Here is a 57,671-nt window from a genome sequence, read left to right on the forward strand (position 1 = left end):
CCCCTGCTTCCCCCTACTCCCTAGATTGATTAGATTATCTTGTTTAAGTAAATTTCACTTCCGCAATTGTTGTTGTAATAGTTACCTTAGTCCCGTTACCTAGCATTACCAATGAGTCAAACAGAGAGTCATCATCCGCCTAATACAACACCCCGTCCTTGGTGGCGGCGCATTCCTCTCACGTTACAAATCGTTATCGCCCTAATACTGGCTGTGATTCTGGGAATTTTGCTGGGTGCGGGAAATCCTACCCCTAGCAATGCTACTTTAATCACTAATTTAGCAATTCCGGCGGAACTGGTACTTAAGGCACTCCGGGCTTTAGCGACACCGCTGATTTTGGTAGCAGTCCTGCATACTTTTATGACGGCGACTATCCCCGGTACAGCCGGACGGCGGTTAGCATTACTACTGGTGACTAATACCACTGTAGCGATTTTAATTGGGCTATTCGTCGCTAACGTCTTGCGTCCAGGTACTTGGGGAAGTTTACCCAAGCCACAGACAGCAATCCCTAACGCCAATATTGATCCTTGGGGATTACTCAAAGACGCTGTACCCGAAGCGATCCTTGCGCCGTTGGTGAGTAATAATGTGATTCAACTGATTGTAGTTGCCCTTTGTTTTGGCATTGTCTTACGGGGCTTAAAATCAGAACAAATCGTCCAAAACAAAACCGGATTTCAACCAATTGAAGATGTGATTGGGATTTTGTTTGAGGCGGTAATTCGCATTCTTAACTGGGTAATAGCTTTAGTTCCCTTTGCTGTGTTTGGCATTGTGGCGAAAACCGTGGCGGAAAAAGGTTTTGCCCCGTTTGTCTCCTTGGCAGCTTTTATTGTGGCGGTGTTGGTAGCATTGGCGTTGCAAGCTTGCTACTATCTCACCAGAGTTAAGTTCGGTTCTTGGGTAAACCCGTGGAAGTTTTTAGCTGGTGGTTCGGATGCTTTTATCACGGCGTTTTCAACTTCTTCTTCGACGGTGACAATGCCGATTACTTGGGAGGTTTTGCAAACGAAAGTTGGGTTAAGGGAATCTTCGGCATCTTTGGGGGCGTTAGTTGGGGCAAATTTTAACAATGATGGGACTGCTCTGTATGAAGCGATGTCTGCATTGTATATTTCCCAAGTAATTGGACAACATTTAAATTTGGGGCAGCAGTTAATTGTGGTGCTGACATCGATTTTTGCATCAGTAGGGGCGGCTGGTATTCCCAATGCGGGGTTAGTAACGATGACTTTGGTGTTTACTTCTGTGCGCTTACCGACGGAGTATATTGCCTTGTTGGTGACTGTTGATTGGTTTTTAGACCGTTGTCGCACAGCGATTAATGTGATGGGAGATATGACAGTTAGTGCGGTGCTGGATGGGAAGAAGCAACGTTCTGTAGATGAGGGTTAAAGTAATGGATGCTCAACTAACTAGTAATGAAATTAATGTAGCACGGGAGTTATTAGGCAATTACGCCCCGGCAAAACACGCATTGGATGTTTTACAGAAACACAACGGTAATTGTGATACATCTTTTGATGAACTGTGGGTAGAGCAAAATGGCGTGCTAGTAATGCCAGAGGGTAAATCGCTTTGGCAGACAACGCTGAAAGTATTGCGTCAGGAACTTTGCGGTGATGACGGGTTTCGCGGTCAACTTAAAGAATACACAAAAAATCCAGGTAGTACACCTTTGCTGACAGGGGTGATTGTTTCCCTAGTGGGTGTAGCAGCAGCGCATGGCTTACCCCTTGATCCGGCGATCGCTACTGTTGTTGTTTTGTATATTCTGAAAATTGGACTCAATATATTTTGCGACTACACCGAACCACCTGCCGGTAATTCTGGCACTCTTCCGCCAGGAAATTAAGAGAATTTCTGATGTTGTATTGCTGGATTTTAGATCCTCCTAAATCCCCCTTAAAAGCAGAGTCGTTTCATACAAACAGAGAAAAAACCTGAGCGAGTTGATTTGATAAAGCGCATTGAGCTTGGGGAATAGTGCAAAAACCAAAAAAGCGCGCGATCGTAATCAAGAAATTATGTAAAATAGCCCAGTTGACGGGTGCATTCCCACCACAACATGGCGGGAAGTCCTCAGAGAAAGTGACATCTCTAACCCAGTGCAATCGGTTTTCAATTCCCCAATGTCCAATAGTGTCAGCTAATAACTGCTGTGCATCGTGAATTTGACTACTAATGTAAAACTGCCGTTCATACCAAGGCATCGCATCACGAATCCCAGTTCGTTCAACGACTACAAAAGCTTTGAGTCCAATACATTTGCAATGCTGATTAAACGTATTTACAGAGAAATTAAATTGATTTAAAAGTTTTTGATCATACAGAACGAATACTTAATTTTTTTAAATGTCTTAACTGTCTCCATTTATTTGCTTAACTGTCTTAACTGTCCTTGTCTGTTTTCTCGAACACGAAGAAAATGTATGAGCGCATACAAGTTTACAACTCACTATAGTAAAAATAAAATTATGGATATTGATAATATAGGTCAAATTTCTAAACGCGATTTAGAAATCATTCAATTACATCAGTTTCAACAACCTATTTATTGTTGTAATGTGACTGCGATCGCCTATGGTTTCACTGCATTAGGATATCTTACAACTGTTGATGAAATTTTCTATGTCACCCAACTACCAATCGCATCGGTTTTAGATGATGGCATGACTTTAGCAGAAACCTATGATACCTGTAAAATTTATATAGAAAAAAAGAAATTACCTCTGTCCATTCAGATGGATCATTTTGATAAGCCGAGTATCACCCTCGAAGCATTCACCCGCGAAGTTGAAGCTGCGGTTTGCAATGAAAATGATGTCCACATTCTCAACTTTAATACTCGGATTGCTCATGAAAATCCTAGTTTAGAAGGTGGTCACTTTTCGTTATTAGCAGATTATGACTCAAAAACTCAAGAAGTCACTATTGCCGATACAAATCCCAAACGATATACCCGCTTTTGGAAATGTCCAATTCAACGGATGTATGCTGCTTGTGTAGATAAAGATTCCTCCTCAAATCGTTCCCGTGGGATGATTGTACTTCGCAGATTAGAGAAAGTGAATCTCGCAGGTAACGGTGTAGCGCATCCAGCAGAACTTGCTTTAAATGCTCTTCATGCAGAAAACAGTTAAGCGTTGATGTAGTCATCCTGAAATTTTTAATCAAGTAGGGGCGAACGGCCGTTCGCCCCTACTTTTATATGTATCAAGATTTTAGTGAATTGGTATAAGTCCTGATACAGTCCAATACAGTTCAGTTAAGGCTTATTGACACAAAGAGCGATCGCTCTCTTCTAATGTTGTGTTAGTTTGCAAATAATCCTTGACTAAGGAACAACCATAATTGAGTGCATTTAACTTGAGAATGCGTGGTAAATTCCACAAAATTAATGTGTTGTCATCACCCCCGGAAGCTAAAAAAGTTCCGTTGCGGCTGATGGCAATTTTCCGAATAGCGGCGGTATGTCCTCTCAAGGTGGTGATTTCTGTACCGTCTAATTTCCAAAGTTTAATAGTCGCATCAATACTGCCAGAAGCCAACATTTTGCCATCAGGACTAAATGCTACTCCCCAAATTGCTGCTGTGTGACCTTTGAATGTTTGCAATAATTCACCGTTAATCGTCCACAATTTAACGGTGTTATCAGCACTTCCTGTCGCTACCATTTTACCGTCAGGACTAAATGCTGCTCTCCAAACTGTTGAGGTGTGTCCTATTAAGGTTGTGAGTAATTTACCATTAATTGTCCACAATTTAGCTGTACCATCGCCGCTAACAGACGCAATCATTTGACCATCAGGACTAAAGGTAACTTGCCAAACTTCAGCTTGATGTCCTGGGAGAATCTGCGGTTTAGGCTGATTGCGCTGCCATATTTGCACAATTTTATCAACATTTGACATAGCGATCGCTTGACCGTCGGGACTCAATACAGCGGCTAAGAGTTTACCTAGGGGATCTTTGTAAGTCGCAACTAATGTTCCGTCTCGCTGCTGGAGTTTAATCTTATCGCCATAAGTGCGAAGGGCAATTAACTTGCCATCACCACTAAAGGAAACCTCAAAAATTGCCCCCCCAGGTTCAGTAAAAGTTTTCAGCAATTTGCCTTGACGAGTCCAAAGTTTAGCAGTGTTTTCGTGACCAGCTGTCGCAATGGTGGAACTGTCGGAGGTGATATCTAATGACCAAATTCCCGCTTTATGGGCAACTATCGACTTTTGAAATGGATTCTGGCTTTGCCAAAGTCGCACAACATTTTCTGCACCCGCCGACGCAATAAAGCTGCCATCTGGGCTAAAAGTTATGCCCCAAACTGAGGCACTGTGTCCTCTGAGAGTGTTTAATTCTGTACCATCCATGTTCCACAGTTTAATTGTTTTATCGAGACTGGCGGAAGCAATAGTCTGGCCATCAGGACTAAATGCGACTCCCCAAATTCCCGCACTATGACCTTGCAAGGTTTTATCCAGGCGATAGCTGTTATTTTTGGGGTCGCGTCGCCAAAGTTTGACGGTTTTATCTTCACTGGCGGAAGCAATCATTTGACTGTCAGGACTGAAAGCAATAGCAATTACCCAAGCGGTGTGACCTTTGAGAGTTTGCACAAGTTTAGGGTTTTGCCAGTCTGAACCTTCCCGTTTCCAGAGTTGAATAACTCCATCGATGCTTGTGGCTGCCAAAATTTGATTATCGGGACTAAAGACAACTCCCCAAAACCCGACTCTTTCACCAGTAAAAGTTTTTAGCAAGGTACCATCTCGCCGCCACAGTTTGACAGTTCTGTCGAAACTGGCCGAAGCTATAGTCTGGCCATCGGGACTAAAGGCGACTCCCCAAATTGAAGCATTATGACCTTTGAGTGTTTTTAATAAAGTACCTTCCCTTGTCCATAGTTTCACAGTGCCATCTTCACTCGCTGAAACCAGCATCTGACCATCAGAACTAAATTTTACGGCTCTGACTGTAGCTGTATGACCTGTGAGGGTGGCAACTGCTGTACCATCGCGTCGCCAAAGTTTGATTGTTTTATCTACACTAGCTGAGGCAATGAGAGAACTATCCGGACTGACATCAACTGCCAGAACCGCTGCTGTATGCCCCCAAAAACGATTGTATTCATCGGCACTATAAACTGCTTGCTGTAATACAGCTTCAACCTGTCGGGCAATTTTGGGGTTGGCTGAATTTAGCTGGCGGAGTTTTTGTTTGGCTTTGATTGCTTCTATAAGTGCATCTAAGCGGCGATTTGAAGCAAACATTCCTTCTGAAGAAGATATCAACGCTCGCATTTCACTGTTTTTGGCGAGAATCTCACTTCTTTTTGCTTGGCGATATAACATGAAACTCCCTATCCCCAAACTACTAGAGACAAACAAACCAATACATACAGCAATTAGCAAATATCTCTGCAATAAAGCCGTTTTTTTCTCTTGTGTTAGCCTGGTTTCGATTTCTTGAACCCGTGCGGCTTCTAAGGCAGTTTGCACTTCCCGCCGTTCAAATTCTTGACTAGCTACGAAAAATTGATAATCCAAATTACTCAAACTTTTTCCTTGCGCCCAATTTTGAGCATCTTTCAGCGCTTGTCCCCGCAATAAGCGAGACTCATCTTGATAATTTGATAATACCCAAGCATTAAAGATTTGCGAGTAAGGACGCAGATTATCTAACTGTCTCACCACCCATTCTTGGTTAAACACATGGCGATAAATCGGATTTTTAATTTTGAGATAGTCATTATGCCTTTTAACTAAACCCGATAGTAATAATTCTGTTTGTTCTCGACTATCATTCAAAGCTACAGGTGTTTGAGTTTCTGCTTCAGCTTGCAACACTTGTTGATACAGCCCTAACAAGCGTCCGGCTTTTTGTTCGTTACATAACAGGCGATCGCGGATTGTGCGAAGATGTTCTGGTTCGTCTTTCGATTCCCAATGTTGAATAATCTGCTTTTTTACCAGTTGTTCTACCCAATACCCTTCTGTAGCTTGAGGTAAATCAATTTTGCCGTTGGGTGTTTCCCACGCAATCTGCACAATTAATTGACAGAGCTTTTGAGTGAGGAAAGGTTGTCCATTTGTCCATTCCAGAATTTTTTGTAAAACTATTTGCGGTTGACTAACTACACCTGTTAACCCTTGAAGTAAAGGTACCGCTTCATCTAATTTAAAACCGTCTAATTCAATAGCTGTACCAATATTAAAAGGTGTCCGGCGCTTATCAGTAATTAAATCTGCGGGACTAGCTACCCCAAAAAGAGCAAATCCTAAACGTTGATATTTAGTATCGTGCGCTCTTTGGTTATAACAATGACGAATCCAAGCAAAAAAATCATTAACCGAAAAACTTAAACTTAATAAACTATCAATTTCATCTATGAAAATAAAAACATATTGACTGTTATCAGCAGACAGCAATATTTCATCGACAAATTGATCTAGTTTTTTAACAGGAGAAAGACCTGCTTGTGCTTCCCACCAAGTTTTAAAATTAAATTTATCTGCTAAATTTGAATTATAAAAAAGGCTCAAAATAATACCTTTATACCATTGTTCGGCTGTTGTATCTTCGCTCCCTAAACGGGTTACGTCTAAATAAACACAACTGTTACCTTCTTGTGTAAGATGGTAACTCGTGCGATGTAATAAAGATGATTTTCCCATTTGACGGGAATTTAAGACATAACAAAAATCTCCAGCTTTTAAACTGATGTATAGTTGTTTATCTGCCTTACGAACAACATAGCTTGGATCATCGCTAGGGAGACTACCACCAACTTGGTATTTCATATTGTCATACACATCTGCCAAACAAGACAGAAATCCAATTCTATTATTACTTAATATCTTTAAAAACGATTAGTGTGCTGAAATTATCTTACTAGAATTTTGCATTTTTTTTATTAGAAAATTAGCTATTTTTAGATTTTAAATATTATGCAATTTGCTTAAATGTCTTAAAAGTCTTAAATGTCTGCAATTAAAAAATTTATTTTCTTAACTGTCCTAAATGTCCTAAAATTTTGCAGTTAAAATCAAGCCTAAGTTTTAAAAAAATTAAAAAAATTTTACTCTAATTTGGTTGTTATACCAAATTGAAATAAAGCTACACCCTGTAAATCCTGTAGAGACTTTGCAGGCAACGTCTCTACAACAGCCAATTAATTGCATTTTTATAAAGAAACAGTATGATTGTCAAGTGCTGAGGATTAACATCACTACATTACAGCTTTGAGTAATTAATAATATTCTAATTTACACATAAAAATAAAGATAAGCAAAGTAGGGGCGCAAACAGTTACACCCCTACTAATGATTTATTTGTTTTGCAGCGTATTTAAATTGGCATAATCCACAATGGATAACTCGTATTTAATAACCAAATTACGAATTATCCATCTTGCAAAAGAATCTAGAAGCCAGAATTCAGGAGTTAGAACAAAAGAGTGGGGTATTTATAGCATTTCCAGTTCTGGTGTGGTATAAAATTACCCCTCCCCAACCCTCCCCTTGCCAAGGGGAGGTGCGCGACAGCGCGGGTGGGGTGTATTTTATATGCTTGGTAATTGCTATATACTCGCCACTAATTGTAGATAGGTAAATTGAAAATTTAACGGGGTTTAAAACCCATTTATTTATTCACCAGTCGCACAGAATTCCATTGGTGAATTCTGACTTCTGACTCCTGAATTCTATTTAGATAAATTATCTCCTTCTGACTTTAGCAGGTCTGCGATCTAAAATATGCACAGCAGCACCAGCCGCGGCACCATTAAGGCCGTTTTTCAAGGTATTTCTACAACCGCCAGTAACAGCACCTGCGACTACACCAGCACCTGCACCTACGCCAGCATCGCGGAGGATATTACGTCCGTTAACTCTTCTGTCGCTTCTGGTTCTCAAACCGTTAGCACCGTTAACAGCCGCACCAGCCGCAGCACCAGTGGCAGCATTATTTAAAAAAGAACCGCAGCCTGTTAAAGCTCCCGTTAATGCACTAGCACCAGCGCCAATTGCCGCATTATTTAGCACTCGGTCATCAGCACTAGCAGATTGAACAGGAATAAAACTTATACTGCTTAAAGTAGCAGCCATCAAACTAGGTAGAAATGCGCGTTTTAGGATGTGTTGCATGGGTAGTACCCTCTTAAACGTCAAACAATGAGTGAACAACTAAATATTAAGTGCGATCGCGAATTCTGTTTTATTCTAGGCAACAGCAACATCATTTCCGATCAGCATATTTCCATAATTACATACACACACGTTTCATTACATCTACTAAAAGTAAGTAATTCTCAGGTGATTTAAAAACTTCGGCACTAAAATTGGTGGACAATAACTAAACTGACACATTGACAGCACCATTTTTCATAACCGTGGGGTGGGCAAAGCTGATTTAAAAAGCTTGAATCCACTCCTGAAGAGAGTATTCCGTCCAAACACCATTTTGCCAATAGGGATCATTTTCAATTAATTGGCGTACAGTGGCTTCATTTTCCGCTTCGTAAATGCCAAAAACTTTAGTAACATCTTTGGTTGGGCCAATGGTAATTAACACACCAGACTCTTTTTGTTTGGCTAAACCATCTAAATGAGCTTGACGATAAGGGGCGCGTTTTTCTAAAACATCGTCGCAGTAAGTTCCCCAGAGTACGTATTTAGTCATAGCTAATCAATTAAAAATGCAATTTTAACAATGATTTACAAAACTCAGTGCTGAGTAACAAGAATCGCTTGGACTCTGCAATGACAAGTATTTAGTCAAACTGAATATCATTGCTGATGTCTAACAAAATTAATAACAATGCTGATTATAAAGGTTTTTTTAGCTAAATCTGACTCGTAAATCAAATTTCTGACTCAGCAACAAGATTTTTGACTCGTAAATCAGATTTCTGACTCGGCAACAAGATTTTTGATTCGTAAATTAAATTTCTGACTCGGCAACAAGATTTTTGATTCATATAGCCGTAATTATTTTAGTATATCAAGTTTTTTCAATGAAATTCAGCAAATTTACCCGTTTTTACATAAATAGCCAATATTAATGCCCTCAAAATTCTGTAGCTTTACTCAAGCTAATTTATTTAGTCATTGCGTATATTGATGTTATTTAAAGAACTCCGTGCAAAACTCTCACAGGAAAACTTTATGGCGCAAAGGAAACGTAACTCTATTGCACTTACTAAAGCTGAACGACGAATTGAAGGCATACAGACAATTAACCCTGACTTAGACTTTAGTAATGGATATTCAGTCGCTACTTACAACGCTAAAATACAGGAAGTACGCGAAAAATTAACCGCCTATAATCAAATACGCGCAATGGTAGATAAAGCCCAAACTGCTTTATTAGAAGCGGAACGTACTTTAAATAGTTATTCAGAACAAATGCTGCTAAATGTAGCCTCTCACTATGGCAAAGATAGTGATGAGTATGGCATGGCTGGCGGAACCCGCAAATCAAACCGCAAAAAACCACGCTCGTCAGCAAAATCAACATTAAACTCTGTAGCGTCATGATTAAGTAGAGTGGGCATAATTATTGTCCACTCTCAAACTCAGTATAATATTTCCAAAATGCCAACAAGATAGTTAAGAATAAATCATTCTTATGAGCAAATTTAGCCAGTAGGGTGTGTTATGGCTTCAGCCTAACGCACCGCCAGATTATGATGTTGCGTTAGGCGCGCGTATATAATTTTTGTGATTAGTTAACTCACAATATCCGCTTAATATACCCTACAATAATTTTTATTTTTACTTGATCAATAATCTCTTAATCTCTATTAGAGATTAAAATAATTCATGATATAAATTCTTCTACACCAACCAATGAAAAACTCTAAATTTTAAACTCACTTGCTTGGATTTTATTTGTGTAATTGCAACTTCTAATCACCTTATCTAGCTAGCTATATTTTAACAGCTTTTTAACCTCATCCTTTGTTCCCCGTTCTCAGATAGCAATTAATAGTCATTACTAAATTTAATTGTTAAACTTTAAATTACCCATGTTTTTGGTTATTAAAGTTTTAAATTAATGAATGAACAGGTGAAAGCAATTCGAGTTGCTTGGTGTAGTTCACTAGATTTGCCGCAACCAATAAATATTACCCTTAATTTTCAATGGATACAAATTGATATTTCTACATTTTTTGAGCAAGATTTTGACATTATCATACTCGACATCAGGGCTTTTGAAAATTTAGAGCAAGCCCAATATACATATACTAATGTTAATTTACCCATAGTATTTTTAGTAGACACAATTGAGCAAGAATCTGCTATTCTTTGCTGGTTAGAGCCAGGTGATGAAACTTGTAAAATCAATGCCATTGATCAGCAAATCAGTCTACGTTTGCAGCGCAGTCTTTGGCATAACCAGCAAAAACATTTATTTAACCTTGATAAATTAACAGGAATTGCTAATTTTCGTAAGTTCAATGATTATGCTATTCAGCTTTTAACATCTAGTGAAGATGTAGAACCTATCTCTTTAATTTATTTAGATATTGATGGATTTAAGTTTATTAACGATCGCTATGGTCATATAGTCGGAGATCAGATATTACAAGAGATTGGGCAAATTCTCCAAAAGTACTCACTAGGAGCAGGTATCGTCGCACGGACAGGCGGTGATAAATTTGCTATTTGTATGGGTGGTAATATCGAGCAGGGAAAAGCCTTTGCCGAATTTCTGAGAACGCAAATCGAAACTCATGAATTTAAGCTGAATGCAATCTCTTCTATTCGGATAACAGCTTCGTTAGGAGTAGTCGCCATCTCAGGATATGCTTCCGTTGAGCAATTATGGCAAGAAATCAATCAATGTATCTATGCAGCCAAGCAAAAGGGACGTAACCAAGTTGTCACTTCTGAGGAATTTGAGGCGATCGTTGATGCTTCTGGTCAAGATAAACTGATAACTGATTTTGAACATCGAATTCGCGTCACCGCAGAACGGATGATTAGTGAGATGGTGCTAAAGGCCAGTCGTCTAGCTAATAAATACCGCTTAGAAGCAGAACACGATGGTTTAACGGAAGTTTTCAATCGCCGCTATCTCGATAGATTACTAGCGCGGGAGATTGAAAAATCTCATAAATATCAGCAACGACTAACAATTTTACTCCTTGATTTAGATAATTTTGGAGAAGTAAATCGCACCTACGGTTTTCCTACAGGTGATCAAGCTTTAAAAACTGCGGCAAAAATATTTACAACTCATATCCGAGCCGGAGATTGGGTAACACGCTACGGAGGAGAAGAATTTTGTATTGTCATGTCTAACACCGACCTCAACACCGGGTATCAAATAGCTGAACGAATTCGCCTAGCTTTGAGTGAGGAATTTGTAACAGCCTACAATGGTCAACAATTTTGCCTCACCACCAGTATCGGAGTTGTCGAATTAATGACAGAAACTAACCTTGTGTCTTTTTTGCAGCGCGCTAGCGATAAAGTCAGAGAAGCCAAAAAAAAGGGTCGTAATCAAACTTGTTTGTAAATCCCTACAACCTCTTAGATTTTCTCCTTTGCCGGCGGGACAATTCCACTTTTATTTAAACCTGCATCAATTTTGCGGAGAATTTTAAAATCATCCTCTGGCAAAGGATAACTACTACTATTAAATAAACCTGTACTGACAATTGGGTGCTTTTCTAAAAAAGAGAATGCTTGGCGAAATTGCTGCGGTTGGGCTTTAATTGGTGCATCAAAATGGCAGGGAATCACCCACTGAAAATCCCATCTGGCGACTTTATCAGCCCAATCCAGAGTTTCTTTAGGTGCGCGGTTGAGAATAAGAGCTTGTAAAACTGGTGCGACAAACAAACGTCCATCTCCGCGTAAAGCTTGAAATGACCTCTGCCAATTATCTTGCCATTTAAAGGGATATAACCCAAAATAAGCTTTTCTAGAGCGTTCTGGCGCTTTTAAAGCATCGCGGAATACCTCGCCCCATGTGGGTACTTCTAAAGCACTAGGTTGGAAGTATAAAGCAAACAGTGTGATGCGTTCCCATCCTTTGCGGCGATTTGCTTGATTATCAGCCACAACATCCGAACCCTGATCTTTAGCGTGGAATAATAAAGGATAAGGTTCAAGTTGGACGATCGCCGGAGGTTCTTCTGGTACCGATACTACCGCATCTGTGACTAATAACGTGTGCGATCGCCTGTGAAAAAATGCCACTTCTGTAAACTTACCGGGGCCTAAATCAATCGTCTTTAAGATTGCATAATCAAACTCATCGGCAAAAGGCGCTTGACTGCTATCTTCTGGCAAAACTTGAGTGCGTTTAACAGGTAAACCCAACCAAGTTAATGGTAAATTCAGCGGGAAACTCCATTGATTCGGCGCAACAAATACCTGTGCATTGGGAAAGCATCTCGCAAAAGGGCCAACAAAAACTTTGTGTTCGATACCAGAAATAGTTGGCAAAATAATATATTTAATATCACCATGTTCAGCCACTAATTCTTGAACAAGCTGAATACATTCTTTTGTGGGTGCAACAGGTGCATAAACCAGTAAACCACCTGCATCTAGCTTGACAACAGTCATCCGAATCGGCACAACAACGTAAAAAATACCTTGTAACTGGTCAAAAGTCCACACAGTATTTTTGATGACTTCTTTCCGAATTGTTCGCCGCCTGCTATACGGGTAAAGAGGCACAATCGGCCAAAATGGCCAGGAAATATCTTGTGGATGAATTTGTTCCGTTACTGTACCTTCATCGTGAGCCACCCTGAGACCCCTCCGACCAATACTTAAGTTTATTTCTGATCTCCGAAGTTGGAGTTTAGCAAATTCTGGAACCTTATTGGCTGGTAATCTGAGAATTTTGACTTAAATTATTTCGCGCAAAGACGCAAAGCCGCAAAGAAGTGCGCCAGAGTTTAGTCTAAATATTCGGAGGAAATAATTGAGTCAAATCTATTGGACTTCCCCAATAGTTAATCATACATTTGTTATTTTCAATGCTGATAATTTCTTCGCCGTACGGATTCCACCAGGATGGAGCATTTTTCCATGAAGCGTGATCGCCTACTTGCCAGATTAATGGTTTTTGGGGTTCAATTCGATCTGGCTCTGGGTTTACTTTCGGTGTGTCTTCTATAGTTGAGCCACAGATAGTTTCATTCCAGTTAACGATGCTTACTAATTCTATGGATACAATTTGGCGTTGTTCACTATATAAAGGTTGAATTAAAACTGTTTTCTGGCATATTGGTTCAATTGCATGGATGATACCTTCTGTAGTTATTTGACCTTTTATTTGAACGTACCAACCAATGAGGTCATGATGATGAATTCCTGATTTAAGCAGATCCACAACTGGAGTTAAGGATTTACATAATTCTATGTGTTCTTCAGGGATAAAGGGGTTACGATTTTGAAATTTTGGTTTTTCATCAGGTGATAACAAGCCATTAGAACCTGTAGAAACTTGTAAAGCTTTCTCTAACAATTGGGCATGGCTGTCTATGGTTGCTCTTATGCCATTTTGGTTAGGGTGGTAAAGTGTAAATTCAATATTTCTGATTTTCTCTTTAAGTATTTTTTGCTCAAAAAAACCATTATCATATAACTCTTCATAAGTATCTTTGTAAACTTCTGTTGTATGTGCAAAACCATAATATCTGATTGCTCGTTCTACAGATGCGTTGTTGTTACCACATCGCCAGTCTGTTAAATCAATCCCTGCTGCTTTGTGTCCAAATGACCTATCGGCTTGTTTCTGTGCAGATATGCCAGAAGTTTGAACTTCAACAGCGAATATGGCTTTATCGTTATTTTTTATCAGAATATCAGGACGATTATAACCATTAGGCTTATTAACATTTTTCTCAATTTCGATGCTCATATTTTTAAATCCGGCGTAGTTTGCGGCTTCTTTATACCTACGCTGAGTTTCAACTTTTATCCATAAATGCTCAATTGATTCACCCATGTTACGAGTAGGACAAAGTTTATTAGCTTCTTCGTTTTCATGCCTAAAGTAGGAGCCGACAGGTGTCATTTTATTGTTTACTTTCTTGAAAGATTGTGAAACAAAGTGTAGAACACCCTCGCAGATGGGGCATATCTTTAATCCTGGATATTCAGATTCTAGTTCCTCTAGAGTTTTGTAATCTTCTGATTTTATTGGTTTTTGCCCTTCTACGTGAAATGCAATTGGTGTCATACTGGACTTTTACTAAATAAAGTTAGCAGTTAATAGTTGCTACTATATTATTCTCTCATTAATTTATATACCTTGGCAAACACTCTTTCTTTGCGTCTTTGCGCCTTTGCGTGAGACACAAAAAATATTTATGCACAAGGTTTCTTATTACAACAAGGGTGTCAATAATCGAGATATTCTCACACCTAACTTGAACCACAAAGGTTTTTTGTCATATTCAGCAAAATCTACTGTCACTGAGGCAGCTAAATCGGTTTTTAACATTTTCTCAACGCTGTGGGCAAATCGAGCATTGATCATAAATGCCATAACTTCAAAGTTGAGAAAAAATGAGCGATTATCTAGATTGACTGTGCCGACTCCGGCTAAATCATTGTCTATCAGGATAATTTTTTGGTGGATGAATCCATGTTTATAGCGATAAAATTTGATATCTAGGGCTTTCATTTCGTTGTAGTAAGAGAAAGAACATAGATAAACAAATAAATGATCGGGTCTGTTTGGTAAAATAATTCGCACATCAACACCGCGCATTGCTGCCAATTTTAAAGCTGTTAAAGTTGAATCATCTGGGACAAAATAAGGAGTAGCAATCCACAGACGAGTTTGCGCTTGATTGATAACATTAACAAAAAAGAGTTGACAAGCTTTGTGTTTATCTGCGGGGCCTGTGGGCAAAACTAATGCAGTTTGGTTAACTTCCCAGTTGGCTTTGACTTGCCAATTAACATCAATAACATAACGATTTGCCCAATACCAATCTTGCAAAAACGAACTTTGCAGACTTTGAACACTTGGCCCTTGCATTTTGATATGAGTGTCGCGCCAAGGACTCAAACGGCGATTTTTACCTAAATAATCATTACCAATATTTAAACCACCAGTAAATGCAATTTCACCATCAACAACTAAAATTTTGCGATGGTTGCGAAAATTAAGTTGAAATCGATTTCCTCTACCTTTAGTAGTATGAAATGCACTCACTTGAATTAAATTTTGGCGCAGAGAGTTGATATAAGCGCGAGATAATTTGTTAGAACCAATTTCATCGTAGAGAAAATAGACGCGGATACCTTGTTGTGCTTTGGCGATTAAAGCTGCTTGAAATTCATACCCTGCTTCATCATCATCAACAATGTAAGATTGTAACAAAATATAATTTTTGGCTGCGGCGATCGCACTTAACATTGCTGGATAGGTTTGCTGTCCATCAATTAGTAATTCAGCAGCATTACCTGATGTAAAGGAAACACCTGTAAATGTTTCCCCTAAGATTCCCAGGGAGTTGAATTGCGCTGGTATTGCTACCTGAAATTTAGTAATTTCGCTATAAGCTTGCTTAACTAATTTTTGGTGTTGAGCATATACAGAACGCAAAGCTTCAGCGTATCCATTAAATTTAGTTCTGCCTAAAATCCAGTATAAAGGCAGAGCCAGCCAAGGAAATGTTACCAGAGAAATACTCCAGGCGATCGCACCACGAGAAGAACGCACAGTCATGACTGCATGAGCAGCATGGCCAATTCCTAAAGCATGAACTACAACGGTAGCTGCACTCAAAAAAGTGAGGATGCTAATGTCTACAAGCATCTTTATTTTTTACGTATCGACATAACTAAATTCTGCCAGCAATGGCTTGTGATCGGATGAACAAATTTCATCTAAAACTTTAGCACTAGCTGGTTTTTCAGTTAATCCTCGATAAAAAATATAGTCTAAGGGGGGTGACAAAAGGAACCTTTTAATCTTCTTCCTTTCATGGGTAGCAAACTTTACTTGTTTTAAACCCAATTTAGTTACAGCCTTATCTAAAATAATTGCCCTTTGGCGATTCCAAGTATTAAAGTCACCAGAAAAAATAATCGGCCCGCGATGTGTAGATAATGCTAATTCTATTTCTTGTAATTGAATTTTAAATTTGTTTATCTCGACAAAATTAATTAAATGGCTATTAATAGTTAAAAGTGTTTTTTGCTGATTAGCTAAAGAATATTCTGTAATTAATGAAACTTTCGGCGTATTTACTAAAGGCTCATAGTGTTTAGTGACTATAGCTTTTTTGGTAAGAGGACTGATGTTAGCCGCTGTTAAAATACCAGAATAAGTTTGATGATGGGCATCAATAAAATTAGGAGCATAAGCCCAACTAAATTTGTTAAACCCAATAATTTGTTCTAAACCCACACCCATACGCACTTCTTGGAAGCAGATTAAATCAGGTTGGTGCTGTCTGAGAATTCGGTAAAAATCTTTAAACCAAGTTTTTTCAAAATTATTCTTCGCAATATTCCAGTTTAAAACCTTAATTGAGTGATGATTTAGTTCGGTTTGCAGTTCATGAATATTACCAAGGGTAGATTCGTGAGTCCGAATGAATCGATGAGAGGGAACAAACTGTCTAGCGAACGTGGCAATGTTTTCTTTGAAGTCAGACATGACTCAAATTTAACTAAACTTTATTTAGCTTAACTCCTGCCTCTTTTCTTGCAGAGATGGGAAGTAAGATTTTAGTTAAATAATCAGGGTTGAAGTGGAGCGATAGCTACGGCGAGTTGCGCCAACACTCTTTTATCCCTTGCTCCTACACTGTCTATTAGACCTCTTGCATGAAATCAGATTACGCCTACTCTTCTCCTGACGGAGACGCTACGCGAACGAGAACGGTTTCACCGAATGGGTCTTTGCATGAGCCATAAAATTATTGCTTTTCAACATTCGTGCAAGAAGTCTATTGATGTCTGTGCGCTCTACTTATTTCCGCACACCAACCCAAACTTAATTAATCCGCGTTCATAACCGCGACCCATTAAGCCTAGAGCTAAGGCTCCTTGAATGGTACTCCAGCCAGAACGCAATAAGCCAAAAATTGCACTGGGAGTTAAGGCTGAATCAATGACTATATTCCAAAATGGGGCGACAGCCGTTGACCAATCAGCGGTGCGAATATTTTTTAATGGTAGTTGATGAGCGATCGCTTCATACTCCGGTAAAGAAATCACATAAGGCAAACAATACACGCGGTAAATATCTTGCAAATGCTTTTGTTCATCTGCGGTTAATGGCGTTTCATCTGTTGGTCGATGACACCAAGTCACCATAATCAAAGTTCCACCCGGTTTTAATACCCGATAACACTCTTGTAAAAACTGTACTTTGTTGGGCATATGTTCGCCACTTTCCAGCGACCAAACCAAGTCAAAAGTATTATCTGCAAAAGGCATTGCTTGAGCATCAGCCACTAGAAACTGACTTCTCAGATTTAACAGCATTTCCTGGGCGCGTTCTGTTGCTCTCGCCGCTTGCACAGGGCTTAAGGTAATACCAGTAGCTCTAGCATGAAACTTTTCTGCCAAGTATAAAGAACTGCCACCAATTCCACAACCCACATCTAAAATGTTAGTTGCTGTTTCTACACCGGCCCAATGAAGTATTTCTTCAATTAAATCAATTTGCGCTTGACGACGGTCTTTTTTTTGCGTTCCATCTGCACCATAATAACCGTGGTGCATGTGTTCGCCCCAAACTTCTTCCCATAAACTAGAAGAAGCATCGTAAAACTGCTGAATTTGTTGATAAAGTGTTGTACTCATGAATCAAATAATGTTAAGACAAATCAAAGTCTAAATAAACATACTGGTTAGGCTACCATATGTGTTTTTAATTAAATCAGGATGTTTTTCCTTCCAGGAAGAATCTATAGTGTAGAACCTCCCTGGAAAAATTTAGAGGCTCTACCTGAATATGACTGTTTCGCGGACAATTTGTTTAGGATTTTTGGCTGTCATCACTGTCGGAACTATTTTGTTGATGCTGCCTATTTCAACTAGCGACGGCACCTGGAATAACTTAGTTGTGGCATTATTCACCTCAACATCTGCCGTTTGTGTGACTGGCTTATCAGTGGTTGATCCAGGGACGTATTTTTCTTTTTGGGGTCAACTGTTTATTGCACTGTTAGTTCAAATTGGTGGGTTGGGCTATATGACAACTACCACCTTTTTGATTTTGTTAATTGGCCGCAGATTTGATATGCGTCAAAAAATTGCCATTCAACAAGCTTTAGACAGGCCGGGAATGCAAGGTAGCGCCCAAGTTATTCGTTCCATTATTGCTACTACGTTAATTTTTGAAATTACAGGCATATTTTTACTTCTGCCTGTGTTTGTTCCTCAATATGGTTGGACACAAGGGCTGTGGTTGGCGATTTTTCATAGCGTTAATTCTTGGAATAACGCAGGTTTTAGTTTGTTTAAAGACAACTTGATTGGTTATCAAACATCTGTGTTAGTCGTTTTTACAGTGACTACATTAATTATTTTTGGGGGGATTGGTTATCAAGTTATTTTAGAAATGTACCTGTGGTTGCGCGATCGCCTACTCAGAAAAAATACCTGTTTAGTATTTTCCTTGGATTTTAAAGTTGCTACCAGCACAACTATAATTCTTTTAGCCGTCGGCACAATTGCTTTTTTATGTATAGAATTTAGAAATCCTGAGACTTTTGGCAAACTAGATTTAGGTGGTCAATTATTATTGGCTTGGTTCCAATCTGTGACTCCGAGAACTGCCGGATTTAATACTATCGACATTAGCAAGATGACCACTGCTGGTCTATTTATTACCATAGCGATGATGTTTATTGGTGCTAGTCCTGGCGGTACAGGTGGCGGCATGAAAACGACAACCTTGCGAGTTTTGACTAGTTGTACCAAAGCTATTCTTCAAGGTAAAGAAGATGTTTTATTGTATGACCGAAAGATAGCCATAAATTTAATTTTGAAAGCAGTTGGGGTTTTAGTTGGTTCTGTTGCTACCGTAGTTTTATCAACTATTATTATTTCCTTAACAGATCCAACATTAGATTTTATTCAAATTTTATTTGAAGTTGTATCTGCCTTTGCCACCGTTGGTCTTTCTACAGGTATTACAGCTAGTATTTCCATCGCAGCCAAACTGATTTTAATTATTACGATGTACATAGGCAGAGTAGGAGTTTTACTACTGATGTCAGCTGTTCTTGGTGATCCTCGTCCCACCAGAATTCACTATCCTGAAGAAAATTTATTAGTAGGATAATCTAGTAACAATCTAGAAGCTTAGATCCCCGACTTCTTCAAAAAGTCGGGGATCTTTTTGGTGCGTAACGAAAACTTACTGGTGAGATAACCGCACTTAGTATCAATGGCATTAACTTAAACTGATAAAATATGAAATACTAGGCAAAAAATAAAAATTGTTACTTTAAGTTAGATTTAAGTATTTTTTGTCCTAAACCCAGGGAGCGTTAATAAGGATAACAACTGTGAATCTTGCATCATTAGGGTTTTTTCGCAGTTTACGTAAAGATAACAACCAATTTGCCGTCATTGGCTTAGGTCGTTTTGGTCGTTCGGTCAGTTCAACGCTACATAAATTAGGTTATGAAGTATTAGCCACAGATATTGATGAAAAAAGGGTTTGCGAAGCTTTAACAGAACAAATAGTTGGTCACGCTTTGCAACTAGATTCGACTGAACCTGCGGCGCTGAAAGAAGCAGGAATTTTTGAATTTGATACGGTAATTGTGGCCATTGGTAACTACATTCAAGAAAGTATTATTACCACTCTCAATGTCAAGGAAGGTGGTGTACCTCATGTTGTAGCCAAAGCATCTAGTGAAGTTCACCGTAAGTTATTAAAAAAAGTCGGCGCAGATCATGTTGTTTTTCCAGAATACGAAGCCGGTTGTGCTTTAGCGCGTACTTTGACCAAACCGTCTATATTAGACAGATTTGATCTCGACCCAGATCACAGTATTGTCGAGATGATTGTCCCAGATGAATTTCATGGCAAAACTATCACAGAAATTCAACTGCGTAACCGCTATGGTTTAAATTTGCTGGCTGTGAGTCAAGAGGGCAAATTTGCGATTAATCCAGAACCTAATAGACGCTTAGAACGTGGTTCGGCGATGGTAGTTATTGGCTGTAATAAAGATATTAACCGCTTACCAATTTAATACTCGTACTGAGGAACATAAGAATTACACTTAAGTATATGGTGTAAAAACCCTGAAAAAAGAATTTTGTTTTTGATGGCAGTTATGGATTTAATAGTTCAAGATTTAGCGACAATTGATGATAAACTCTCTCAGCGTCATATTGACCTTGACCCCGCTGGATATTTCATCATCTATTTAGATAGAGGCGAGGGATTAATCTATGCCAAGCATTTTACTAATGTAATTGATGAGCATGGTTTAGCGGTAGATCCCGAAACAGGCAAGGTAATTCCTGCACGAGGTAAGGTGGAAAGAACTCATACCACAGTTTTTAGTGGTAAAACCGCTAAGGAACTGAGTGTGAAAATTTTTGAACAAACTAAACCTTGTCCTGTTTCGCAGTTAGACCATGCAGCTTATTTAGGGCGAGAATTTGTCCGCGCTGAGATGGCTTTGCTGACAGGACAAGACTATGTTCAAGACTAAAAGAAGTATGAAGTCTGAAAATTTTTACTTCAGACTTCACACTTCAGCTTACCCTGCGGGAACGCCGGGGGCTAACACACTTCAGAATTATCCGTTTGATGATGGTTGATTTACTTGATAGATATAGTAAGTCGCCATCGGGATAACGGTTGCAGCAATTACAAGTCCTATCACCCAAGCTGTAGCATTACCTTTATCGGTGTCTTCTGCTTTGGTGAAAGTACCTTCTACCTGGACATTATCAGTAATTTTTGGTGGGCCTGGGTCGGGTTCGCCAGAGAGAACTTTAACTAGGCGATCGCTGGCATCCAAAAATGCCTGATTATATTTATTACCATCCCGTAAGGGTGCAGCTAAGGTTTCGGTAGCTACACTATCGGCAATAGAATCGGTGAGTAAAGACTTGACTTTATCACCGCTAAGAATTGCAGTATTGTTAGTAACAGTATCTAGCACCAACAAAATTTGGTTAGCTTGAGCTTCTTTTGTGGGGAACCATTTTTCAAACAGCCCTTGCGTAAAGCTTTCTGGTGTTTCCCCATAATCTAAACGGCGAATGGTGACAAACCTGACTTCATTGCCAGTTTTCTTTGCCAGATCCTCAAAGGTAGTACTAATCTTACCTTCGTTGACGCGACTAATCACTTCACCTTGATCTATAACCCAGTCGCCGCCTGGGGTTAAGTTCGGAATTTGATACACACCAGTAGCTAACGCCGGGGTAGCCAACAGCGATGTACCAAGAATAATTGCCAGTATTGGTGTAAGCAGCCAAATAATGTATGTTTTAATGCCAAATACTGTTCTGAGGAACTGTTTCATGAGATTGATCCTAAGACAGACTAGCACCAAAAATACTACACAATCAATGTCAAAATCATCTTGTTAGGGAATTTATCTATGTAAAAAATGAGAATTGGGAATTAGATAACGCTGTTAAGAATGGGTGTAAGGGTTGTGAACACCAACACCTTGACACACGCCATCTGCTACAACGGAGGTTCCCTCCGCAACGCACTGGCTCCCCTCTACCCCTGCACCCTCTCCCATACCCTTAATTTTTCGTTTTTTTGTGTAAGTCCTATCAATATGTTTTTTGGAAGTTAACTCTTTGCGCCTCTGTACGAGGCATTAAATTTTTGTTATTGATATTTTTCTATGCCAAAAATTCGGGTACTAGTTGTGGATGACGCGGTGATGGTTCGCAGTCGCGTCAGTAAAATTTTATCTAGCGATCCGCAATTAGAGGTAGTAGGAGTTGCTGCCAATGGTCGGATTGCTTTGGCGAAGATTCCTCAAGTCAATCCCGATGTTGTGATTTTAGATGTGGAAATGCCGGAGATGAACGGTTTAGAAACTTTGGCCGCCCTCCGACCAATTTACCCGCACCTCCCAGTCATTATGTTCAGCACTTCTACCCACGCTGGCGCAACTGCTACCATAGAAGCTCTCTCTTTAGGTGCTTCAGATTACGCCACAAAACCGAGTAATCTGGGGAGTGTGGAGGCAGCCAACCAACATATCCGCCAAGAATTAATTCCAAAAATTAAGCTATTTGGTGCAGGAATCCCAGCGTTTTTTCCGTCAAGGATCGTCAATCCTGTCGTTCTTCCTATATCGAGAAAAACAGCGTCAGTGGATGTGGTCGCCATTGGGGTTTCTACTGGAGGGCCGAATGCCTTGGCTACACTACTGAGGCCGATACCCGCAGATTTTTCAGTTCCTATTCTGATTGTGCAACATATGCCACCGATGTTTACAAAGCTACTAGCGGAAAGATTATCTTCTAAGTGCCAAATTGCTGTAGAGGAAGCAGTTGATGGTGTGGTATTAGAAGCGGGAAATGTTTGGCTGGCACCGGGAGATTTTCATTTGATTGTGCAACGGGATGCAAATGTGGTGCGTCTAGCTATTCATCAAGCACCTCCAGAAAATTCCTGTCGCCCTTCAGTTGATGTAATGTTGCGTTCAGTAGCCCAAGTTTACGGTGCAGGTGCGATCGCTGTAATTCTCACAGGTATGGGTCAAGATGGATTGCATGGCTGTCAATGTATCCGCGAGGCTGGTGGGCAGATATTGGCACAAGATGAAGCTAGTAGTGTAGTCTGGGGAATGCCTGGTTTTGTCGTTAATGCTGGACTCGCAGATCGGATTGTTCCCCTGGAAGAAATGGCAGGTGAAATTATGCAACGTGTCCATCCTGTTCAAAAGTCAGGTCTGTAATGAAACAGACAATGGGTATTAGTACTTTGGATTTTGACTATTTGCGGCAATTAGTTTATCAGCATTCGGCAGTGGTGTTAGATAGCGATAAAACTTATTTGGCAGAGTTATATTTGCAGCCAATTGCTGAAGCCGCAGGATTTAGCACAATTACCAATTTAATTGCTTATCTGCGGCATCAACCATTGAATGATCTGCATATTCAAAGCATTGAGGCATTAGTTACTAACGAAACCTCATTTTTCCGTGATACATATCCCTTTGAAGCTTTGAAACAATTGGTGTTGCCAGAGTTGATTAAAAAACGGCGAATTGAGCGATCGCTCAATATCTGGTGTGCCGCCTGTTCTCATGGACAGGAACCTTATAGTATTGCTATGCTGATTCGTGAGCATTTTCCTTTATTAGCCAATTGGTCTTTAAAAATTATTGCTAGTGACTTTTCTAGTAAGGTTTTAGCCCGTGCCAAGGAAGGGCGTTATAACCAATTAGAAATTAAGCGTGGTCTACCTAAAAATTTGCACGAAAGGTATTTTAAATTATTAGATAATGGATGGCAAATTCATGATGAAATTCGCCAAATAATAGACTTTCAACAAATAAATCTTGTTGATTCTTGGTCATTTTTACCTAATATTGATATTATCTTTCTTCGCAATGTTTTAATTTATTTTGATATCGCTACTAAGAAAGATTTACTTACAAAAGTTAAACAGCAATTAAACCCAGATGGCTACTTATTTTTGGGTAGCGGGGAAACTACAATCAATCTGCATGAATCATTTGAACGAGTGCATTTTGATAAGAGTATTTTCTATCGATTGCGTTCAGTACCTTCAGACAATGCGATCGCACCGAGAAAGTGAGCATTAATTAAGTCTCGTTTCTCGGTTACGCTTGTGGTCAAGTTATAGCAATATCCAAGGTAATTTGGAGATAGACAATAAAAGGTTTTTACCCTGTCGTCTGTTACTTCCTTTAACTTGCTATACCTCTAAACCATGCGTTGCAAACGAGACAAGCGCTCTGAATAATTTTTAATTACATGGAGTGCAAACATTGGTGTTTCCTGGACAGCGAAGAGAAATCTTCTTTCGTCTAGGGAAACAAGTTTGCATTCAGTTTTAGCGATCGCAGTATAAGTACGATTTTTGATTCCTACCAGTACTCCTGTACCAAACACATCACCCGTTGTAATTGTCTCTACAACTTTCCCATTGATGAGTATATTTATCTCTCCTTCGATTATGCCAAACATATACTCACCAGATTGCCCTTCTTCAAAAATGACTTGACTGGTTGAATATATTTGAGGGTTAGCTTGCTTCTGAAATATATTGATTGTAACTACTGGATTTAACAACATGAGAACAGTCCCAAAATTATGCGTGGGCGAGACAATCAGCCAGTAAATTATACTACTTTCTTTTTAAGATTTATTACCAAGCTCAACAGATATTAATGCGTATTGAGCTAACTATAATGGCAATGGCAAAATAAGTTGTTTTTATGGGTTTTGGGGATATATTACTTTAGATACTTGTATTTTATGTATATTTATCCTTTTTTAGTCATTATTAATTGTTTTTATTTACTAAAGATGAATTGCTAATGACGGATGAACAAACATTCTAATCTCGCTAAAATCATTTGCAGTCAGGATTTAGTTAGGTGTTGAATATGGGACGTGTTTCTGATTTTGTATTAATGGCTTTTTGTGGTACGGTTTGGTACTTACTCGGAATTATCTCAGCGATCGCTACACCTCGAATGCAAGTTAGAGAACAGACTCAAAGCCGCCAAAGTCAGAATTATCTTGAAAGAAATGATTGCTTATTTAATGCGCGATCGCCTTATATTCAATGTGCTGTAAATCCGATGGAAAAGTGTGATGAATGTATTTATTTTGGGGAATATGTTGAATATGAAGAATGGAAATATTAATTGTTATGTATATCTTGCCGCATCTACTTTATTACTATTAAATTTAGGCGGGCAATGCTGAAATTTTGCCAAAACTTGATTTTTAAGTTATGAGCAAAACTCACCCTACGGTGATTACTTAATTAAGTAGGGTGAGCCAAGCCCAGTATATTTTCCAAATCAAATACTAGTTCTAAATCTGTAGAACTAATGAGAAACTAAACCAGACCTCAGAGTAAAATAAGCTGCACAAAAGTGACCACCATCAGGATGTTTGAGGACAGCTTTTCCTAAATAGAAATCTTCGTCAATCTGAACTAATTGGTCTACTAAGTCACGAATCAGGAATTGGGGATTATCGGGTAAATTAAAGTTCAAGCGCAAAACTTCAATATCTGGCTCTAATAAACAATGATCACGAGAGGTTTGGAATTTGAAAGCTAGAGTTCGCCCTCTATTATCTGCAACATATCCATTATAGAAAGGCCAGATTACGCGTCCTAGTAATAAACCGTCATTGGTGAAAATATTATCGCCAGTATTAGTGTTAGCATCAAAGGTTTTACCTTCCCAAGGAAGCCACATTTTAGTGATAATATCTAACCAACTATCTAAAACTGGGTTGAAATTGGCGGTCAAAAATTCACCCCAGTAGCGACCGTTTAAAGTTGGTTCTGGTACTATACCTTGGCGGTAAATCTGATCTAAGGCTGCAATTCCACCTTTTTGGTCATATTTTAACTGTCTTCTAGCTACTTCAAGTTCTTCGCGTAAATTAATGTTGAGTTGCTGATAAGTGTTCATGAGTAGCCTCACTGAGTTTAGTTGATTCCTGAGAGTTAGGACTGACTGAATAAGAATCACGGAGGCAGAATCAAGCTTTCAAGCCAGCGATTTTAGCCGTGGAGAAGCAAAAATTCTTTCCTTCTGGAAACTCCTACCCGGCGGAAACGCCACATAAACAGGTCTGGGGTATTCAAAATTCGGAATGGTGTTTTATGACTCCTTCTCATGCAGTGAAGTAAATTTAACTATTTAGGCTCAATCAAGTAACTGCTTCTATTATTACAATTAGCCACGAAGGATTCAGGCGACTTGAGCAAACTGCCGTCAAATTCCTTGCATAATTGAGTATTTACCAGGGTTAGACTCGCCCAAATACTGCATTCGCCTACCGCTGTATTTTTAATTTTTGCCAATTTGGCAAACAAATTGTTGTGAATACTGATATTGTTTGTATTGTGCAAGGGGTGTACCAGAAGTTGTCCTGACTTAATTGTTAGGGCAACTTCTCCAAGAAGTATTACAGCTGGGAAATACTGTCTGCAACAAAGGGTATTTTCTTTTCAGATTACCTTGTGTCATCGATTTATAGCGATTCTCACCTGAGTGAAGGATCAAGAAGAATAATTAACTACCGTAGACGCATAGCAGCTTCCCCTGGGTTGGACACAGAGGAATTTATACCTCAGCAAACTAGAAAACGCTATATCCCTCAGATAATCCGCAACCAGGAACAGGGATAGGTGATAGGTAGCAGGTGATAGGTGACAGGTAGCAGGTGACAGAGTTAAAAGTCTTTTATTGTCTAAATTTTATCGCTTCCCAATGTCCCAACTACTTTGGTTACAGCTATATCAACGGAGTATACAACCCAGCCAGAAAATATTTCTTGCCTCACCTTTGGCGCTGAGTTTTAAGTAAGGTTAATAAATGATAAAAATTGGATTAAAAATTTATCATCCACATACATAAATTGCCACAAAATCTTTCTGCTGAGGAAAAATTGATGGTTTTTATAAAGTTTTAAGAGTTATTATCGATCGCAAGGAATAAATTAACAACTTGTAAAAAACCGAATCAATGTAGTGAACTACCCCAGCGTTGACATTTCGGAACAAATGAGTCCCATAAATTTAGTTGGTGATATGGGACAAGCGGTGCAAATTTCTATTCATGCACCTAGCCACTATATCTGTACCAACTGCGAACACATATTACCAGATTGGAAACAACAACCTTTTTTCTGGGTTGTGATTGTCTTGCAGCGATCGCAATATCATTTAGTCAAAAGCACAAAAGAAGTTGAGTCAGAGAAACAACGCTTACGGGAAAAATTTATGCGGTTCGGCTTTGACGTGGCTTTTGATCTGCGCGATCGCGGTTATCTTGCAGATTTAATTGATCCGCGGACTGGCTATCCTTTACTGTCCCGTCCTGGTGCGATGCCACACAATGATACAGCTGTAGTGAAGGCTTTACTTGGCTATAAAGTCATTAAAAATAAATGCTGTATGCTAGTTCATCCTATTTGGGGTACAGCAGTTTATCCCAGTGTTTTAATCTCAACTGCACCCCCAACACTCATTGAATTTGTCACTAAAGAAGTAGGCTGTAAGCATGGGTGGGAGAAGAAAGTGTGAAGTGTGAAGATAACGGTCAATTTTTCTTATTAATACTGCGATACTCCCAAGGATTGGTAAACTTAGTATCACTCCAAACCCCTCGTTTTTGCTGCTGTGCCTGTGCTTCAGCTTGTTGAACTAAATCTTTACTGGGACATTTATTTAAGTAAGGACGATATACCTTCGCTAAACCTTCTCTTAATAATATTTCTTGGACAAAAGTACCATCTTTTAAACGCACTTCTGCTACCTTCCGTTGATAGCGATCAGTATCTGTGATGTTGAGGATAACGCGATCGCCTGATTGTTTTACGAGTTGCTGTAAACGTGCTTGTGCTTTTTCACCCCAGTTAAATTGATTGCGATCGCTAACACGGCTACTGTTCCTTTCTTTTTGCGAATGGGGTACTTCTGGCGCATCCACACAAGCAAAACGCACGTTAAATTTATTACCTTTAGCATCTTTAACAGCTAAAGTATCCCCATCACTAACGCGTTCAACCAAGTCTCCAGAACTACCAGAGAATTTATCACAACTGGCTAAACCTAAAATTATGATGGTTGCACCCAGTAAAATTACTAGTTTTTTTGTTAGTTTTTGCATTTAATCTTACCTAACGCGGATGGATGATACTTTAATATTGATTCTTTGAGTCTTGGCGCTTACATTAGCGCACCTCTGCGTTTAAAGTTCACCGCTTCTCCTCCAGCACAATTGTAGAATCAGCAGAACGCCCAAATTCTTCAGGTGCATACTGCAAATGCGCTTCCGCACCAGGCCAGAGATATGTACCGGGAGTTACAGAACGGACTAAGTAATGTAGGCTATAAACTCCTGGTTCGAGGTGGTCGGCGTAGGCGATAATGCGATCGCGGTAAATATTGCGATAACCAAGTTCCCAACTATCGGCTTTGGCTTGCAATGCGGCTGTCGCAGTTTGAAAACTCTGGTCTACGGCTTCAAATCCTGCGGGTAATGGGTCTTTAATGACTATATGATCAACTGGGCGATCAGCAATTATTTCTAAACCAATATCAAATACTTGACCACTATCTACAGTCAATGGTTTATCAACAGCATACATTCCTATTTTTTGCAATACTTTTGCTTCCCCAACTTTGGTAATTTCTCTGCTAACTCGTAAACCATTAAATCTGCCTGGTTGATTGCCTTGCAAGCGATAATTATAGGCAACTAAATAATGCAATTTGCCCCTACCTGATTTTTGTAATATCAAATCATGTTTACCGCGAGGCAATTTATTCATTGCGACATTTAGCTGCAAGTTAGGATTTTTATAACCATCAAAGCGATTTTCTCCTAATTTATTACCCGCCAATTTTACTATCGTGACAAAATTTGGTGGCGTGGGTTGCAGTTGGCTATATTCTATTAGTGCTGTTAATGCTTGAGCATTATTATAGTTAGTTTGCCATGTGCCATTGCGTCGCAAACCTAGCAGACTTTGGAATAGTTTATCAAGAACTTCTGGTTTACTTTGTTTGGCAATAAATAATCTTAAAGCTTGCGCTTGGGCGGTGGTTGATGAATTCATCCATCCCCAACTTTGGGGTAAACTAATTACTGCTGTGCGTCCAGTTTCGTAGATATTTTGTTGTAACTGGTTCAGCATTTGTTGTGATTCATCTTGCCATTCTGAAAATTGTGATAAATATCGCGCTAGTTTGATTTGGGTGACGATATCAAAGTTATTCCGTTGTTGATAAATATCACCTAAGAAACTATTGCTTTTATCACCCAATTCGGATAAGGCAATTAAGGCATTTAATTGCAGTTGATGTTTACAAATTTGTTGTTTACAAAAATCGTATTGTCCTGGGTTAGCTAAAACTTTTTGCAGATAAGTTTTCAAGCGCAAAAGTGTTGCAGCGTCTACAGAATTAGGAAATGCTTGATTAGCTTTCACTAATGATTCAGCAGCGTAAGCAGAAACCCAAGGGTCTGATTTTTCCTGTCCGGGATAAGCTGCAAAACCACCATCGGCTACCTGTAGTTTTTGCAGTTGGGTAAGGGCTTGATTTGCCTTTTGACTAGGATTAAACTCAGCAAATGATTGACTGTATTTCTGTCCTAAAGTTTGCAGGTTAGCTGCAATAATTAATTGGCTGGCGGTTGGTTCTGCAAAGGGTAAATCATCATCTTCTAAAACTTGTTTGGCTGGTGCTTTAATTTCGGGTATTAATGTACTCGCCAATTGAATATCTAAACCCCCAGCTTCTGGGTAGATATTTTTATCAACATTGAGGGGAATTTTTACTTGCTTTTCTGTTACTCCAGCTTCTACAACTTGTTCGGTAATTTCTAGCGGCTTCACTTCCAACGGTAATTCAAAAGCATCGGCTGTATTATTTAGTTGTGTGGTAAATCTAACTTTACTTTCGCCAACGCCACCTGCAATCATGGGGAAGCGATAAGCTTTGGTGGCTGGTTCGGCGTTGGTTTGCAATGAAGTTGTGGTGGGGTTATTTTCCGCAAACTTAACTGTACCGCTAAGTTCGCCGTTTATTGAGAGGTTTCCGTTATTCCCGGTGGTGTTGGTGACGGATAAACCAGCCAAGATGTGATCGCCAGGACGGGCAAACTGTGGCAAGATGGCATTAGTTAATAGTGGCTTGGTGGTGATAAACGTCGCGTCAGCGTTACCAAAGCGCAAGTTTCCATCAGTAGCGACAGCCATCACCCGCCATGTTGTGAAATCATCTGGTAATTTAAAGGTTATCTGCGCCTTACCACTTGCATCAGCTAAAACTGAACCATTGTAGTAAGCCAACGCCTGAAAATCTGTACGGACGCGTGTATTTGCTGCACCTGTGGAAAAACCACCGCCATAACCCCAGCCTTTGGGTTTGGCGATATCTTGGGGTTGTATCACCACATCAGGACGATTATCGCTGAACCGGGTAGAAATTTGCTGTTCTGCATAGACTGTATCTACCAAATTTGGCGGACGATAACCAGATAGTTGCAATACAGCTTCATTCACCACCATGACTGTAAATTGTCCTGGGGTGGGGTTATTTTGATTGTCTTTGAGTTCTAGTTGTATTGTTTGTTCTGCACTCGGTTCTAAAGATGCTTGTAATGGTGTAACTTGCACTTTTAAATATTTATCTTGCAAGTTGACTTTAAACGGTGTGAACCCAATTTTTACTAATTTATCTAAACTTCCTGGTTCGACTTGATTCAGAGGTGCGCCTTGTCTAACTAATACAGCTTCAATTGCTGCATTGGGTAACATTTCTGGTGTGACTTGAAACTGAATTTGGGGTGCGCCTCCCTTGATTTTAGTGACTTGTTGATAAATTGGTTTGTCTTTAATTACCGCAAAATATAATTCTGCTTCTGGGTAGGGAGATTGAATTAAAGCTGTGGCAGTTTCCCCAGGTTTATACTCTTTTTTATCTAGTTTAACCTCTAGGCGATCACTATCTTCCGAACTCCAAGCAACTGAATTTTCTCCTGTTGCCCAAATTTGCAAATCTGTCGCGCTAATTTCCTCTTTTGTATCGCTAAAATTAGCGCGAATGCGATAAGAACCAGATTCATTTGGTGTAAGAGTTAATATCTGGGGACTTTCCGCTGATGTAATCTCTGCTTGTCCCACTGTTTTATATTCAACTTGATTTTTAGCAGTGCGACTTCCTTCCACTAACTGCATCACACTACTATATTTCATCTGTTGTAATTCTACCCGCACCCGTTGACCAGTGATTACTTTTCCTGTCGGTTCAGTTACAATTACTTCAATGGGTAAAGCCTTACCAGCATCAGTAATAAAATTACTTTTGAGTCCAATTAGTTTGTTACTAGGTAAAGCCGTAAACTCTTGAGAAGCCGCCACAGATAAATTAGAAACATCTGCAACTTGCACATCTACACGATAAGTCATTGGGTAAGGTAAATCTTTCGCCACCGTCACAGTTTGACTAGTTTTACCACCTGCATCTAACTTGGAACTAGTTTGCAGAACTTCACTTGTCAACGATGGACTTTCTTCCGGCCAAAACCATTGTCTCCCAAAACTAAATTCTTCCCAACCTTTAGGGAGAAAATTAGTTTGTTGGCGTGTGACAAAATATTTAGCTTCCCCAGCTTCCACGGGCGCACCAAATAAATAATTACTAGTGGCTTTCGCATTAATTTTTTCATTAACTAGGGCAAATTCTTTATCTAATTTGAGTTCAACTTTAAAATTAGGCGGTTTAAACTCAGCTACGCGAAACTCACCGGAAATTTCTTGTCCTTTTTTGCCTTTACCTTGGATATTATAGTAGCCTAGTTTTTGAGTCTTCTGAATTGCTAACTCTAGAGAAAATGTACCAAATTCGTTTGTAGTTTTGCTACCTAATTGTGTCTTCTGTCCGTCGGGATTAACCAAGGTTAATTGATAAATCGCGTTTTTATCTTGTTGAATACTTCCATTTTCTAAATAATCAGCAAAACCAGTAAACCAAGCTTTCTCTCCTGGTTGGTATAAATCTCTATCAGAAAAAATTACACCCCGTGATTCTGCTTTGGCTTCTTGCCAACCTGCATCAATTCCATACCCAAAAGAACCACTATATTCTTCTGTTCTCGCAAATGCCCAATCTTGGTTTTCGCGGGCAATTACTAATAGTTGGGGCGATTTATTAAATCTTTGACCACCTGCAAAACACTGTTTTAAATTCTCACCTTGCAGCCTTAAAGTGCCATTATCATCGGTTTTTTCTATCGCGCAAGGTACAGCATCACCTGAAATTTTTTCTTCTAACTTTGATTGATAAACTTCAATTGCTGCACCCTTCACAGGTGAACCATCACTTAAATGATGGACACGAATTAAACCAGAGTCAGGAAACCATTGACTAAATACACCCAGATTTGTCAATTGTACTAAACCATAAGTGACAGGTTCCCGCCATAATTCTTTGCCATTATCTTGATATTTATTTGTGCGGGCTTGGACACCGTAGGCTAACATCCCTGTAGAACTACCAAGCTTTTCTTTTAAAGGGACATTGACATCAAGTAGTTGATTTTTCTTAGTATTTAATTTAAAGATTTGCCATTTACTAAGCTGTGGTAATAAATCATTATCGTTACCTTTGGGAATAGCATTATTAAAATAAACTAAATCGGTAGGTTGAACTACCCGATAAGCTGCTTTATATTTAGATTCTGGTAGGCTAACTGTACTAATATTTAATTGTAAATCTTTACCTGAAGGGAAAATATGTAAATCGTCAGGAACCCAAATATCACCCGCTAAATCTCCAGTATTATATTTTAAGGTGACAGGTTTACTCAAAGTCTGCCCAAAGGTATCTTTAATATTTTTCTCAATAGTAATTTTATAACTAGTTGCAGGCTCTAAAGCGTAGGGATTAAGTGTCACCACATTAGATTCCTCTGGAACTTGGAACAGTCGAGAGATATCTTTTGGTGCTGGGTCAATTTTGATATTATCTTTAACAGAATCTGCCAATAATATATTATTAAATTCTAACTGCGGACTACCTTTAATAAATCTGCCATAAGTTCCATTAACATCAGGTTGTCCGTAAAAATTGATGGTTTTAAATTCTAAAGGTGAATAAGTCGCCAACTTACTCACTGATTCCTTATCTGTTGGTAAGTTACCGTAATTTGGTAAGATGCCGGGAGAAAATACCAGACGGTAGTTAGTCGCTTTTTCTAAACTTTGCTGCGGGATCAGATGATAAACCCAATTACGCATTGAAGGGTCAAACTTTTGTAACGGGTCTTCACCTTCTCTTGATTTTTCCTCTTTCGCTAAGTCTATATTAAAGCTGATATCTTTATTTTTACTTTCAGGGACAAGTTTAAGATGTTCTTGTAACGAAGCTAAGTTTAATTCGACATTCGATGTAAATTGTAGTTTTTGTTTTAAGTCAATAGGTTGAATATCAGCTTTTTCAACAGGGTTAACTCCAGGTAAATCAGTCAGCTTGATAGGTTCAGTGTTAAAAGTCCAAGCTAAATCTTGATTTAACTTGTGATTTTTTAAATCTCCTAACCCAGATTTCAGCGTAACTTGAAATCTTGTTGCTTGCGGTAGTGCTTTATCTGCTTGAAAACCTACCATTCGTGGCGTTAAAAAGCGAAATTGACCAGGTAAAGGCGGCCATAAAGCAAATTTTTGTAATAAATTTTGTTGTTCTGGACTATCAAGCTTTTCGATAGGGATTAAAGCTTCTTTAAAGCGAATGCGAATTTGATTTAAAGGTGTAGTATCACCAACGGGGCTAATTTGTTCAATCCAGTCTGGTAACTTTGGTGGGGTGAGTGGAGAAACAATAGGTAACGGTTCTTTATTGGTGCTTATGCCCAATAAACTACACGCGCTAATGCTTAGTAGAAATGTGAGAGTAATAAATAATTGGAGGATGTTTTTTATAATCATGTTAAATAAATGCAAATATAAACGCAGAGGTACGCTGAGGTAAACGCAAAGTTAAAATGTTTACCCTCTATACAAGATGATTTTCATTTATATGGATAACTAATTACCAATAGGCATTTACAAAAATAACTACAATTCTTAATTTAATTTTGGAGAAATTGTTAAGTCTTTGCAATAATTACTGATAAATAAATAACTACCGCGTCAGAATTAAAGTAAGTTTTACTATACAGGGATTCCCTGATGAGACTAAGTAGGCGGCTCATCTCAAAATCAAAATTTATCTTAGCTATTTTATTGATATGTTTAGTGGTGAGGCTATTGCCATATTTTGCACCTATTCATACCGCAGATATAGCCCAAAATCAGTTGGCTTTGGAATTTAGCGATCGCAATGGGCTACCATTAGGCACAATCCTCACCCGTGACCAAGAACATACCGCAGTCGTCCCCTTAAATCAAGTTTCTCCCCAATTTATCAAGGCAATTATCGCCGCCGAAGATAGCAGTTTTTATCATCATGGTGCGTTGGAGATGAAAGCCATTATCCGCGCCATCAACCAAGCCATTCACGCCAAACAAATTGTTTCCGGTGCTTCCACAATTACCATGCAGTTGGCGCGGATGTTAGAACCCTCTCCGCGTCACCTATCCGGTAAAGTGCAGGAAATTTGGTTAGCTTGGCGGTTAGTGGCGGGAATGAATAAAGATGAAATTCTCGCTGCATATATCAACCGTCTGCCAATGGGCGGTAATATCTACGGTGTAGAAGCCGCATCCCGAACTTACTTTTCTACTCCAGCTAGTGAGTTAAATCTTGCCCAAGCTAGTCTTCTCGCTGCTATCCCTAATAATCCCACCTACTTTGACCCACTACAACATTGGGATAGACTCAAACAGCGTCAGAAATATGTCCTCAACCGGATGGTACAAGATGGCTATATTACTCAACAAATAGCCGAGAAAACCCAAACTGAAAAAGTTGTTTTTCAGTCTCGTCAACGGGGAATTATCGCTGCACCTCATTTCTTGTTTTGGTTAGCCAAGCAAATGCAGATCCCTCCTAGCCCCCCTTATCAAGGGGGGAAAATAGCCCTTTTTAAGGGGGGTTGGGGGGATCATCTCATCCAAACTACTATCGACAGGGCATTACAAAAATTCGTCGAAGCCCAAGCACAACAAGTCATCTCTACCCTCGCCAGTAACAATGTCCATGATGCAGCAGCTTTGGTAATTGATAACCACACTGGCGAAGTTTTAGCTTATGTCGGTTCACCTGATTATTTCAACGAAGCCAAACTTGGGCGTAACGATGGAGTACAGGCGTTACGTCAACCAGGTTCTACCCTCAAGCCGTTTGTCTATGAGTTGGCGTTAGAAAAAAAACTGATTCGCCCAAACACCATCTTGGCTGATGTTCCCGCCCACTACGCCATTCCTGGGGCGAAACTTTATAGCCCTACAGATTATACTCAACGCTTTCTCGGCCCGGTGCGGGTGCGGATAGCTTTAGCCAACTCTTTAAATGTGCCTGCGGTGCGAGTTTTAGAAAAAATTGGCGTACCGAGTTTTTTAGTACGTCTGCGTGAATTAGGCTTTACTCACCTGAAACAAACCCCAGAATATTACGGTTTGGGTTTAACTCTCGGTAGTGGTGAAGTCACCTTATGGGAACTTGCTCAAGCTTACGTCACAATGGCGAGACAAGGACAAAGTATTCCACTTGTGCCTACTGTTAAGGATTCTTCCATCGAAAATCGCAAATCTCAAATCGAAAATTCGACAACATGGCAACTGATTATTGATATATTGAGCGATCGCCACGCCCGTGCTACAGCTTTTGGTGTAGACTCAGTTCTAAACTTGCCCTTCCCAGCAGCTGTTAAAACAGGTACTTCTTCCAACTTCCGTGATACTTGGACTGTGGGCTTTAGCAGTGACTACACCGTGGCAACTTGGGTGGGAAATTTCACCGGCGAACCAATGCGTCAGGTATCCGGCGTTATGGGTGCAGCACCTTTGTGGAATCGCATCATGTTGCACTTGCACGAACATCAAGAACCCGCAGCATTTACAGTTCCCCAAGGGTTAATTCAACTCCCTATCTGTGCAATTTCTGGGTTACGCCCTACACCAGACTGCAACTCTGTTGTGCAAGAGTATTTTTACCCAGAAGACAAAATTGCTTATGATACTCAAAACAACTTTAATTTACCGCCAGAATATGACGAATGGTTAGCCAAACAGCAATCAAATTTTGCCTCTAGCAATTTGAGAATTGTTTCTCCCCACAATGGCGATTTGTTCTTAGTATATCCAGGTGCAGAAGGACAGCAAAAACTAGAATTTAAGCTATCAGGAAATCAATCTACATCTGTTGAGTGGTTATTGAATGGTGAAAAGCTAGATACACAATCAACTAATTTATTTTGGTATCTGCGTTCTGGGAATTGGACTTTAGAAGCGCGAAGTGGACAAACCAGCGATAAAGTTAGTTTTCAAGTTGAGTTAGCCAAGACTAAACCAACACGCCGGGGTTTTTCTGTTGTTAATTCGCAGCAGATGTTTGGCAAATAGATGCAGCACTTAAGCATACTACGAAAGTATCTTGAATGGTATTTCAAGAATAAAATTCGCTACTACACAAACTAAACCTACCTACGTGTAATAACAGTAAAATTAAAGTTTTTGAACTTGCTTAGAAGGGTTTAGGCTGTGTAAGCACGACTTCTAGTTGCTAAGGTAAGTAATAAATTAGACAATTCCTTGGAAATCTAAGTTCAGCTTTAGTCATGATTTGGGAATAATAAATTTGCACAGTCAATTACAAATCCAGTGAGCTATAGCATGGTTTTGGCATTTAACTATCTCTTCTACTCAACTGGTTTTATTCCTCACGGACATTGTTATCTCTGGAAACCAGAACTAGTATGGCTCCACATTATTGCTGATGGCGCGATCGCCCTCGCCTATTATTCTATTCCTCTGTTACTGATTTATTTTATTTACCAACGCCAAGATGTTCCTTTCAATGGAGTTTTTCTCTTATTTGGGGCATTTATTCTGGCCTGCGGTACTGGACACTTGATGGAAATTTGGACGCTTTGGCATCCTGATTACTGGATTTCCGGTGCTTTAAAAGCTTTCACGGCAATTATTTCTATATATACGGCATTTGCCTTAATTGTTCTTATCCCTCAAGCTTTAAAAATACCTAGTCCTGCCCAGTTAGAAGCAGTTAACAGAGTGCTTTCGAGTGAAATTGTTGAGCGTAAGCGCATCGAAAAAGAACTTCGTCTAGCTGAAGAAATAGCAAAGGACTCTAGCCAAGCCAAAAGTGAATTTCTTGCTAATATGAGCCATGAATTACGTACACCTCTCAACGGTATTCTTGGCTATGCACAAATCCTTCAACGCACTGAACCTTTAACCGAAAAAGGTAGCAAAGGCGTTGGCATTATTTATCAATGTGGTACTCATTTATTAACTCTCATTAACGATATTTTGGATCTATCCAAAATTGAAGCGCGGAAACTAGAATTGAATCCGATTGATTTTTACTTACCTGCATTTTTAGATAGTGTAAGTGAAATCTGTCGCATCCGTGCTGAACAAAAAGTAATCAATTTTCATCTGCAACTTGACCCTGATTTACCAACCGGAATTCGTGCTGATGAAAAACGCCTGCGGCAAGTATTAATTAATTTGCTTAGTAATGCTATTAAATTTACGCTTCAAGGCAATGTCACCTTTAATGTTAAAGTTACTAACCAAGCAATTAATCATCATGGACAAATCATCTATAAAATTCGTTTTGAAGTTATAGATACTGGCACAGGGATGAATCCTGAACAACTGGAGAAAATTTTTATCCCCTTTGAACAAGTGGGAAGTCAAAAGCGACAAACTGAAGGTACAGGTTTAGGATTAGCCATCAGCCAAAAAATTATTTCGTTGATGAATAGCCGAATTCAAGTGAAAAGTGAGTTTGGCAAAGGGAGCAACTTTTGGTTTGAAGTAGAACTACCAGAATCTAAAGACTGGGCTAAGGTTTCGAGAATATTTGAGCGAGGCATGATTATTGGTTATCAAGGGCAAAAATGCACTATTTTGATTGTGGATGATAAATGGGAAAATCGCTCGGTAATTGTCAATTTACTCGAACCAGTTGGATTTAATGTCATAGAAGCGAGTCATGGTCAAGAAGGATGGGAACAGGTCAAAACTTACAAACCGGACTTAATTATTACTGACTTGGTAATGCCTGTAATGGATGGATTTGAGTTCATTCAAAGTTTACGTCAGTCTGGTCAATGTGACGAGATACCTGTGATTGCTTCTTCTGCCAGTGTCTTTGCAATCGATGAATATAAAAGTATCGATATGGGTGCTAATGCTTTTCTGCCTAAGCCAATAGAAGCTGAAACACTTCTGGAACTACTGCGGCAATTTTTACATCTGGAATGGTTGTATGACAATCAAAAAAATCCTATTAACAAACCCAAGGTAGATAATTCAGATACTTTAGTTGATGTAATTCTTCCTGCTAAAGAGGTTTTACAAAAATTTTTAGAACTGACACAAGACGGCGATATTCAAAAAATTTTAGAAATGGCTGAACAAGTTGCGGCATCCGATCAGCAATTCAGCACTTTTACAAGACATATCATGCAGTTAGCCAGCAATTTCCAACTCAAACGTTTGGAAACTTTTATTCAAAAACACATCAATTAATTAAGCGTAAGTTTGATTTTTAAATTCATCATGAATAAGGTTTTAACTAACGGGTTTATTTTGATTGTCGATGATAATCCGACCAATTTATCTGTCTTGTCGGAAGCACTGGCTAGTGAAGGGTGGCGTTTCCGGGTAGCAGTTGATGGCGAAAGTGCGATCGCCCAAGCCGAACGCAATCAACCAGAATTAATTTTACTAGATGTGCAAATGCCGGGTATTGACGGATTTGAAACTTGTCGTCGTCTGAAAGCTAATCCTATTACACAAAACGTTCCGATTATTTTCACCACAGCTTTGACAGATACGGAAAGCAAAATCAAGGGCTTTTCTCTTGGTGCAGTCGATTATATCCCTAAACCCTTTGCCCAAGAAGAAGTGATTGCCAGAGTGCGGGTGCATTTACAACTCCAGCAATTGACTCAATCTTTAGAACAACAAGTGAGCGATCGCACCAATGCGTTAGAAAAAGCCCAAGTGCAACTGGTACAGCAAGAAAAACTCTCAACTTTGGGAGAGTTAATCGCTGGGATTGCCCACGAGATGAACAATCCTATCAGTTTTATCATCAATAATATCCCCCCTTTAAAAGAATATATTGCCGCCATTACTGAACTGTTGCAACTTTATGAACAAGAGTATCCAACTCCAACAACCAAAATTACGACTTTTATTAAGAACTTGGATCTGACATTTGTCATCGAAGACTTGGTAAAAATTTTAAGTTCCATCCAGGTAGGATCTGAACGGATTCAGCATCTTTCTACTTCTCTCCGCAGCTTCTCGCGCTCGGATAGTGATACAAAATTACCAGCTGATTTGCATTTGGGCATGGATAGCACCTTGATGATTTTACAACACCGCCTCAAACCCAATGGCGATCGCCCAGGTATTGAAGTAATGCGGTGTTATGGAAAAATACCCAGTGTCAACTGCTATGTCGGGGAGATGAATCAAGTATTTATGAATCTTCTGGCTAACGCCATTGACGCTCTGGATGAAGCGATTGTCCAAGGCAAAATGTGCGATCGCATTCCCCAAATTCACATTACAACAGATATGAATTCTCAACAAATGGTGGTAATTAAAATTGCTGACAATGGAATTGGCATTCCCGAACGGCTTAAACAACGGCTATTTGAACCTTTGTTTACAACAAAACCCGTTGGTAAAGGTACTGGGCTTGGCTTATCCATAGCTCATCAAATTATTGTCGAAAAACACAATGGGACAATGGAAGTTAATTCTCAGCCAGGTAAAGGAACTGAGTTTAGCATCGCCATTCCTATCTAATTAATTTTGCCTTGTTATCCTCGTGCTTTATCTAGATGGAGTAAACCATAGGTATACCAAAATGTTTGTAGAGGTAGACTATTTTTATACCGTGCGATCGCTTAAATAACTTAAATAATACTTCTTCAGAAATTTGCTGTTTTGAAATTGATGATTTAAAGTAGTGCTGAGTTTTTCGGAAACAATCATCAATGACTACCTTAACTACAGAAAATCAAAAATCTCCCAAGCAGAAAAAACAGTCTTTTCCGCCGATGGATATTGGTTCGCCCAAAGTTCCATTCCGCAAAACCAAAAAGATTAAGCAAGAACATGAGTTACTCAGTGACTGGGAACACGCCAGTTAATTAATTGCTACTTGTAACTCCACTGACACAACTTAAATACTGGTGTCATCCGAGGGCGATTGTATTGGTAAAATCCCTCAAGATTTAGTGAAGCTTTGCGGTACCAAATCCAATTAGCATTATCCTCGTCAACATTGACGGTATTGAGGATATTTGCCTGACTAAGTGTTAAACGTTCTTCTGAATCCCACTTAAATTCAGCAGAATTTTGTGTATTTTCCGGCTGAATATCCCACACTATACCTAGACCTTCGCCAGTGATGCGATTGCCCTCTACTATCCCACGAATACAGATAAATTGCTCAGAGTGCGGATACCCATAATAGCCATTCACTTGGTGGCCATTCTTAGTGAAATTAAAACACACTCCTGCTCCATCTCGCCAATCTTGGGGATCAGTTTGACTACAAAATTGATAGTTGCCATTCACTAAACTAGCAATATTGATTGGTTTATTTGTGAGCAAGAAATCTTGGGCAAAAATAAATTTACCCGAAACCAGTGAACCTACGAATAAGGTGAGACAGACAACACCAATCTGGAAGAAATGCCTCATTTTCAGCATCATCTCACCGATATATTTCTGGGAGACTTGCTTTGAGAAAAATATTGCAATTAAATCATCTCTACACCGCTGGAGCCGCAGAAACTACCATCAGAAGTAGTAACGCCAACATCAGAACGATGAGTTTGACAATCAGATAAGTTGTAGGGTCAGAGAGTGGAAAATCGCTAAACATAAGACACCTCCATTTGCTATCTTGGCAAAGTCACTTGAGGCGATAAATTTTGTTTTTCTATTTGTCAACAAAGCTAAGTTTTTAGGCTAGTCTTTGCTCTCTTTATTTATATTCTCTCGCAAAATGCTATGACGAGAGCCATGATGTAATTATAGGTAACATTTCTACTTTCTAAGTAGGGTAGGCAATTTTGCCCACCCAATTAATACTATTGAAATGTAAACTTAGTTATCGTTGATATCAATCCAGATACTGCCTTCTTCCACACGCACAGGAAAAACTGGCAGTGTTTTTTCTTGTGAAATTAATGACAATACTTTACCTACTCCGGGTGGCCAAGGACACCAATTATTTACTTGGCCATTACTCAGATTAAAGGCACTGCGGTGAATAGGACAAATAATCGCCCCATCTACAATTTTGCCATTCTTCAAAGGTAATTTTAAATGCGGGCAAGCATTATCAACCGCATAGAAGTCATTTTCGTGATTTAACACGAGAATTTTCCGCTTACCAACATTCACAACCTCTCTAGCACCAGGGGTTAGTGCATCAGCCGCCAGAACTTTAGTCCAGCCCATTGCGTTCTCCTTATTTAATGGATCTGTTTTCAGTTTCCCGCAATTGTTACCCTAGTGCATACTTTTGCCAGTTGCTATAGGTGAAGCTATTTTCAAAATATACTTCTGCCCCCTTGCCATAACCGTCGGTATAAGTAAATCGGTGTGAATATTTATCTCTAGAACAAGGCAGAAGGCAGGAGTGAAGAGGGTTTTAGTATAGTTAATTTTTCTTCACATAATTCGGGTTTTCTGAGTCTTTCTACTTAACATAGAGTAGGCAACAGATTAACTTTAAATTACTTTACAAAGGTGCTAAAAAATGGGTCGCCTAACTCCCTACACCCTACAAATGCAAATTACCCGAATGTTTGACCAAGGACAATCATTTTTCGCTACAACCAAAGTTCAGGAATGGTTAAAAGAACGCAATCACAATCCCTTAGATTACGACATTATTTTTCACCAAAAACCTGCGCCTCCTGGTTCTCAAGAAGTCATAGCCATCGAAATTGAATTACGGCGTAAAGATGGACAACCTGTAGATTCTTGGTTACAAGAACAAGCTAATCTTCATGCTTAATTGACTGAGATGATCAGCATTATTTTGTAGGGTGGGCAAAATTTTGCCCACCTTATTATTTAATTAGGACTTACACACGGGTCAGAAACCATCGAACCATCAAGGACATTGAGGAATAAGAGTTTCAGAGTGTTTTCAGAGTGTTTTTGTGTCAGTCCTATTAATGATGATGATGGTGGTGATGATGTTCATTTAACTGGGGATTAACAGCCAAAGCTTGTTCTGATAACAGTTCGGCAATATAAGGATTTGCCCATTCTGCGGCCATAGACAAGAATTCTGCATGGTCGTTAACACAAGCCATCTGCACATAATCCACACCAGAATACTGCTTTTCTAAATCATGAATAATGTGGTGGACATCTAACAGAGTTTCGTGGTTTTCCGTAGCGAAACCAATCGGCATAAATATGATGATTTTCGCACCTAATTGAATCAGGTTTTTGGCAGCTTGTTCGGCGTTAGGCTGTGTCCATTCAATTAGAGGTGTATCATGATTCAACCAACCCACTGAGATTAAAGGATAGCGGTTAATCAATTTATCTCTAACTAAATCGTATAATGCCTGACTTTCAGTTATCCCAGATGTAAAGCCTTTGGCTTTATGGGGACAACCGTGATTCATTAGCACAATCCCGACTTGAGAAGGTAGATAAGTTGTAGCGAAATCAGCGTTGATTTTCTCTTCAACCAGATGCGCCATCAAATCAATGTAGGCTGGTTCGTTGAAGAAAGAAGGAATATAACGCTGTCCCTTAACCCAATGTTCTTCCCCATCACCGATCTCATCCAGAGCCAGATTTACTTGCTCGATCGCAATCCCACTAGTAAAAATCGAATCCACCACCAACAATGGGTAAATTAGCAGCTTGTCAAACCCTTGGCTATGAATTTCTGCCAAAACTTGCTTGGGAAGGAATGGCGCACAGAAGTTAAAAGCTTTGAAAACTTGAACACGATCGCCCCACTTCGCCTGTAAATTCTGCTCAATTCCGGCTCGTTGCTGTTCAAATATGGCGTTGTGTGGCGAAATAAAATCGTGGTGTGTATGACCCCATTCATGGCGGTCAAATAGCGCCAACAGCTTTGCCAGGGGAGGATAAATCCAAGTTGGGACAGGGGCAAATTTTGCTGTTAGTAAATTTAAAGCCTGTTCATTATAATTGGCGAAATCTTCGTAGCTTTCGACTTCACCATAACCCATCAGTAATACAGCTACACGGTCTTGACCAGGTAGATGCTCGTGGGTGGCGTGCAGTTTTTCTGGCGTAGCAACCACAGTAAATTCCTCAATAGAAACCAGAGTAAAGCGTCAGAGCTAGATAATAGCTCTATGTATTTTTCTGGATCATAAATCATTATCCCTTCCGGGGGGATAGGATCAGCAGAAAATTAATAACAATACTTCAAAAGACATACTTAGAGTTAATCCTAGATACTGAGTATGACAAAATAATTACTGAGTATCCTAGAGAAAAATTTGAATTGCGATCACACCCATATTTCTCTATTTTTCCTAACTAGGGAAAATTATTAAGTATTTTTTATATCATTTACCTTGCATATAATTGCTTAAATAAAAGTCTATTGAATTACCAAAAGCTACATCATCAGAGAGTAAAAATTGTGAGCATAAAAGATAAATGGTAATTATCATTTGCCCTGGCATCCATGAAGCAGAACTAACTGAAAGCTTTATCTCAGGATGGTTAAGCCAAACTACATTCAAAACAATGGTTTTTCCCGGACAAGGGGTTTTAGCGTTATCAGCGCCGCACATTTTGCAGTTTTTGGGCGATCGCTTACAACATCAACGTAACTCCCCTATTGTATTTATTAGCTTCAGTGCGGGAGTAGTGGGAGCGATCGCCGCCGCCTGGAACTGGCAAATCTTGGGAGGACAAGTCAAAGCGTTTATTGCTATAGATGGATGGGGTGTACCTTTATGGGGTAGTTTTCCTATTCATCGCCTGAGCCACGATTATTTTACACATTGGAGTTCCTTATTACTGAGTAGTGGGCATAATAACTTTTACGCAGAACCAGCCGTTGACCATCTATCCCTGTGGCGATCGCCTCAAACTGTTCAAGGTTGGTGGGTAAACTCTGATTGTGAGGATTTCCCCCACCAAATGCCCTTGACTGCTGCCGAGTTTTTACATCTGTTGGTAAAACGCTATGAATAAAAATAGTCCGGAAAACAGCGTAGGCCAACAGGAGTGAGAAATAGAAGCAACAAGAGAATTTTGGATTTTGGATTGTTTCATCCAGAATCGAAGTACCAGAAAGCTAAAACATACTACCCTTCGGGAAGCCGCGCAAAGCGCGTCTACACACTTCATACTTTTTCCTGCCCCATCTACCCTAGTCGTTATCACTAAGTAACCGATGTTTCCTACCGAACCTGCTGCTGTAAATAATGGGTTTAGCGCACTGCTAAAAAATCGTGGTTTCATGCTCCTGTGGATTGGGCAACTCATTTCCCAGTTGGCAGATAAAGTCTTCTTTGTTTTGATGATCGCCTTGCTGGAATTTTATCCAGCCCCACCAGGATTAGCCGAAAACTCTATGTACTCAACTTTGATGGTGGCATTTACCATCCCCGCCATTTTATTTGGTTCTGCGGGGGGTGTATTTGTTGATCGGTTGCCCAAAAAGCTAATTATGGTAGGCTCTGATATTGTCCGTGGGCTATTAACACTATGTTTGCCCTTTTTGCCAAGGGAATTTTTCATTTTGTTATTGCTCACCTTTGCCATCTCCACAGTTACGCAGTTTTTTGCCCCCGCAGAACAAGCTGCAATTCCCCTATTAGTGCGCCGAGAAAATTTAATGGCAGCCAATGCCTTGTTTAGCAGCACGATGATGGGAGCTTTAATTGTCGGTTTTGCTATTGGAGAGCCAATATTAAGCTGGGCGAAAAGCTTAATGGGAGAAGAGTACGGTCAAGAGATTATCGTTGGTGGACTATATATTTTATCGGGTGCGATCATGCAACCGATCAAGTTTAAAGAACACAAACCTCATCAAGAACATCAAGCTTCTGTCAATCCTTGGGCTGAATTCACAGAAAGTATCCGCTACCTCAAGAAAAACCGCTTAGTCTTAAATGCTATGTTGCAACTCACTACTTTATATTGTGTGTTCGCAGCTTTAACCGTGCTAACAATTCGATTAGCAGAAGACTTTGGCTTAAAAGAAAAACAATTTGGCTTTTTCTTAGCAGCAGCCGGGGTAGGTATGGTGATGGGCGCGGGGATTTTAGGTCACTGGGGTGATAAATTGCACCATAAACCCCTACCTTTAATTGGGTTTTTAGTTATGGCGATAGTTTTGGGCGTATTCACATTTACCCATAATTTAATGCTGGCACTGGGACTTTGTGCATTTTTAGGTATAGGTGCTTCCTTGATTGGCGTACCTATGCAGACTTTGATTCAGCAGCAAACACCACCAACCATGCACGGTAAAGTATTTGGTTTTCAAAACCATGCCGTCAATATTGCTTTATCAGCACCTTTAGCCATTACTGGCCCCTTAACAGATGTGCTGGGCTTGCGCGTTGTTCTAGTTACAATGAGTGTTGTCGTGGCGGCTGTTGGTGTTTGGGCATGGCAAAATACCCGTAGAGTTTTACAAGACGTTATTTAATTAGCTTTCTCACATTGCTGTATTGTCTATGATTGAAGATAATTAGCTTGATGTGCAGAATATAAGCAGAGCGACTTCCTAGTTCCTAAACTTTTAGGATAGCTATCGCAAACAGATTTATTTGTTTGTAACTTCTATCTTCTGATTGATATTTAAAAATCAATAAGCATTTAACCTAACTTTTCTATTAAAATGAAATCTTAAATACAGAATAGAAGCGTCAACTTAGCTATTATCTGAGGTTCGACCGTGACCTTGAGCTTGCCTTCCCCGATTAGTCCTGCAAAAACCGAGAATCAAAACCAGTCTGCTGCTCAACCGTCAGTTGTGACACCCCAACGGGCAACTGGTGGTTTCGCGTTACTCGATAGTCTTCTACGCCACGGCGTTGAGTATATTTTTGGTTATCCCGGTGGAGCAATCCTACCGATTTACGATGATTTATACAAAGTGGAATCCACTGGTGCGCTGAAGCACATCCTAGTGCGGCATGAACAAGGCGCAGCCCACGCCGCAGATGGCTATGCCCGTGCCACTGGGAAGGTAGGAATTTGTTTTGGTACTTCTGGCCCTGGCGCAACAAACTTGGTGACAGGCATCGCTACAGCTTATATGGATTCGATTCCAATGGTTGTGGTAACAGGACAAGTCCCCCGCAAAATGATCGGTACAGATGCGTTTCAAGAAACCGATATTTACGGTATTACTTTACCCATAGTCAAGCACTCTTATGTAGTGCGTGATCCCAAAGACATGGCGCGAATTGTGGCTGAAGCATTCCACATCGCCAGCACGGGACGGCCAGGGCCAGTTTTAATAGATGTCCCCAAAGATGTGGCCTTTGAAGAATTTGATTATATACCGATAGAACCAGGGACAGTTAAATTACCGGGATATCGCCCCACAGTTAAGGGAAATCCTCGCCAAGTCAATGCGGCAATTAAGTTAATTAAAGAAAGCCGCCGCCCATTGCTGTATGTTGGTGGTGGGGCGATCGCGGCTAATGCCCATGAAGAAGTTCTTCAATTGGCTGAATTATTTAATATTCCTGTCACCACCACATTGATGGGGATTGGGGCATTTGATGAACACCATCCTCTATCTTTAGGGATGCTAGGAATGCACGGTACAGCCTACGCTAACTTTGCCGTGAGTGATTGTGATTTACTCATCTGTGTTGGCGCAAGATTTGATGATCGCGTAACGGGTAAATTAGATGAATTTGCTTCCCGCGCCAAAGTTATCCACATTGATATTGACCCGGCGGAAGTAGGTAAAAACCGCATTCCTGAAGTGCCTATTGTTGGCGATGTCCGCAACGTCTTAGTTGATTTGTTACGCCGCTGTAAGCAATCAGGTGCCAAACCTACACCCAATCAAAACCAAGAATGGCTGAATTTAATTAACCGTTGGCGGGAAGAATATCCGTTAGTTGTGCCGCAACACCCCGACAGCATCTCACCCCAAGAAGCCATTGTTGAAGTTAGTCGCCAAGCACCCCACGCCTTCTACACTACAGATGTCGGTCAGCATCAAATGTGGGCGGCGCAATTCCTCAAGAACGGGCCACGGCGGTGGATTTCCAGTGCTGGCTTAGGAACGATGGGTTTTGGCTTACCGGCGGCGATTGGTGCCAAAGTTGCCTTCCCCAATGATGAAGTAATCTGTATCAGCGGCGATGCCAGTTTCCAAATGTGTTTACAAGAATTGGGAACAGCAGCACAGTATAGCATTAATGTCAAGATTGTAATTGTCAACAACGGCTGGCAGGGAATGGTACGTCAGTGGCAACAAGCTTTCCACGGCGAACGTTACTCTTGCTCAAATATGGAAGTTGGGATGCCAGATATTGAGTTGTTGGCTAAGGCATACGGTATCAAAGGTATTGTCGTTAAGGAACGGGCGCAATTAAAAGATGCGATCGCTGAAATGTTAGCGCATAATGGCCCAGTCATCTTGAATGTTCACGTCACCAGAGACGAAAACTGCTATCCAATGGTAGCCCCTGGTAAGAGCAACGCTCAAATGGTGGGTTTACCCAAGCAACCACCTAAAAGTTCCTTAGAACCAGTTTGTTGTAGTCATTGCGGTAGCATGAATGCGCCGAACCATAATTTCTGCGCTGAGTGTGGAACGAAGTTGTAAGTTAAACAACTAACTTTGGGTGTAAGGGTATAGGGGTATAGGGGTGTACGGTAGACATGAGGCAGAAAGATAATTAAAGGGGACTCTGACCCTCTAATTGAAGACCAAAGTTACTTCTTTCCCTTACACCCCTACCGTGTACACACAAGTCAAAAATTTTCGTGTTCAACCACATCCCGCCTAGAATTAAAGTTCCAGGCTCATAGCAAAAGTCCATAAAGCTTGGACTGGAAGACATTTTTGCTTGAGTCATCTGAAGATGACTTGCGCTATGAGACTCGGAATTCATTCCGAGGCGGGACAGATGCACTCAACGAACATTTATTTGTGTGTACACCATAGCTTTCCAAGGGGGGTAATTTGACTTGTGTGTACACCGTAGCCTCACCCCCTTACACCCAGTCTTAATAAGGATCTGAATTAAATCTGCCTCCTTTGACGCTTCTAAAGTAATAACCTCGATTTGGTGGGTTTCTTAGGTCGAATGTTTCACCGCTGGGAACCCGCCAAATTTTATAGTCATGGTAAGTTAGCGGGGTTCGGGGTTTACAGACCTCTGGCGGGTGATCTCCTAAAACAAAATAGGCTGCATTTCTCCCCATCACTTTTACGAGGCCATATTTATCGACGACAACTGAGGTTTCCTCACTAATAGCTATGCCTAAAACACGTTTGGCTTTGCCATCTTGAATTTGTCGTGCAATAAAAGCCATAATTCGACCCATCCGTTTACGGCTATCAAAGTGGGTATCGATGATGGTTCCGCGCAAATGACCCCATTGAAAAAAATCGTATGTAAAGGTGATATTCCGATAGGGATCTTCGAGGATTTCTCTAGTTTCGATGCTGTCTTCACAAGCACAAGAATCGTAAATATACTCACTGTGAATCATGGCACCGGCACTAGTTCCACCAATGGCCCCGCCTCTAGTGTAGACTTCTCGGACGGCATTTTCTAGTTTGGTGTTTTTCCAACTGCGGATGTATTGGCATTGGTCGCCACCAGCAAAGAAAACTACGCCAGCTTTGCGGACTTTTTCGACAATATCGTCTCGGTTGGCATCTTGGCGGTTGCTAATAATGAGAGTTCTGACAGAATTCACACCTCTCATACCATAAATTAGGTGATTATAATCATCACCACCATAAGCGCGAAGAACTACCACATTAACTTTCGTAGCGTTGCTAGTTCCCCCGCGAACTTGGTCGATCATCCATTGAATGGCCTTCTCGACATCAGGGCCACCGCCGCCTAAGTTCAGTACTGGGCCAGCTAATCGGGGAAGATGGGAAACGGGCGAAACAACGTCTACAGTGTTGTCAATGAAGTGGCGTTTCAGGTATGCTGTAAGACGGGTTATTAAACTGGCACCCATCCTTAACAACACAGTTCCCAAATTCTTCCAGAACTTTGCTATATCTGGGAATGCCTTCGTCATACTAAGTTTTTAGAGCAAACTGCATTTACTGTTTACTCTCGCATCAGAAGGCTTGATATTCCCAGCGTACAGGGCTTGTAATGTTTTTTAACGCAGAATTATCCAGAGTAATCATTTATTCTCTGCACCTCTGGGCAGTATCCTCAGTTTTACTTGGTGTTTGATTACCAGATAACTTGCGATCGCTCCTGCACAACTCGCTGATAAACTGATTCTGTTAGCTGGGCTAATTTCGACCAGCTAAAGCGCCGTTCTAAATCTTTATAAGCGTTATCTACCAGCCATTGCCGATATCCGGGGTTTTTCAAAACCTCTAAAATTCCCCATGCTAAAGAATCAGGATTATTGACTAAGGTAACGATACCAGTTTTGGTATGTTGGACAACTTCAGGAAAACCTCCCGTATCGGAAACTACTACCGGAACACGAGACGCAAAACTTTCTAAAGCCACAATACCAAAGGGTTCGTAAAAACTAGGGAATACAGCACAGTCGGCAATAGTTTGAAATTTATCTAAGTATTCATCAGATAAGAAACCCGTAAAATAGCATTTATCCCAAATCCCTAAATCTGCGGCTTGTTGTTTGAGATGATCAGTATTACCGCCACCAATAATCACAAATTTAACGTAACCACCCATTTCTGCTAGGACTTTAGGTGCAGCATTTAATAATACTGGTACACCCTTTTCATGAGTCATCCGGCCGACATAGTAAACAATTTTTTCACCATCTTCGGCAAATTGACGGCGAAAATCTTGAGCATGGAAATCTTGATGATGCTGTTTTTTTTCGGGACGAATACCGTTATAAATGACATCGACTTTATTCCAAGGGCTGCGGAGGGCGCGTTCCACTTCTCGGCGCATATAGTCAGTACAAACGATAATTCGCCAAGCATCAAAAGCGAGTAAATTTTCTTTGCCGTGAATGTAATTTTGGATATCGTTATGAATACCGTTGTAGCGTCCGTATTCTGTAGCGTGGATGGTTGCTATTAGAGGAATTTTAAAAGTATGCTTAAGAGCGATCGCGGCATCTCCAACTAACCAATCATGGGCATGGATTAAATCAAACGGCCCTTCTTCTAAAATTAACTTCCCACCGTGATGTCCCATGCTTTGGTTGAGGTTGACAACCCAGTGAAAAAAGTCGTTACTATGTCCGACTGGGACTCGATGTACGTTTATCCCTTCAACCATCTCATACATCGGCGCTTGACCGAACTCTACGGTAATCAAGTGAACTTCATGTCCTAGCTTGACGAGTTCCGGATACAACTCAGATACGTGTCTAGCAATACCCCCAACTATCCTTGGTGGAAATTCCCAACTTAATACAAGTATTTTCATTTACTAAAGTCTCCAAAGCTTTAAAAATTTCTCAACAACTAGATTTATCTAAAAATACAAGGGGATGAAATCAATTGAGTAAGTATGTTTACTAAAGTTCTCTAATTTTTTAATAATTTTAGAGATAGATCACAGGTTATCAAGGTTGGTTAGATTCGCAAATACCTAATGAAACTTATTAGAGTAATTGATAAATGTCCCTAGGGGATGGAGTATCTTACCCCTCTTTCAAGTTCTATGCTTGTTTTCCAGCAAGAGTCAAAACCATCAGGAAAGAAATCAACTGTGTCTTGCACTATTTCCCATTCACCCTGATTTACTGAACACCCACAGTACTGTGATAGTCTTTTTACTGTAGCTTGGTATGAGTTATAGCTAAAGCCACAGATTAAGTAAATTTTAAATCTTGAGTGCGAAGAGTGATGCCATCTATACTAGTAAACTTCTACAGACAAGTACTGCCCGCTGTTGCTATGTCTGTTGTCGGCGTAGTAGCATTTTCCTCAGCTACCTGGACTGCACCTGTTAAAACTCAATTATTGTCTCGAAAATGTACAACCAGTGGTTATATTGGACGAAGGCAAAGAGATGTATCTATAGGTAGGGAAGTATACACTAGTCAGTTTAATATGATCACTAACTCTGACGAGAAGCTCAGAGCTAGAGTAGCTTGCGACATTACTAAACCTCAACCTGGAGCTTTTAAAACCCTATATCTGGAGATGGGAATTGATGATGCAGAGAGAGAACGAAACACAGTGGTAACTATTTTTTTCAACGGAAAAGAGGTTTTCAATGAAGCTATTACAAAAGGCCCTATTAAGAAACTGTCTTTAGATGTGCGTAATGTACGAAGCGCGACTGTTGAAGTCTGGACTTCTGATAGGTTTGGAGTTAATTCTGTTCATTTTGTTAAAGCTGAACTTCTAAAATAAGCTTTAGTATGTTATGAGCATAGTTTCACAATCAACACTGAAGCTATTAATTGTATAAATAAATATTTATTTGTATGTAGCGGCAATTCATGAATTGCCGCTACATTACTTTGTTATGGCTAAATCCTACCTTATACAGCAGTTTCCAGTAGGTGAAATTTCCCTCATTAATTTTGATCTAAACGCAACACAGCCATAAAAGCTTCTTGAGGTACATCAACTGTACCTACAGCCTTCATTCGCTTTTTACCCTTTGCTTGTTTTTGCAAAAGTTTCTTCTTCCGGCTGATGTCACCACCATAACACTTGGCGAGTACATCTTTGCGTAAAGCGGGGATATGTTCACTGGCGATAACTTTGCTACCAATGGATGCTTGAATTGGTACTTTAAATTGATGGCGAGGAATCAATTCTTTGAGCTTCTCAGCCATTGACCGCCCGACGTTATAAGCTTTATCGCGGTGGACAATCATCGCTAAGGAATCAACGGGGTCGCCGTTAATCATGATATCCAGCTTCACCAGTGGATTTTCGCGGTAGCCGATAAGATGATATTCCATACTGGCATAACCGCGCGATCGCGATTTCATTTGGTCAAAAAAGTCGGTGACAACTTCTGCCAAGGGTAACTCATAAGTCAGAGTAGTACGCCCTTGGGTAAGATATTTCATATCCTTGAAGATACCCCGCCGATTTTGTGACAATTCCATTAAAGTCCCCACGTATGTTTCCGGCGTAATCATCTCTACCTTGACATAAGGCTCTTCGATTTTTTCGCGAGCGTTTGGTTCAGGCAAATGGCTAGGGTTATCAATATATAACTCTTCGCCCTTGAGCGTAGTTACACGGTAAACCACAGATGGGGCGGTAATAATTAAATCCAAGTCATATTCGCGTTCTAACCGTTCTTGGACAATTTCCATGTGTAGCAAACCCAAGAACCCACACCGGAAGCCAAAACCCATCGCGCTGGAAGTTTCTGGTTCGTAATGCAGCGCCGCATCATTCAGCCTGAGTTTTTCTAAAGCTTCTCGCAAGTCTTCAAATTGGTCAGCATCGATGGGGAACATCCCGCAAAAAACCATTGGGTTAGCTTCGGTATAACCAGGTAAAGGTTCTGCGGCTTTGGCATTAGATAAAGTAATCGTATCACCCACCCGCGCATCAGCTACCGCTTTAATCGCGGCGGCGAAATAACCTACCTCGCCGGCGTGGAGTTCATCAACTTGCTTTTGAGTGGGGGAAAGTACGCCCAACTCGTCGATTTCGTATTCTTTACCAGAGGCCATCAGGTAGACGCGATCGCCTTTTTTCACCCGACCATCCATTACCCGGAAGTAAACAATTACACCCCGATAGGAATCATAATAGCTATCAAAAATTAATGCCCGTAAGCGTTGATCTACGTTATCGGGGGCTGGCGGAACGCGTTCAACAATTGTCTCTAAAATTTCCTCAATTCCAATTCCTTCTTTGGCTGAGGCTAAAATTGCCCCGCTGCAATCAAGACCAATAATTTCTTCAATTTCACCAATTACCCGTTCTGGTTCTGCGCCTGGGAGGTCAATTTTATTGAGAACTGGAATTATTTCCAAGTTATGTTCTAACGCCAAGTAGACATTCGCCAAAGTTTGCGCTTCCACACCTTGGGATGCGTCTACAACCAATAATGCTCCTTCACAAGCAGCTAAACTGCGAGACACTTCATAAGAAAAGTCTACGTGTCCGGGAGTATCAATTAAATTTAATACATACTGCTGACCATCTTTGGCCTTGTAATCCATCCGGGCCGCTTGCAGCTTAATTGTAATGCCGCGCTCCCGTTCTAAATCCATATTGTCGAGAAATTGTTCCTTCATCTGCCGCACGTCAACAGTGCCAGTAGCTTGCAGTAGGCGATCGGCAAGGGTTGATTTCCCGTGATCAATGTGAGCAATAATACAGAAATTGCGAATGCGAACTGCGGGAACGTCAGTCATATACTATTCTTGCTGAAGCAGCAACCAAGGTTATAAAGAGCGATTTACTTCATGTATTTTAATGCTTTCTTAGCCAAGACGCTGCTATGAAGTGTGAAGTCTGAAATTTCATCCCCCTGCCTCTTAAGTATTTTGCAAATCTATATAAAGTCTCTATAATTAAGTCTATTTTTCTTTGCAGGTATTGATCTATCAGCAGCGTACAATAAATATATATAAGTACATAGTGTAGAGATCGTGGGCAGTTACACCTCGTAAATGCTCGGAGCTACTGATTTACTGACCAAACTTCTAGAGCCTTGAAAGAGTGAGTTCTATGAAAATTGCCACTTAAAAATCTCAAGCTGTTACTTTTGGTAAGAGTTCGGGGAACTATGTAACTATACCTTGAAGATTTGTCAGTAAACTAACCCGAAACTTGAGTAGAACTACTTTACAAAGCTTTAGACAAAACAAATTCAGAGTATATAAACCGATGAATATGAAAGAGAGAGCTACCGAAGGGGAGCAAAGACAAGGCGATAAGGTAGAAATTGCTGTCCGCCTAGATTCGGAATTATTAGAGCAAATTCAGCATCTCACTAATGACCCTAGCAAAGTCATTGAGGTAGCAATTCGCCAATGGTTACGGGGTGAGATTCCTAGAGATGATGAACTGACTCGTACTCCTTACCGCACACCTGTGCCTCCTAGAGGTGAATGGAATGATTGACAGCTACAAACAAGCTTTTTATAGACAAGAACACAACTGTCAAGTTTGTCAATCCTCGCTTTCATCACAGCCAAAACACCCAATGTAAGTATGTAAAAGCTTTCAGTAGCTTGAGCAAGACTTTATTGAGTTGCCACTTGTCTACCCAACTCGATTAAATGACTATTACTGCCAACTCCCAATTGCCAAACTTATTTTCTCAAAATCTGGAAGACATAGCTAATCAAACGGATGGCTCGTTACCAACTTTCGGCTCTGAGTTGGTGTATACGCAAGATGGGTCAGGCCGCTACCTGTCATTTTATTGGCAGCGTAGCGAAGTTCTGGGGTTAAACCCTGAGCAAATAATAAATGGCAGCCATAACGAGGAAATTTTTGCTCCTGTGGATAAGGTAGCTTATCTAGAAAGATTGCACCGAATTTTAGAAAATTTGGTGCCAGAAAAGTTGCAATGTTGGTTTCGCTACCACCAAGAGTTATGCGAGTTGGAATTAGTAATTTGTCCGATTATGCCGCCGCTAGGAACCGCCGCCACTACAGTTGTAGTGATGGGAAGGTTATTGCAGGCGACAGTTGAACAACAAGAACTCAGTACCACACCAAAAGCGCCTACACCAATCGAGTTGGCTTTACGTTCGCAGCAACATCAAAAACTAGTGAATAAAATTACTAGAAATATTCGGCGAACTTTGGACTTAGACATTATATGGCAGCAAACAGTAGACAGTTTGGGTAAAGCACTAAAACTAGAACGTTGCATTATCTGTCCCTATCAGCCCTCTAGCTCAAAAGTGCGCGTTATAGCAGAGTATCATCAGCCAGAACGCAGTTCGATGCTTGGCTTAGAAATAGATGTAGCTTCTGAGCCAGCATTTGCCCAAGCCTTAGCCACTTTAGAGCCAGTGGTGATGGAGGTAGCGAAATATGCTCTGTGTCCAGAGCAAAAAGTTTTAGTAGTAGCGACTTGTTATCAAGACCAAGCAAATGGCTTGATTGCCCTAGCTGTGCGCGATGAATGCTATCCACTGACAAACGCCGAACTAGAACTAGCCAAAGAAGTCGCCGATCAATTAGGAACTGCGATCGCTCATGCTACTCTATATAAAGAATTAGAAGCGGCTCGCCAAAAAGCCGAAGAAGCCTCACGCCTCAAAAGTGAATTTTTAGCCAACGTCTCCCATGAAATTCGCACTCCCCTCAATGGGATGATTGGCTTTTTGAAGCTGATCCTAGAGGGTATGGCAGACGACCCAGAAGAGCAACATCAGTTTCTTTTAGAAGCACATCAATCATCAATCCACCTGCTGAACATCATCAACGATATTTTGGACATTGCCAAAATCGAAGCAGGCAAAATGGAATTAGATTGCGCTCCTGTCCAGTTAGATGAGCTATTTTGTGGTGTCGAAAGTTTCATGCGTCCCCAAGCAGAGATGAAAAACCTCAGTTTTCGGATGCAAATTCCCACCACCTGTGATGAAATCGTTGTCCAAGGCAATTATCAACGACTGCTCCAAGTGATGCTGAACTTGGTAAATAATGCGATTAAATTTACCCATGAAGGTGGTATTACTATCACCGCCGATATAGTCCAGAAAAAAATCCAATTCCAAGAACAGCAATTTCCGGGTATGGTGAGAGTCCGGGTAGCGGATACAGGAATTGGTGTTTCATTAGACAAACAAGATAAATTATTTCAATTATTTTCTCAAGTAGATGGTTCCCGCACTCGTCAGTATGGCGGTACAGGCTTAGGTCTGGCAATATCTCAAAAGCTGATTGAGGCAATGGGTGGTGAAGTGCATTTCTACAGTCTGGGTGAAGGACTTGGCTCAACCGTTACCTTTACTGTCCCGTTGTATCAACGACCAGTCATTGTTTCATCAACAGACAAAACAGACAATAATTTAGATTGCGCGTGTTAATTAAGCAGAAAGTTCAGATATTGAGACTGTGTGTAAGGGTTTTGAATACCTACGCCCTGATATTTGACCCTACCGTGTATACACACACAAGCCAAAAATTTTCATGTTGAAACCGTATCCTGCCTAGAACTAAAGTTCCAGGCTCATAGCCAAAGTCTACAAAGCGTGGACTGGAAGAGATTTTTGGTTGAGTCATCTTCAGATGACTTACGCTATGAGACTCGGAATGAATTCCGAGGCGGGATAGATGCACTATACGAATATTTGTGTGTACACCGCAGCCCCTACACTCTTTTTTGACGACTGTATATGAAAACACTATATCTATGGGTGGGGAGTAGGGTAAAGTTATGATGGATTTCACCTAGTAAGTTCACGAATCCTATAAGACGGCTTGATGACAGCTTTTGTTAAGTCGCTCGTTATTGTTTTGTCTAAAATCAGAAAGGTAAAAGCACGACACGCAATCTAACGACAATTAGATCTAGGATTGATTTAACAAAGCTAAAAAACAAAGTTATGGGTGTTGAGTCGGTAGTAGTGCCAAAAATCTATGAAAAACTCATACCTATGACCATCACTAAATTCACAGGTCTAAAACAATGGAACTGACACTTGACAACGTAGAAACCGTTTTAGATGAGATGCGCCCTTATTTGATTTCTGATGGCGGTAATGTAGAAGTTGTGGAACTTGATGGCCCTGTGGTCAGATTACGGTTACAAGGTGCTTGTGGTTCTTGTCCTAGCTCCACAATGACCCTCAGAATGGGTATTGAACGCCGCTTAAAGGAAATGATCCCTGAAATTGGTGAAGTTGAACAAGTCATCTAGGGACTAGTAAACAAGGGCTGAAGTATGAAGTCTCAAGTATGAAATTTCATACTTCATCCTTCATATTTCAGACTTCATACTTTCCTCTTGCCCAATCACTATTTAATATATGCCCCATCCACTTTATGTTGCCTTTGTTTGGCATCAACATCAGCCGCTGTACAAATCCCCTGACAGCGGCGTTTCACTTTCATCTACTCAGCAATACAAGCTTCCTTGGGTACGCTTGCACGGTACCAAAGATTATTTAGATTTAATATTAATTCTCGAACAGTATCCCCAGTTACACCAAACGGTGAATCTGGTACCTTCGCTGATATTGCAATTAGAAGATTACATTGCTGGTACAGCTTTTGATCCTTATTTAACAGCCAGTTTGACTCCGGCGGAAGAACTAACCCAATATCAGCAAGAATTTATTGTTCAACATTTTTTTGATGCTAATCACCACACGCTAATTGATCCACATCCACGCTATGCCGAGTTGTATCAAAAAAGACAAGATAAAGGGCAAGCTTGGTGTTTGGCAAATTGGGGACGGGAAGATTATGGTGATTTACTAGCTTGGCACAACTTAGCTTGGATAGATCCGCTGTTTTGGGATGATCCAGAAATTGCTGGGTGGTTAAAACAAGGACGGAATTTTAGTTTAAGCGATCGCCAGCAAATTTATGCCAAACAACGCCAAATCTTAAGCCGCATTATTCCCCAACACCGGAAAATGCAGCAAACAGGGCAATTAGAGGTAACTACCACGCCCTACACTCACCCAATTTTGCCTTTG

Annotated in this window: 45 protein-coding genes (1 of these 45 running past the window's edge); 25 read left to right on the plus strand and 20 right to left on the minus strand. The window is 40.2% G+C overall.

Going from position 1 to position 57,671, the window contains the following annotated elements:
• Positions 1 to 111 precede the first annotated feature (111 nt).
• Entirely contained in the window at positions 112 to 1,401 is a 1,290-nt protein-coding gene (locus IQ244_RS14990; RefSeq protein ID WP_193895340.1) for a dicarboxylate/amino acid:cation symporter, read from the plus strand.
• Positions 1,402 to 1,405: 4 nt separating this feature from the next.
• Positions 1,406 to 1,861 carry a hypothetical protein gene (locus IQ244_RS14995; protein WP_193895342.1) on the plus strand — a complete coding sequence of 152 codons (456 nt, stop codon included), beginning with the start codon at positions 1,406 to 1,408 and terminating at the stop codon, positions 1,859 to 1,861.
• Between the two features lie 67 nt (positions 1,862 to 1,928).
• Here the strand turns inward: IQ244_RS14995 and IQ244_RS33385 are convergent, their stop codons facing one another.
• The gene (locus IQ244_RS33385) at positions 1,929 to 2,219 is read right to left on the minus strand and encodes a transposase (RefSeq protein WP_193895344.1); all 291 of its coding nucleotides are present in this window, start codon (positions 2,217 to 2,219) and stop codon (positions 1,929 to 1,931) included.
• Between the two features lie 219 nt (positions 2,220 to 2,438).
• Here IQ244_RS33385 and IQ244_RS15005 point away from each other — a divergent pair, with 219 nt between their 5' ends.
• Positions 2,439 to 3,149, plus strand: a complete 711-nt coding sequence (locus IQ244_RS15005; protein WP_228058937.1) for a phytochelatin synthase family protein — start codon at positions 2,439 to 2,441, stop codon at positions 3,147 to 3,149.
• Positions 3,150 to 3,281: 132 nt separating this feature from the next.
• Here the strand turns inward: IQ244_RS15005 and IQ244_RS15010 are convergent, their stop codons facing one another.
• The 3 genes from IQ244_RS15010 to IQ244_RS15020 form a co-directional block, all read right to left on the minus strand.
• Complete coding sequence (locus IQ244_RS15010; RefSeq protein ID WP_193895346.1) at positions 3,282 to 6,806, minus strand: AAA-like domain-containing protein; 3,525 nt, start codon at positions 6,804 to 6,806, stop codon at positions 3,282 to 3,284.
• 915 nt (positions 6,807 to 7,721) lie between these two features.
• On the minus strand, positions 7,722 to 8,150 hold the full coding sequence (locus IQ244_RS15015) for a hypothetical protein (RefSeq protein ID WP_193895348.1): 429 nt from the start codon (positions 8,148 to 8,150) through the stop codon (positions 7,722 to 7,724).
• Positions 8,151 to 8,415: 265 nt separating this feature from the next.
• Complete coding sequence (locus IQ244_RS15020; RefSeq protein ID WP_193895350.1) at positions 8,416 to 8,685, minus strand: YciI family protein; 270 nt, start codon at positions 8,683 to 8,685, stop codon at positions 8,416 to 8,418.
• A gap of 485 nt (positions 8,686 to 9,170) precedes the next feature.
• Between IQ244_RS15020 and IQ244_RS15025 the strand changes: the two genes are divergently transcribed.
• Both IQ244_RS15025 and IQ244_RS15030 read left to right on the plus strand, forming a co-directional pair.
• The gene (locus IQ244_RS15025; RefSeq protein ID WP_193895352.1) at positions 9,171 to 9,542 is read left to right on the plus strand and encodes a hypothetical protein; all 372 of its coding nucleotides are present in this window, start codon (positions 9,171 to 9,173) and stop codon (positions 9,540 to 9,542) included.
• 520 nt (positions 9,543 to 10,062) lie between these two features.
• Positions 10,063 to 11,529 (plus strand): diguanylate cyclase, encoded by a 1,467-nt coding sequence (locus IQ244_RS15030; protein WP_193895355.1) that lies wholly within the window; start codon positions 10,063 to 10,065, stop codon positions 11,527 to 11,529.
• A 14-nt stretch (positions 11,530 to 11,543) separates the two neighbouring features.
• Here the strand turns inward: IQ244_RS15030 and IQ244_RS15035 are convergent, their stop codons facing one another.
• The 5 genes from IQ244_RS15035 to IQ244_RS15055 form a co-directional block, all read right to left on the minus strand.
• Positions 11,544 to 12,773, minus strand: a complete 1,230-nt coding sequence (locus tag IQ244_RS15035) for a DUF4336 domain-containing protein (protein WP_193895357.1) — start codon at positions 12,771 to 12,773, stop codon at positions 11,544 to 11,546.
• A gap of 157 nt (positions 12,774 to 12,930) precedes the next feature.
• A complete protein-coding gene (locus IQ244_RS15040) occupies positions 12,931 to 14,214 on the minus strand; it encodes a competence protein CoiA family protein (protein WP_193895359.1) in 1,284 nt (427 codons plus the stop codon).
• Between the two features lie 147 nt (positions 14,215 to 14,361).
• Entirely contained in the window at positions 14,362 to 15,804 is a 1,443-nt protein-coding gene (cls, locus tag IQ244_RS15045) for a cardiolipin synthase (RefSeq protein ID WP_193895361.1), read from the minus strand.
• A gap of 9 nt (positions 15,805 to 15,813) precedes the next feature.
• The gene (locus IQ244_RS15050) at positions 15,814 to 16,650 is read right to left on the minus strand and encodes an endonuclease/exonuclease/phosphatase family protein (RefSeq protein WP_193895363.1); all 837 of its coding nucleotides are present in this window, start codon (positions 16,648 to 16,650) and stop codon (positions 15,814 to 15,816) included.
• A gap of 311 nt (positions 16,651 to 16,961) precedes the next feature.
• Complete coding sequence (locus IQ244_RS15055; protein ID WP_193895373.1) at positions 16,962 to 17,804, minus strand: methyltransferase domain-containing protein; 843 nt, start codon at positions 17,802 to 17,804, stop codon at positions 16,962 to 16,964.
• Positions 17,805 to 17,955: 151 nt separating this feature from the next.
• Between IQ244_RS15055 and IQ244_RS15060 the strand changes: the two genes are divergently transcribed.
• The 3 genes from IQ244_RS15060 to IQ244_RS15070 all read left to right on the plus strand — a co-directional run bounded on the left by IQ244_RS15060 (position 17,956) and on the right by IQ244_RS15070 (position 20,680).
• The gene (locus tag IQ244_RS15060) at positions 17,956 to 19,290 is read left to right on the plus strand and encodes a TrkH family potassium uptake protein (RefSeq protein ID WP_193895375.1); all 1,335 of its coding nucleotides are present in this window, start codon (positions 17,956 to 17,958) and stop codon (positions 19,288 to 19,290) included.
• A gap of 226 nt (positions 19,291 to 19,516) precedes the next feature.
• Positions 19,517 to 20,212, plus strand: a complete 696-nt coding sequence (locus IQ244_RS15065) for a potassium channel family protein (RefSeq protein WP_193895377.1) — start codon at positions 19,517 to 19,519, stop codon at positions 20,210 to 20,212.
• A gap of 84 nt (positions 20,213 to 20,296) precedes the next feature.
• Complete coding sequence (locus IQ244_RS15070; RefSeq protein WP_193895379.1) at positions 20,297 to 20,680, plus strand: DUF4346 domain-containing protein; 384 nt, start codon at positions 20,297 to 20,299, stop codon at positions 20,678 to 20,680.
• A gap of 87 nt (positions 20,681 to 20,767) precedes the next feature.
• On the opposite strand, the gene psb32 is transcribed toward IQ244_RS15070, so the two are convergent.
• Positions 20,768 to 21,502 (minus strand): photosystem II repair protein Psb32, encoded by a 735-nt coding sequence (gene psb32 / locus IQ244_RS15075; protein ID WP_193895380.1) that lies wholly within the window; start codon positions 21,500 to 21,502, stop codon positions 20,768 to 20,770.
• 336 nt (positions 21,503 to 21,838) lie between these two features.
• Between psb32 and IQ244_RS15080 the strand changes: the two genes are divergently transcribed.
• Positions 21,839 to 22,903: a protein-glutamate methylesterase/protein-glutamine glutaminase gene (locus IQ244_RS15080; protein ID WP_193895382.1), complete on the plus strand. Its 1,065-nt coding sequence runs from the start codon at positions 21,839 to 21,841 to the stop codon at positions 22,901 to 22,903.
• Positions 22,903 to 23,769 carry a CheR family methyltransferase gene (locus IQ244_RS15085; RefSeq protein ID WP_193895385.1) on the plus strand — a complete coding sequence of 289 codons (867 nt, stop codon included), beginning with the start codon at positions 22,903 to 22,905 and terminating at the stop codon, positions 23,767 to 23,769. Before IQ244_RS15080 ends, IQ244_RS15085 begins: the two co-directional genes overlap by 1 nt.
• 128 nt (positions 23,770 to 23,897) lie before the next feature.
• On the opposite strand, the gene IQ244_RS15090 is transcribed toward IQ244_RS15085, so the two are convergent.
• Entirely contained in the window at positions 23,898 to 24,266 is a 369-nt protein-coding gene (locus IQ244_RS15090; protein WP_193895497.1) for a cyclic nucleotide-binding domain-containing protein, read from the minus strand.
• Between the two features lie 317 nt (positions 24,267 to 24,583).
• On the opposite strand from IQ244_RS15090, the gene IQ244_RS15095 reads away from it, so the two are divergent.
• On the plus strand, positions 24,584 to 24,847 hold the full coding sequence (locus IQ244_RS15095) for a DUF6464 family protein (protein WP_193895387.1): 264 nt from the start codon (positions 24,584 to 24,586) through the stop codon (positions 24,845 to 24,847).
• Between the two features lie 186 nt (positions 24,848 to 25,033).
• On the opposite strand, the gene IQ244_RS15100 is transcribed toward IQ244_RS15095, so the two are convergent.
• Positions 25,034 to 25,630 (minus strand): hypothetical protein, encoded by a 597-nt coding sequence (locus IQ244_RS15100; protein ID WP_193895389.1) that lies wholly within the window; start codon positions 25,628 to 25,630, stop codon positions 25,034 to 25,036.
• Between the two features lie 1,097 nt (positions 25,631 to 26,727).
• Between IQ244_RS15100 and IQ244_RS15105 the strand changes: the two genes are divergently transcribed.
• Positions 26,728 to 27,249, plus strand: a complete 522-nt coding sequence (locus IQ244_RS15105) for a methylmalonic aciduria and homocystinuria type D protein (protein ID WP_193895390.1) — start codon at positions 26,728 to 26,730, stop codon at positions 27,247 to 27,249.
• A 16-nt stretch (positions 27,250 to 27,265) separates the two neighbouring features.
• Here IQ244_RS15105 and IQ244_RS15110 read toward each other — a convergent pair whose 3' ends face one another.
• The gene (locus IQ244_RS15110; protein WP_193895391.1) at positions 27,266 to 27,835 is read right to left on the minus strand and encodes a thermonuclease family protein; all 570 of its coding nucleotides are present in this window, start codon (positions 27,833 to 27,835) and stop codon (positions 27,266 to 27,268) included.
• Positions 27,836 to 27,923: 88 nt separating this feature from the next.
• Complete coding sequence (locus tag IQ244_RS15115; protein WP_193895393.1) at positions 27,924 to 33,659, minus strand: alpha-2-macroglobulin family protein; 5,736 nt, start codon at positions 33,657 to 33,659, stop codon at positions 27,924 to 27,926.
• Between the two features lie 243 nt (positions 33,660 to 33,902).
• Between IQ244_RS15115 and pbpC the strand changes: the two genes are divergently transcribed.
• From pbpC to IQ244_RS15135, 4 genes are all read left to right on the plus strand, one after another.
• The gene (gene pbpC / locus IQ244_RS15120; RefSeq protein ID WP_193895395.1) at positions 33,903 to 36,236 is read left to right on the plus strand and encodes a penicillin-binding protein 1C; all 2,334 of its coding nucleotides are present in this window, start codon (positions 33,903 to 33,905) and stop codon (positions 36,234 to 36,236) included.
• Positions 36,237 to 36,506: 270 nt separating this feature from the next.
• Positions 36,507 to 38,393, plus strand: coding sequence for an ATP-binding protein (locus IQ244_RS15125; protein WP_193895397.1), 1,887 nt, complete (start codon positions 36,507 to 36,509; stop codon positions 38,391 to 38,393).
• Positions 38,394 to 38,423: 30 nt separating this feature from the next.
• Positions 38,424 to 39,686, plus strand: coding sequence for a sensor histidine kinase (locus tag IQ244_RS15130; RefSeq protein WP_193895399.1), 1,263 nt, complete (start codon positions 38,424 to 38,426; stop codon positions 39,684 to 39,686).
• Between the two features lie 191 nt (positions 39,687 to 39,877).
• Positions 39,878 to 40,033: a hypothetical protein gene (locus tag IQ244_RS15135; RefSeq protein WP_193895401.1), complete on the plus strand. Its 156-nt coding sequence runs from the start codon at positions 39,878 to 39,880 to the stop codon at positions 40,031 to 40,033.
• A 7-nt stretch (positions 40,034 to 40,040) separates the two neighbouring features.
• Here the strand turns inward: IQ244_RS15135 and IQ244_RS15140 are convergent, their stop codons facing one another.
• Positions 40,041 to 40,589 (minus strand): hypothetical protein, encoded by a 549-nt coding sequence (locus IQ244_RS15140; protein WP_228058938.1) that lies wholly within the window; start codon positions 40,587 to 40,589, stop codon positions 40,041 to 40,043.
• 408 nt (positions 40,590 to 40,997) lie between these two features.
• The gene (locus tag IQ244_RS15145) at positions 40,998 to 41,354 is read right to left on the minus strand and encodes a Rieske (2Fe-2S) protein (protein WP_193895403.1); all 357 of its coding nucleotides are present in this window, start codon (positions 41,352 to 41,354) and stop codon (positions 40,998 to 41,000) included.
• Between the two features lie 301 nt (positions 41,355 to 41,655).
• On the opposite strand from IQ244_RS15145, the gene IQ244_RS15150 reads away from it, so the two are divergent.
• On the plus strand, positions 41,656 to 41,916 hold the full coding sequence (locus tag IQ244_RS15150) for a hypothetical protein (protein WP_193895405.1): 261 nt from the start codon (positions 41,656 to 41,658) through the stop codon (positions 41,914 to 41,916).
• Between the two features lie 160 nt (positions 41,917 to 42,076).
• Here IQ244_RS15150 and IQ244_RS15155 read toward each other — a convergent pair whose 3' ends face one another.
• On the minus strand, positions 42,077 to 43,195 hold the full coding sequence (locus IQ244_RS15155) for a ferrochelatase (protein WP_193895408.1): 1,119 nt from the start codon (positions 43,193 to 43,195) through the stop codon (positions 42,077 to 42,079).
• A gap of 364 nt (positions 43,196 to 43,559) precedes the next feature.
• Here IQ244_RS15155 and IQ244_RS15160 point away from each other — a divergent pair, with 364 nt between their 5' ends.
• The 3 genes from IQ244_RS15160 (at position 43,560) to ilvB (ending at position 47,712) form a co-directional block, all read left to right on the plus strand.
• Complete coding sequence (locus IQ244_RS15160) at positions 43,560 to 44,102, plus strand: hypothetical protein (protein ID WP_193895410.1); 543 nt, start codon at positions 43,560 to 43,562, stop codon at positions 44,100 to 44,102.
• A gap of 202 nt (positions 44,103 to 44,304) precedes the next feature.
• Complete coding sequence (locus IQ244_RS15165) at positions 44,305 to 45,567, plus strand: MFS transporter (RefSeq protein WP_193895412.1); 1,263 nt, start codon at positions 44,305 to 44,307, stop codon at positions 45,565 to 45,567.
• 249 nt (positions 45,568 to 45,816) lie between these two features.
• Entirely contained in the window at positions 45,817 to 47,712 is a 1,896-nt protein-coding gene (ilvB, locus tag IQ244_RS15170; RefSeq protein WP_193895414.1) for a biosynthetic-type acetolactate synthase large subunit, read from the plus strand.
• Positions 47,713 to 48,116: 404 nt separating this feature from the next.
• Here ilvB and IQ244_RS15175 read toward each other — a convergent pair whose 3' ends face one another.
• Positions 48,117 to 49,151 carry a cyanophycinase gene (locus IQ244_RS15175; protein ID WP_193895416.1) on the minus strand — a complete coding sequence of 345 codons (1,035 nt, stop codon included), beginning with the start codon at positions 49,149 to 49,151 and terminating at the stop codon, positions 48,117 to 48,119.
• Between the two features lie 164 nt (positions 49,152 to 49,315).
• Positions 49,316 to 50,503 carry a glycosyltransferase family 4 protein gene (locus tag IQ244_RS15180; RefSeq protein WP_193895418.1) on the minus strand — a complete coding sequence of 396 codons (1,188 nt, stop codon included), beginning with the start codon at positions 50,501 to 50,503 and terminating at the stop codon, positions 49,316 to 49,318.
• A gap of 422 nt (positions 50,504 to 50,925) precedes the next feature.
• On the opposite strand from IQ244_RS15180, the gene IQ244_RS15185 reads away from it, so the two are divergent.
• Complete coding sequence (locus tag IQ244_RS15185) at positions 50,926 to 51,438, plus strand: hypothetical protein (RefSeq protein ID WP_193895420.1); 513 nt, start codon at positions 50,926 to 50,928, stop codon at positions 51,436 to 51,438.
• 167 nt (positions 51,439 to 51,605) lie between these two features.
• Here the strand turns inward: IQ244_RS15185 and lepA are convergent, their stop codons facing one another.
• Complete coding sequence (gene lepA / locus IQ244_RS15190) at positions 51,606 to 53,417, minus strand: translation elongation factor 4 (RefSeq protein WP_193895423.1); 1,812 nt, start codon at positions 53,415 to 53,417, stop codon at positions 51,606 to 51,608.
• A 475-nt stretch (positions 53,418 to 53,892) separates the two neighbouring features.
• Between lepA and IQ244_RS15195 the strand changes: the two genes are divergently transcribed.
• The 4 genes from IQ244_RS15195 to IQ244_RS15210 all read left to right on the plus strand — a co-directional run.
• On the plus strand, positions 53,893 to 54,129 hold the full coding sequence (locus IQ244_RS15195) for a hypothetical protein (protein WP_015113554.1): 237 nt from the start codon (positions 53,893 to 53,895) through the stop codon (positions 54,127 to 54,129).
• Between the two features lie 158 nt (positions 54,130 to 54,287).
• Positions 54,288 to 56,054, plus strand: a complete 1,767-nt coding sequence (locus IQ244_RS15200) for an ATP-binding protein (RefSeq protein ID WP_193895426.1) — start codon at positions 54,288 to 54,290, stop codon at positions 56,052 to 56,054.
• 602 nt (positions 56,055 to 56,656) lie between these two features.
• A complete protein-coding gene (locus IQ244_RS15205; protein ID WP_193895435.1) occupies positions 56,657 to 56,887 on the plus strand; it encodes a NifU family protein in 231 nt (76 codons plus the stop codon).
• A gap of 109 nt (positions 56,888 to 56,996) precedes the next feature.
• Positions 56,997 to 57,671 carry the beginning of a glycoside hydrolase gene (locus IQ244_RS15210; RefSeq protein ID WP_193895437.1) on the plus strand. The gene runs 1,560 nt beyond the window's last position, so only the first 675 of its 2,235 coding nucleotides appear in the window; it begins with the start codon at positions 56,997 to 56,999; its stop codon lies beyond the right edge, outside the window.

Origin of the sequence: Nostoc sp. LEGE 06077, from assembly GCF_015207705.1 — a bacterium.
In the GTDB taxonomy this organism is placed as follows: Bacteria; Cyanobacteriota; Cyanobacteriia; order Cyanobacteriales; family Nostocaceae; genus Nostoc_B.

Coding starts and splice junctions, on each gene's coding strand:
- IQ244_RS15030 (WP_193895355.1), top strand. CDS start 10,063: ATGAATGAACAGGTGAAAGCAATTCGAGTTGCTTGGTGTAGTTCACTA.
- IQ244_RS15040 (WP_193895359.1), bottom strand. CDS start 14,214: ATGACACCAATTGCATTTCACGTAGAAGGGCAAAAACCAATAAAATCA.
- IQ244_RS15205 (WP_193895435.1), top strand. CDS start 56,657: ATGGAACTGACACTTGACAACGTAGAAACCGTTTTAGATGAGATGCGC.
- psb32 (WP_193895380.1), bottom strand. CDS start 21,502: ATGAAACAGTTCCTCAGAACAGTATTTGGCATTAAAACATACATTATT.
- IQ244_RS15095 (WP_193895387.1), top strand. CDS start 24,584: ATGGGACGTGTTTCTGATTTTGTATTAATGGCTTTTTGTGGTACGGTT.
- IQ244_RS15055 (WP_193895373.1), bottom strand. CDS start 17,804: ATGAGTACAACACTTTATCAACAAATTCAGCAGTTTTACGATGCTTCT.
- IQ244_RS15125 (WP_193895397.1), top strand. CDS start 36,507: ATGGTTTTGGCATTTAACTATCTCTTCTACTCAACTGGTTTTATTCCT.
- IQ244_RS15200 (WP_193895426.1), top strand. CDS start 54,288: ATGACTATTACTGCCAACTCCCAATTGCCAAACTTATTTTCTCAAAAT.
- IQ244_RS15070 (WP_193895379.1), top strand. CDS start 20,297: ATGGATTTAATAGTTCAAGATTTAGCGACAATTGATGATAAACTCTCT.
- IQ244_RS15100 (WP_193895389.1), bottom strand. CDS start 25,630: ATGAACACTTATCAGCAACTCAACATTAATTTACGCGAAGAACTTGAA.
- IQ244_RS15185 (WP_193895420.1), top strand. CDS start 50,926: ATGCCATCTATACTAGTAAACTTCTACAGACAAGTACTGCCCGCTGTT.
- IQ244_RS15195 (WP_015113554.1), top strand. CDS start 53,893: ATGAATATGAAAGAGAGAGCTACCGAAGGGGAGCAAAGACAAGGCGAT.
- IQ244_RS15110 (WP_193895391.1), bottom strand. CDS start 27,835: ATGCAAAAACTAACAAAAAAACTAGTAATTTTACTGGGTGCAACCATC.
- IQ244_RS14995 (WP_193895342.1), top strand. CDS start 1,406: ATGGATGCTCAACTAACTAGTAATGAAATTAATGTAGCACGGGAGTTA.
- IQ244_RS15025 (WP_193895352.1), top strand. CDS start 9,171: ATGGCGCAAAGGAAACGTAACTCTATTGCACTTACTAAAGCTGAACGA.
- pbpC (WP_193895395.1), top strand. CDS start 33,903: ATGAGACTAAGTAGGCGGCTCATCTCAAAATCAAAATTTATCTTAGCT.
- IQ244_RS15140 (WP_228058938.1), bottom strand. CDS start 40,589: ATGAGGCATTTCTTCCAGATTGGTGTTGTCTGTCTCACCTTATTCGTA.
- IQ244_RS15050 (WP_193895363.1), bottom strand. CDS start 16,650: ATGTCTGACTTCAAAGAAAACATTGCCACGTTCGCTAGACAGTTTGTT.
- IQ244_RS15085 (WP_193895385.1), top strand. CDS start 22,903: ATGAAACAGACAATGGGTATTAGTACTTTGGATTTTGACTATTTGCGG.
- IQ244_RS15145 (WP_193895403.1), bottom strand. CDS start 41,354: ATGGGCTGGACTAAAGTTCTGGCGGCTGATGCACTAACCCCTGGTGCT.
- IQ244_RS15130 (WP_193895399.1), top strand. CDS start 38,424: ATGAATAAGGTTTTAACTAACGGGTTTATTTTGATTGTCGATGATAAT.
- IQ244_RS15160 (WP_193895410.1), top strand. CDS start 43,560: ATGGTAATTATCATTTGCCCTGGCATCCATGAAGCAGAACTAACTGAA.
- IQ244_RS15080 (WP_193895382.1), top strand. CDS start 21,839: ATGCCAAAAATTCGGGTACTAGTTGTGGATGACGCGGTGATGGTTCGC.
- IQ244_RS33385 (WP_193895344.1), bottom strand. CDS start 2,219: ATGCCTTGGTATGAACGGCAGTTTTACATTAGTAGTCAAATTCACGAT.
- IQ244_RS15135 (WP_193895401.1), top strand. CDS start 39,878: ATGACTACCTTAACTACAGAAAATCAAAAATCTCCCAAGCAGAAAAAA.
- IQ244_RS14990 (WP_193895340.1), top strand. CDS start 112: ATGAGTCAAACAGAGAGTCATCATCCGCCTAATACAACACCCCGTCCT.
- IQ244_RS15010 (WP_193895346.1), bottom strand. CDS start 6,806: ATGAAATACCAAGTTGGTGGTAGTCTCCCTAGCGATGATCCAAGCTAT.
- IQ244_RS15105 (WP_193895390.1), top strand. CDS start 26,728: ATGAGTCCCATAAATTTAGTTGGTGATATGGGACAAGCGGTGCAAATT.
- IQ244_RS15005 (WP_228058937.1), top strand. CDS start 2,439: ATGAGCGCATACAAGTTTACAACTCACTATAGTAAAAATAAAATTATG.
- IQ244_RS15115 (WP_193895393.1), bottom strand. CDS start 33,659: ATGATTATAAAAAACATCCTCCAATTATTTATTACTCTCACATTTCTA.
- IQ244_RS15165 (WP_193895412.1), top strand. CDS start 44,305: ATGTTTCCTACCGAACCTGCTGCTGTAAATAATGGGTTTAGCGCACTG.
- IQ244_RS15060 (WP_193895375.1), top strand. CDS start 17,956: ATGACTGTTTCGCGGACAATTTGTTTAGGATTTTTGGCTGTCATCACT.
- IQ244_RS15180 (WP_193895418.1), bottom strand. CDS start 50,503: ATGAAAATACTTGTATTAAGTTGGGAATTTCCACCAAGGATAGTTGGG.
- lepA (WP_193895423.1), bottom strand. CDS start 53,417: ATGACTGACGTTCCCGCAGTTCGCATTCGCAATTTCTGTATTATTGCT.
- IQ244_RS15015 (WP_193895348.1), bottom strand. CDS start 8,150: ATGCAACACATCCTAAAACGCGCATTTCTACCTAGTTTGATGGCTGCT.
- IQ244_RS15175 (WP_193895416.1), bottom strand. CDS start 49,151: ATGACGAAGGCATTCCCAGATATAGCAAAGTTCTGGAAGAATTTGGGA.
- IQ244_RS15020 (WP_193895350.1), bottom strand. CDS start 8,685: ATGACTAAATACGTACTCTGGGGAACTTACTGCGACGATGTTTTAGAA.
- IQ244_RS15150 (WP_193895405.1), top strand. CDS start 41,656: ATGGGTCGCCTAACTCCCTACACCCTACAAATGCAAATTACCCGAATG.
- cls (WP_193895361.1), bottom strand. CDS start 15,804: ATGCTTGTAGACATTAGCATCCTCACTTTTTTGAGTGCAGCTACCGTT.